Source organism: Amycolatopsis sp. NPDC054798, from assembly GCF_053611505.1.
Genome location: NZ_JBSHAM010000070.1, coordinates 1,079 through 43,258 on the forward strand (window position 1 = coordinate 1,079; position 42,180 = coordinate 43,258).

46 protein-coding genes are annotated in these 42,180 nt (G+C 70.8%); 18 read left to right on the top strand and 28 right to left on the bottom strand.

Features of this window, described 5'->3' with window-relative positions; all coding sequences use genetic code 11:
* Positions 1 to 78: 78 nt before the first annotated feature.
* The 5 genes from ACWGIC_RS32795 to ACWGIC_RS32815 are packed head-to-tail and all read right to left on the bottom strand — an operon-like array spanning position 79 to position 8,134.
* Complete coding sequence (locus tag ACWGIC_RS32795) at positions 79 to 3,024, bottom strand: FAD-binding and (Fe-S)-binding domain-containing protein (RefSeq protein WP_452079779.1); 2,946 nt, start codon at positions 3,022 to 3,024, stop codon at positions 79 to 81.
* Positions 3,024 to 4,133 (bottom strand): enolase C-terminal domain-like protein, encoded by a 1,110-nt coding sequence (locus ACWGIC_RS32800; protein ID WP_452079780.1) that lies wholly within the window; start codon positions 4,131 to 4,133, stop codon positions 3,024 to 3,026. Before ACWGIC_RS32800 ends, ACWGIC_RS32795 begins: the two co-directional genes overlap by 1 nt.
* Positions 4,130 to 5,923: a thiamine pyrophosphate-requiring protein gene (locus tag ACWGIC_RS32805; RefSeq protein ID WP_452079781.1), complete on the bottom strand. Its 1,794-nt coding sequence runs from the start codon at positions 5,921 to 5,923 to the stop codon at positions 4,130 to 4,132. Before ACWGIC_RS32805 ends, ACWGIC_RS32800 begins: the two co-directional genes overlap by 4 nt.
* A gap of 53 nt (positions 5,924 to 5,976) precedes the next feature.
* Positions 5,977 to 7,788: a glycoside hydrolase family 15 protein gene (locus ACWGIC_RS32810; RefSeq protein ID WP_452079782.1), complete on the bottom strand. Its 1,812-nt coding sequence runs from the start codon at positions 7,786 to 7,788 to the stop codon at positions 5,977 to 5,979.
* A gap of 10 nt (positions 7,789 to 7,798) precedes the next feature.
* Positions 7,799 to 8,134: a plasmid stabilization protein gene (locus tag ACWGIC_RS32815; protein WP_452079783.1), complete on the bottom strand. Its 336-nt coding sequence runs from the start codon at positions 8,132 to 8,134 to the stop codon at positions 7,799 to 7,801.
* A 99-nt stretch (positions 8,135 to 8,233) separates the two neighbouring features.
* Here ACWGIC_RS32815 and ACWGIC_RS32820 point away from each other — a divergent pair, with 99 nt between their 5' ends.
* Positions 8,234 to 10,186: an aconitate hydratase gene (locus tag ACWGIC_RS32820; RefSeq protein ID WP_452079784.1), complete on the top strand. Its 1,953-nt coding sequence runs from the start codon at positions 8,234 to 8,236 to the stop codon at positions 10,184 to 10,186.
* A 67-nt stretch (positions 10,187 to 10,253) separates the two neighbouring features.
* Here the strand turns inward: ACWGIC_RS32820 and ku are convergent, their stop codons facing one another.
* On the bottom strand, positions 10,254 to 11,153 hold the full coding sequence (gene ku, locus ACWGIC_RS32825; protein WP_452079785.1) for a non-homologous end joining protein Ku: 900 nt from the start codon (positions 11,151 to 11,153) through the stop codon (positions 10,254 to 10,256).
* Between the two features lie 103 nt (positions 11,154 to 11,256).
* Between ku and ACWGIC_RS32830 the strand changes: the two genes are divergently transcribed.
* On the top strand, positions 11,257 to 11,871 hold the full coding sequence (locus ACWGIC_RS32830; protein WP_452079786.1) for a DUF47 domain-containing protein: 615 nt from the start codon (positions 11,257 to 11,259) through the stop codon (positions 11,869 to 11,871).
* A complete protein-coding gene (locus ACWGIC_RS32835; RefSeq protein WP_452079787.1) occupies positions 11,872 to 12,867 on the top strand; it encodes an anion permease in 996 nt (331 codons plus the stop codon).
* 20 nt (positions 12,868 to 12,887) lie between these two features.
* Here ACWGIC_RS32835 and ACWGIC_RS32840 read toward each other — a convergent pair whose 3' ends face one another.
* The 3 genes from ACWGIC_RS32840 to ACWGIC_RS32850 are packed head-to-tail and all read right to left on the bottom strand — an operon-like array spanning position 12,888 to position 14,883.
* Positions 12,888 to 13,514: a phosphoribosyltransferase gene (locus ACWGIC_RS32840; protein ID WP_452079788.1), complete on the bottom strand. Its 627-nt coding sequence runs from the start codon at positions 13,512 to 13,514 to the stop codon at positions 12,888 to 12,890.
* Positions 13,511 to 14,563, bottom strand: a complete 1,053-nt coding sequence (locus ACWGIC_RS32845; RefSeq protein WP_452079789.1) for an SDR family oxidoreductase — start codon at positions 14,561 to 14,563, stop codon at positions 13,511 to 13,513. Before ACWGIC_RS32845 ends, ACWGIC_RS32840 begins: the two co-directional genes overlap by 4 nt.
* Positions 14,548 to 14,883, bottom strand: a complete 336-nt coding sequence (locus tag ACWGIC_RS32850) for a DUF3040 domain-containing protein (protein WP_452079790.1) — start codon at positions 14,881 to 14,883, stop codon at positions 14,548 to 14,550. The genes ACWGIC_RS32845 and ACWGIC_RS32850 overlap by 16 nt, the downstream gene beginning before the upstream one ends.
* Positions 14,884 to 15,033: 150 nt before the next feature.
* Between ACWGIC_RS32850 and ACWGIC_RS32855 the strand changes: the two genes are divergently transcribed.
* Positions 15,034 to 15,249, top strand: a complete 216-nt coding sequence (locus tag ACWGIC_RS32855; RefSeq protein WP_452079791.1) for a hypothetical protein — start codon at positions 15,034 to 15,036, stop codon at positions 15,247 to 15,249.
* Positions 15,250 to 15,632: 383 nt separating this feature from the next.
* Here ACWGIC_RS32855 and ACWGIC_RS32860 read toward each other — a convergent pair whose 3' ends face one another.
* On the bottom strand, positions 15,633 to 16,166 hold the full coding sequence (locus tag ACWGIC_RS32860; RefSeq protein ID WP_452079792.1) for a hypothetical protein: 534 nt from the start codon (positions 16,164 to 16,166) through the stop codon (positions 15,633 to 15,635).
* 439 nt (positions 16,167 to 16,605) lie between these two features.
* Between ACWGIC_RS32860 and ACWGIC_RS32865 the strand changes: the two genes are divergently transcribed.
* The 4 genes from ACWGIC_RS32865 (at position 16,606) to ACWGIC_RS32880 (ending at position 19,582) form a co-directional block, all read left to right on the top strand.
* A complete protein-coding gene (locus ACWGIC_RS32865; RefSeq protein ID WP_452079793.1) occupies positions 16,606 to 16,857 on the top strand; it encodes a hypothetical protein in 252 nt (83 codons plus the stop codon).
* Positions 16,850 to 18,463: a hypothetical protein gene (locus ACWGIC_RS32870; RefSeq protein ID WP_452079794.1), complete on the top strand. Its 1,614-nt coding sequence runs from the start codon at positions 16,850 to 16,852 to the stop codon at positions 18,461 to 18,463. The genes ACWGIC_RS32865 and ACWGIC_RS32870 overlap by 8 nt, the downstream gene beginning before the upstream one ends.
* A 13-nt stretch (positions 18,464 to 18,476) precedes the next feature.
* On the top strand, positions 18,477 to 18,710 hold the full coding sequence (locus ACWGIC_RS32875) for a hypothetical protein (protein ID WP_452079795.1): 234 nt from the start codon (positions 18,477 to 18,479) through the stop codon (positions 18,708 to 18,710).
* A gap of 110 nt (positions 18,711 to 18,820) precedes the next feature.
* Positions 18,821 to 19,582, top strand: coding sequence for a hypothetical protein (locus ACWGIC_RS32880; protein WP_452079796.1), 762 nt, complete (start codon positions 18,821 to 18,823; stop codon positions 19,580 to 19,582).
* Positions 19,583 to 19,591: 9 nt separating this feature from the next.
* On the opposite strand, the gene ACWGIC_RS32885 is transcribed toward ACWGIC_RS32880, so the two are convergent.
* Positions 19,592 to 20,050, bottom strand: coding sequence for a cupin domain-containing protein (locus ACWGIC_RS32885; protein WP_452079797.1), 459 nt, complete (start codon positions 20,048 to 20,050; stop codon positions 19,592 to 19,594).
* 65 nt (positions 20,051 to 20,115) lie between these two features.
* Between ACWGIC_RS32885 and ACWGIC_RS32890 the strand changes: the two genes are divergently transcribed.
* Positions 20,116 to 20,670: a TetR/AcrR family transcriptional regulator gene (locus ACWGIC_RS32890; RefSeq protein ID WP_452079798.1), complete on the top strand. Its 555-nt coding sequence runs from the start codon at positions 20,116 to 20,118 to the stop codon at positions 20,668 to 20,670.
* On the opposite strand, the gene ACWGIC_RS32895 is transcribed toward ACWGIC_RS32890, so the two are convergent.
* From ACWGIC_RS32895 to ACWGIC_RS32905, 3 genes are all read right to left on the bottom strand, one after another.
* Positions 20,667 to 21,026, bottom strand: coding sequence for a hypothetical protein (locus ACWGIC_RS32895; protein ID WP_452079799.1), 360 nt, complete (start codon positions 21,024 to 21,026; stop codon positions 20,667 to 20,669). The two genes, ACWGIC_RS32890 and ACWGIC_RS32895, sit on opposite strands and share 4 nt — an antisense overlap.
* Before the next feature lie 61 nt (positions 21,027 to 21,087).
* Positions 21,088 to 22,308, bottom strand: coding sequence for an NAD(P)/FAD-dependent oxidoreductase (locus ACWGIC_RS32900; RefSeq protein ID WP_452079800.1), 1,221 nt, complete (start codon positions 22,306 to 22,308; stop codon positions 21,088 to 21,090).
* A gap of 136 nt (positions 22,309 to 22,444) precedes the next feature.
* On the bottom strand, positions 22,445 to 22,957 hold the full coding sequence (locus tag ACWGIC_RS32905) for a COG4315 family predicted lipoprotein (protein WP_452079801.1): 513 nt from the start codon (positions 22,955 to 22,957) through the stop codon (positions 22,445 to 22,447).
* 161 nt (positions 22,958 to 23,118) lie between these two features.
* Here ACWGIC_RS32905 and ACWGIC_RS32910 point away from each other — a divergent pair, with 161 nt between their 5' ends.
* Positions 23,119 to 23,616 carry a DoxX family protein gene (locus tag ACWGIC_RS32910; RefSeq protein WP_452079802.1) on the top strand — a complete coding sequence of 166 codons (498 nt, stop codon included), beginning with the start codon at positions 23,119 to 23,121 and terminating at the stop codon, positions 23,614 to 23,616.
* Here the strand turns inward: ACWGIC_RS32910 and ACWGIC_RS32915 are convergent.
* Positions 23,527 to 24,663 carry an 8-amino-7-oxononanoate synthase gene (locus ACWGIC_RS32915; RefSeq protein ID WP_452079823.1) on the bottom strand — a complete coding sequence of 379 codons (1,137 nt, stop codon included), beginning with the start codon at positions 24,661 to 24,663 and terminating at the stop codon, positions 23,527 to 23,529. The genes ACWGIC_RS32910 and ACWGIC_RS32915 overlap by 90 nt on opposite strands.
* A gap of 5 nt (positions 24,664 to 24,668) precedes the next feature.
* Positions 24,669 to 25,733, bottom strand: coding sequence for a biotin synthase BioB (gene bioB, locus ACWGIC_RS32920; protein ID WP_452079803.1), 1,065 nt, complete (start codon positions 25,731 to 25,733; stop codon positions 24,669 to 24,671).
* A gap of 48 nt (positions 25,734 to 25,781) precedes the next feature.
* On the opposite strand from bioB, the gene ACWGIC_RS32925 reads away from it, so the two are divergent.
* Both ACWGIC_RS32925 and ACWGIC_RS32930 read left to right on the top strand, forming a co-directional pair.
* Positions 25,782 to 26,324 carry a TetR family transcriptional regulator gene (locus ACWGIC_RS32925; RefSeq protein WP_452079804.1) on the top strand — a complete coding sequence of 181 codons (543 nt, stop codon included), beginning with the start codon at positions 25,782 to 25,784 and terminating at the stop codon, positions 26,322 to 26,324.
* Positions 26,325 to 26,362: 38 nt separating this feature from the next.
* Positions 26,363 to 27,343: a bile acid:sodium symporter gene (locus ACWGIC_RS32930; protein ID WP_452079805.1), complete on the top strand. Its 981-nt coding sequence runs from the start codon at positions 26,363 to 26,365 to the stop codon at positions 27,341 to 27,343.
* Here the strand turns inward: ACWGIC_RS32930 and ACWGIC_RS32935 are convergent.
* The 6 genes from ACWGIC_RS32935 to ACWGIC_RS32960 form a co-directional block, all read right to left on the bottom strand.
* Positions 27,265 to 28,683, bottom strand: coding sequence for a methionine--tRNA ligase (locus ACWGIC_RS32935; RefSeq protein ID WP_452079806.1), 1,419 nt, complete (start codon positions 28,681 to 28,683; stop codon positions 27,265 to 27,267). The genes ACWGIC_RS32930 and ACWGIC_RS32935 overlap by 79 nt on opposite strands.
* A 170-nt stretch (positions 28,684 to 28,853) precedes the next feature.
* Positions 28,854 to 29,318 carry a DinB family protein gene (locus ACWGIC_RS32940; protein WP_452079807.1) on the bottom strand — a complete coding sequence of 155 codons (465 nt, stop codon included), beginning with the start codon at positions 29,316 to 29,318 and terminating at the stop codon, positions 28,854 to 28,856.
* 18 nt (positions 29,319 to 29,336) lie between these two features.
* Positions 29,337 to 29,933 carry a class I SAM-dependent methyltransferase gene (locus tag ACWGIC_RS32945; RefSeq protein WP_452079808.1) on the bottom strand — a complete coding sequence of 199 codons (597 nt, stop codon included), beginning with the start codon at positions 29,931 to 29,933 and terminating at the stop codon, positions 29,337 to 29,339.
* A gap of 175 nt (positions 29,934 to 30,108) precedes the next feature.
* Positions 30,109 to 30,657, bottom strand: a complete 549-nt coding sequence (locus tag ACWGIC_RS32950; RefSeq protein WP_452079809.1) for a DUF2267 domain-containing protein — start codon at positions 30,655 to 30,657, stop codon at positions 30,109 to 30,111.
* A gap of 106 nt (positions 30,658 to 30,763) precedes the next feature.
* Positions 30,764 to 31,081, bottom strand: a complete 318-nt coding sequence (locus ACWGIC_RS32955) for an SRPBCC family protein (protein WP_452079810.1) — start codon at positions 31,079 to 31,081, stop codon at positions 30,764 to 30,766.
* Between the two features lie 73 nt (positions 31,082 to 31,154).
* Positions 31,155 to 31,580 (bottom strand): DUF6292 family protein, encoded by a 426-nt coding sequence (locus ACWGIC_RS32960; RefSeq protein WP_452079824.1) that lies wholly within the window; start codon positions 31,578 to 31,580, stop codon positions 31,155 to 31,157.
* A gap of 303 nt (positions 31,581 to 31,883) precedes the next feature.
* Between ACWGIC_RS32960 and ACWGIC_RS32965 the strand changes: the two genes are divergently transcribed.
* On the top strand, positions 31,884 to 32,495 hold the full coding sequence (locus ACWGIC_RS32965) for an HSP18 transcriptional regulator (RefSeq protein WP_452079811.1): 612 nt from the start codon (positions 31,884 to 31,886) through the stop codon (positions 32,493 to 32,495).
* A 549-nt stretch (positions 32,496 to 33,044) separates the two neighbouring features.
* Positions 33,045 to 33,416 (top strand): STAS domain-containing protein, encoded by a 372-nt coding sequence (locus ACWGIC_RS32970; RefSeq protein ID WP_452079812.1) that lies wholly within the window; start codon positions 33,045 to 33,047, stop codon positions 33,414 to 33,416.
* 21 nt (positions 33,417 to 33,437) lie between these two features.
* Here the strand turns inward: ACWGIC_RS32970 and ACWGIC_RS32975 are convergent, their stop codons facing one another.
* Complete coding sequence (locus ACWGIC_RS32975) at positions 33,438 to 34,664, bottom strand: PP2C family protein-serine/threonine phosphatase (protein ID WP_452079813.1); 1,227 nt, start codon at positions 34,662 to 34,664, stop codon at positions 33,438 to 33,440.
* Between the two features lie 299 nt (positions 34,665 to 34,963).
* On the opposite strand from ACWGIC_RS32975, the gene ACWGIC_RS32980 reads away from it, so the two are divergent.
* Positions 34,964 to 35,362, top strand: coding sequence for an ATP-binding protein (locus tag ACWGIC_RS32980; protein ID WP_452079814.1), 399 nt, complete (start codon positions 34,964 to 34,966; stop codon positions 35,360 to 35,362).
* A 10-nt stretch (positions 35,363 to 35,372) separates the two neighbouring features.
* On the opposite strand, the gene ACWGIC_RS32985 is transcribed toward ACWGIC_RS32980, so the two are convergent.
* Positions 35,373 to 35,504 carry a hypothetical protein gene (locus ACWGIC_RS32985; protein WP_452079815.1) on the bottom strand — a complete coding sequence of 44 codons (132 nt, stop codon included), beginning with the start codon at positions 35,502 to 35,504 and terminating at the stop codon, positions 35,373 to 35,375.
* 256 nt (positions 35,505 to 35,760) lie between these two features.
* Here ACWGIC_RS32985 and ACWGIC_RS32990 point away from each other — a divergent pair, with 256 nt between their 5' ends.
* Both ACWGIC_RS32990 and ACWGIC_RS32995 read left to right on the top strand, forming a co-directional pair.
* Positions 35,761 to 36,444, top strand: coding sequence for a methyltransferase (locus ACWGIC_RS32990; RefSeq protein WP_452079816.1), 684 nt, complete (start codon positions 35,761 to 35,763; stop codon positions 36,442 to 36,444).
* A complete protein-coding gene (locus ACWGIC_RS32995) occupies positions 36,431 to 36,634 on the top strand; it encodes a CDGSH iron-sulfur domain-containing protein (RefSeq protein WP_452079817.1) in 204 nt (67 codons plus the stop codon). Before ACWGIC_RS32990 ends, ACWGIC_RS32995 begins: the two co-directional genes overlap by 14 nt.
* 50 nt (positions 36,635 to 36,684) lie before the next feature.
* Here the strand turns inward: ACWGIC_RS32995 and ACWGIC_RS33000 are convergent, their stop codons facing one another.
* From ACWGIC_RS33000 to ACWGIC_RS33010, 3 genes are all read right to left on the bottom strand, one after another.
* Positions 36,685 to 37,665, bottom strand: coding sequence for an iron-containing redox enzyme family protein (locus ACWGIC_RS33000; RefSeq protein ID WP_452079818.1), 981 nt, complete (start codon positions 37,663 to 37,665; stop codon positions 36,685 to 36,687).
* A complete protein-coding gene (locus ACWGIC_RS33005; RefSeq protein WP_452079819.1) occupies positions 37,662 to 38,780 on the bottom strand; it encodes a carboxylate-amine ligase in 1,119 nt (372 codons plus the stop codon). Before ACWGIC_RS33005 ends, ACWGIC_RS33000 begins: the two co-directional genes overlap by 4 nt.
* Before the next feature lie 184 nt (positions 38,781 to 38,964).
* Positions 38,965 to 39,639, bottom strand: coding sequence for a nitroreductase (locus ACWGIC_RS33010; protein WP_452079820.1), 675 nt, complete (start codon positions 39,637 to 39,639; stop codon positions 38,965 to 38,967).
* A gap of 92 nt (positions 39,640 to 39,731) precedes the next feature.
* Between ACWGIC_RS33010 and ACWGIC_RS33015 the strand changes: the two genes are divergently transcribed.
* Entirely contained in the window at positions 39,732 to 40,304 is a 573-nt protein-coding gene (locus ACWGIC_RS33015) for a TetR/AcrR family transcriptional regulator (RefSeq protein ID WP_452079821.1), read from the top strand.
* Positions 40,305 to 40,540: 236 nt separating this feature from the next.
* Here ACWGIC_RS33015 and ACWGIC_RS33020 read toward each other — a convergent pair whose 3' ends face one another.
* Complete coding sequence (locus ACWGIC_RS33020; protein WP_452079822.1) at positions 40,541 to 41,968, bottom strand: MFS transporter; 1,428 nt, start codon at positions 41,966 to 41,968, stop codon at positions 40,541 to 40,543.
* Between the last annotated feature and the right edge of the window lie 212 nt (positions 41,969 to 42,180).

The window sequence follows — 42,180 nt, forward strand, 5'->3', positions numbered from 1 at the left end:
CGGGCCGGGCGTTTCCCCCGGTCCCGTGTGGGCAACCCGGTGTAATGCTTTTCCCAGCTGGGCCCCCCACACGGACCTTCAGCCGGAGTCGAGCCCGGCAGCGAGCAGTTCGGCGAGATGGATGCCCTCGCGCCCGCCGCTGTCCAGCTCGTGCAGCTGGGTCCGGCAGCTGAACCCGTCGGCCAGCACCGCCGTCCGCCGGTCCGCTTGGCGAACCCGGGGCAGCAGCACGCGTTCCGCGCAAGCCTTGCTGACTTCCAGGTGTCCTCGTTCGAAACCGAAGTTCCCGGCGAGACCGCAACATCTCGAAGCGAGCCGTTCGACCTCCACTCCGGCGGCTTCCAGCAGCTTCCGGTCGGCGTCCCAGCCGAGGACGGCGTGCTGGTGGCAATGGACCTGGGCGAGCGCGTTCCCGGGAATCCGCGGCGGCCGGTAGCCGGGGGAGTGCCGGGTCAGCAGCTCGGCCAGCGTCACGGTCTGGTCCCGCAGCCGCCGGACGTCCTGGTCGCCGGGGAACAGTTCGGCCGCGTCGGAGCGGAACACCGCGGTGCAGCTGGGTTCCAGTCCGAGCACGAGCCCGCCGTCGCGCAGGTGCGGGGCCAGCGTGCGCACGGTGCGGGTGAGCACTCGCTTCGCGATTCCCAGCTGGCCGGTGGAAATCCAGGTCAGGCCACAGCACACGGACCGCTCGGGCAGCGTCACGCGCCAGCCCGCGTCTTCCAGCACCCGGACGGCAGCCTCGGCGACGTGCGGATGGAAGTACGAGGTGAAGGTGTCCGGCCACAGCAGCACCGTCCCGCGCGCGCCAGTGCCGGCGGGTTGATGCCGGGCGAACCACCGCGGCAGCGTTTTCGGCGCGAAGCGGGGGATTTCGCGGTCCTCGACTCCGGCGGCGAGCGTCGCGAACCGCGTTTTGCCCAGCAGATTCACCAATCGCGCGGTGCGCGTCTTGCCGACCAGCCGGGCGACGAGCGGAAGCCAGCCCATCGTGAAGTCCGAGCGCGGCCGTTTCCAGGGGCGGCCGGCATAGTGGTGGGCGAGGAATTCCGCCTTGTAGGTGGCCATGTCCACGTCGGCCGGGCAGTCCGATTTGCAGCCCTTGCAGGAAAGACACAGGTCCAGCGCGTCGCGGACCTCGGTCGAGCGCCAGCCGTCGGCGATGGGGCCGTCGCGGTGGCCGTCGAGCATCTCGAACAGCAGCCGGGCGCGGCCGCGCGTGGAGTGCTCCTCCTCGCGGGTGACCTGGTACGACGGGCACATCACGTCGCCGCTGTCCGAAGTGGACTGACGGCAGCGGCCCACCCCGACGCACCGGTTGGCGGCCTGGGAGAACGAGCCGCCGTCGTGCGGGAAGCGGAAGTACAGGTCCTGCGGCTCGGCGGGGGACCACGAGCCGCCGAGCCGCAGGTTTTCGTCCAGCGAGTACGGCGCGACGACCTTGCCGGGGTTCATCCGGTCCGCCGGGTCGAAGATCGCCTTGAGCTGGCCGAAAGCGGTGACCAGGGCGGTGCCGAACATCCGCGGCAGCAGTTCGCCGCGGCTCTGCCCGTCGCCGTGCTCGCCGGAGAACGAGCCGCCGAACTCCGCGACCAGGTCGGCGGCCCGTTCCATGAACCGCCGGTAGGTCGCGACGCCGGACGCGGTGTAGAGGTCGAACGGGATCCGCGTGTGCACGCAGCCCTGGCCGAAGTGGCCGTACAGGCTCGGGCCGGTTTCGTCGGCGTAGCCGAATTCCTCGTACAACGCGTCGAGCCGGCGGAGGTAGCTGCCGAGTTTTTCCGGCGCTACCGCGGAATCTTCCCAGCCCTCGAAGGTGTCCCGCTCGCCGGGGACGTGCGCGGTCGCGCCGAGCCCGGCCTCGCGGACCTGCCAGAGTTCGGCTTCTTTCGCGGGATCGTCGAGGAACGCGACGTCCGCATCGTCGATCGCGTCGAGCAAACCGCGCGCCTGCTTGTCGGCCTCTTCGAGCGATTGCCCGCCGAACTGGACCATCAGGAACGCCCGGCCGCGCGGAAGTTCCTCGCGCGCCTTTTCGTTGAGGTGCTTCAATCTTTCGTCGTAGAGAAGGCGGTGGTCGACGCCTTCGAGCGCGATCGGTTCGTGCGGCAGGATGTCCGGCACCGCGTCGGCGGCGGTCGCGATGTCCGGGTAGCCGAGCACGACCAGCGCCCGCCCGGGCAGCACCGGCACCAGCTTCAGCTCCGCGCGCAGGACGGTGACCAGGGTCGATTCGCTGCCGACGAGCAGTCCGGCGATGTCGAAGCCGTGTTCGGGCAGCAGCGAGTCGAGGTTGTAGCCGGACACCCGGCGCGGAATATCCGGGAAGCGGCGGCGGATCTCGTCGGCGTACTCGTCGCGCAGCCGCCGCAGCTGCCGGTAGATCGCGGCCCGGCGATCGCCGTGGTGCTCGATCTCGGCGTACTCTTCGTCGCTGGTTTTGCCGCACCAGAACCGGGTCCCGTCGGCCAGCAGCACTTCCAGGCGCACGACGTTGTCGACGACCTTGCCGGTGCGCTGGGCGGTCGCGCCGCAGGAGTTGTTGCCGATCATCCCGCCGAGGGTGCAGTTCATGTGCGTGGCGGGTTCGGGACCGAACCGGAGCCCGGTGTCGGCGAGCTGCCGGTTGAGGTCGTCCAGCACGATCCCCGGCTGCACGACGCAGGTGCGGCGTTCGGCGTCGACGGATTCCAGCTCGGAGCAGTATTTCGACCAGTCGAGTACGACGGCGGTGTTGGTGCACTGGCCGGCGAGGCTCGTCCCGCCGCCGCGCGAGAGCACCGGCGCGCCGAACTCCCTCGCCACGGCCAGTGCTTCGACGGCGTCGTCGGGGGAACGCGGCACGACGACGCCGAGCGGGATCTGGCGGAAATTGGACGCGTCGGTGGAGTAGGCGGCGCGGCTGCCGTCGTCGAAGCGGACCTCGCCCTCGATCCGCTCGCGCAGGGCCGCGGCAAGGGCGTCGGTGTCTATTTCGGCCGGCGGCGGCACGCGAACAACGGGGTCGGGGAGTTCGGCGGTGCTCATCAGCCCTCCTTGACCGCGTACTCGGCGGCGGCGTCGCTGTGCAGGCGCAGCCCGTGCCCGGCAACGGACATCGACGGCGCGACCCGGCCGCCGCTGGGGTCGAGGCCGCCGTAGAACAGCTCCCGTTCGATCCGGTCGTGGTCGGCGAACCATTCGATATGCCGGAAATTCGGGGTCGCCGCGGCCGCGTGCGCGGACAGATTCGGCGCGCAGTGCGCAGAAATTTCGCGGTTCGCCGCGGCGGCGAGAGCGGCGACGCGACGCCATTCCGTGTAGCCGCCGCACCGGGTCACGTCGACCTGGAGACAGTCGACGGAAGGCAGCATCCGGGCGAAATACGGCAGGTCGTAGCCGTACTCGCCGGCCGCGATGTCCGGTCCGTCCGGGCTGCGCAGCTGGGCGAGCCCGGGCAGGTCGTCGCTGGAAACCGGCTCCTCGAACCAGGTCACGCCGAACTCCCGCAAGGTGTCGGCGATCCGGCGGGCCCGGCCGACCGAGTAGCCGCCGTTCGCGTCGACGTACAGCGAGGCGTCGTCCCCGATCGTCTCCCGCGCCAGCCGGACCCGGCCGATGTCGCGGGCGACCGCGGATCCCCAGGACTCGCCGATCTTGATCTTCACGCGCGGGATGCGCTGGCGGCGGACCCAGTCTTCCAGCTGCGCGGCCAGTTCGTCGTCGCCCTGCGAGGTGAAGCCGCCGCTGCCGTACACCTCGACCTCGTCGTGCACCCGGCCGAGCATCCGGCTCAGCGGAACGTCGAGCAGCCGGGCGGCCGCGTCCCAGATCGCGATGTCCACAGCGGACAGTGCACAAGAGACCAGCCCGGCGCGGCCGAGGTTCCGGATCGCGTGCTGCATGGCGGTCCAGCACGCGGGCGGGTCCAGCACCGGCCGTCCCACGACCGCGGCGGCGAGCTTGCCTTCGATGAGCGGGGCACAGGAGAAATCGGCGTACGTCCAGCCGAGCCCGTCGGTGCCGCCGGCGCGCACCCTGGCCACGACGAGCGTCGTGGAGTCCCAGGCGAGCGTGCCGTCGGCCTCCGGCGAAGGAGTCGGCACCCGGTAGGCGCGCGCCTCGACCCGTTCGATGTGCGGGGCGGCGATGGTCACCGCGACCGCCCGGGCAAGAACTCCTGCAGCTTCGTCTTCGCGCCCTGGAACATCAGGTGGAACGCCTCCGGATCGCCCTTGAGCACCGATTCGGTCACCGACTTCATCTGCTCGAACGTCGCGTGCGGCGGGATCGGCGGAACCTCGGCGTCGCACCGGACGTCGAGCACGGCCGGCCGGTCCGCGGCGAAAGCGGTCTGCCACGCCGGAGCGAGGTCGCCTGGGTCGTCGACGTTGATTCCTTGCAGGCCGATGCTGCGCGCGAAACCGGCGTAGTCGATGTCCGGCAGCGACTGCGATTCCTCGAATTTCGGCGCGCCGCCCATCGCGCGCAGTTCCCAGGTGACCTGGTTGAGGTCGTTGTTGTGGAAGACGCAGACAATGCACCGCGGATCCGTCCACAACCCCTGGTAGCGGGCGATGGTGATCAGCTCGGCCAAGCCGTTCATCTGCATCGCGCCGTCGCCGACCAGCGCGATCGCCGGGCGGTCGGGATGCGCGAACTTGGCCCCGATCGCGTAAGGCACGCCAGGTCCCATCGTGGCGAGCGTGCCGGACAGCGTCGCCCGGATGTCGCCGCGGATCCGGAGATTGCGCGCGTACCAGTTGGTCGACGAGCCGGAATCGGCGGTGACCATCGCGTTGCCCGGGATCTGCTTCGACAGCTCGTGCACGATCCGCATCGGGTTGACCGGTTTCGCGTCCACCTCCGCCTGCTGGTCCATGGTGGTCCACCAGTCGGCGACGTTCTTCTCGATTTTCTCGCGCCACGAGCGGTTTTCGGTCCGGTTCAGCTTCGGCAGCAGGGCGCGCAGGGTCGCGGCGGCGTCGCCGACCAGATTGACCTCGGTGGGGTAGCGCATGCCGATGAACCGGCCGTCGAGGTCGATCTGCACCGCGCGCGCCTGGCCGAACTCCGGCAGGAACTGGCTGTAGGGGAAGTTGGAGCCGACGATCAGCAGCGTGTCGCAGTCGCGCATCATCTCGTAGCTCGGCCGGGTGCCGAGCAGCCCGATCGCGCCGGTCACGTACGGCAGGTCGTCGGCGAGGACGTCCTTGCCCAGCAAGGCTTTCGCCACTCCGGCCCCGGTGAGGTCCGCGACCTGGCGCACCTCTTCGGCCGCGCCGCGGGCGCCCTGCCCGACGAGGATCGCGACCTTCTCCCCGGCGTTGAGCACCTCGGCGGCTTCGCTGATCGCGGGTTCGGGCGGCACTGGATTCGGCCACGCGGTCCCGGGCGGGCTCGACGGCATCTGCTTGAACGCGTGCTGCGGCGGCTCGTACGGCTCCTCCTGCAGATCCGCCGGGATGATCAGCGCGGTCGGCGTGCGGGACGCCTGTGCGACCCGGAAAGCGCGGTCGAGCGCGTTGGGCAGCTGCTCGGGAACGTTCACCTCGATGCAGTACTCGTTCGCGACATCCCTGTACAGCGTCTGGAGTTCGACCTCCTGCTGGTAGCTTCCGCCCATCGCGGTGCGCGCGGTCTGCCCGACGATCGCGACGACCGGGACGTGGTCGAGTTTCGCGTCGTAGAGCCCGTTCAACAGATGGATCGCGCCCGGCCCGGACGTCGCCATGCACACGCCGACGGCCCCGCTGAACTTCGCGTAGCCGACCGCGGAGAAGGCGGCCATCTCCTCGTGCCGGGCCTGGACGAAGCGCGGCTGGTTGTCCGCTTTGCCGAAGGAGGCGACGAGACCGTTGATCCCGTCCCCGGGGTATGCGAACACCTGTTCCACGCCCCAGTCGCGCAGCCGCGAAAGCAGGTAGTCGCCGACGGTCTCGGTCATGACAAGTCCTCCCGTGCGTTGAGTTCTCCCCGGCTACCCGGCCCTCCGGGGCGTTACACGTCGCGCCGCAGCCCCTGCCGGGGTCCGGTCGCGTTGGTGGCGGTTTCCGCACCGTCGAGATGGCGCGCGGTATTGACGAGCCCGACCATGCTGAAGGCCTGCGGCATGTTCCCGAGCTGCCGCCCGGCGGCGATGTCGTACTCCTCGCTCAGCAGTCCGACGTCGTTGCGGACAGCCAGCATCTGCTCGAAAACCTCGACGGCTTCCTCGGTGCGGCCGGTGCCGTGCAAGGCGTCGGCGAGCCAGAAACTGCACGGCAGGAACGCGCCTTCGCCGCCTTGCAATTCGCCCTGCCCGGAGTCGGCGTCCGGATCGTAACGATGGACGAATCCGTCCCGCGAAAGCTCTTTCCGCACCGCGTCGACGGTTCCGCGCACCCGGGAGTCGCTTCCGGGAAGGAAGCCGACGCGGGGGATGAGCAGCAAAGCGGCGTCGAGACCGCGAGAACCGTAGAACTGGGTGAAAGTGTTGCGGTCGGCGTCGTAGCCCTCGCGGCAGACTTCCTCGTGGATGCGGTCGCGCAGCGCACGCCAGCGGCCGGCCGGTCCGTCGAGCCGGTGCCGCTCCACCGTCCGGACGGCGCGATCGACGCCCGCCCACGCCATCACCTTGGAATGCACGAAATGCCGCGGTTCGCCGCGTACTTCCCAGAGACTGCGGTCGGGTGCTTCCCAATGACTTTCGAGGAAATCCAGCAGTCCGCGCTGCAGGTCCCACGCCGGATGCGTCACCGGAAGCCCGGCTTCGCGGACGAGATGCAGGCCGTCGAGCGCTTCGCCCCAGACGTCGAGCTGGAGCTGGCCCGCGGCGGCGTTGCCGATCCGCACCGGGGACGAACCGGCATAACCGTCCAGCCAGTCCAGAGTGGACTCGGGGACCCGGCGGAAACCGTCGAGCCCGTACAGGACTTGAAGATCGGCCGGATCGCCCGCCGCCGCGCGGACCAGCCATTCGCGCCACGCCCTCGCCTCGTCGGGATAGCCGGTGCCGACCAGCGCTTGCAGGGTGAAGGTGGCGTCGCGCAGCCAGCAGTAGCGGTAGTCCCAGTTGCGTTCGCCGCCGAGTTTTTCCGGCAGCGACGTCGTCGGCGCGGCGAGAATGCCGCCGGTCGGCTCGTAGGTCAGCGCTTTCAAGGTGATCAGCGCGCGACGCACGGCGGCGGGCCACCGTCCGTCGTACTGGCAGCGGCCGATCCAGTCCGCCCAGAAGCGTTCGGTGTGCGCCAGCGCGTTCTCGGCGTCCGCGGGATCGGGGCGTTCGCGGTAGGAGGCGTGATAGGTCAGAACGAACGGAACCCGCTCGCCCTCGGCGACGGTGAACTCGGCGACGCCGTCGGCGGGCACCTCGACCGGTGTGGACAGCCGAACCGCGTCGGGGCCTGCTACTGCATCGAAACGGCCGTCGACGCGGCGGACCCACGGCCGCACCGAGCCGTAGTCGAACCGCGGCCGCAGGCAGGTCCGCATCGGCACCCGGCCGCGCCGCCCCTCGACGATCCGGACGAGATCAGCGGCCCCGTCCCGCGGCGGCATGAAGTCGAGCACCCGCACGGCGCCGTCGGCCGTCTCCCATTCGCTGGCCAGGATTAGGGAATCGCCGACGTAACCGCGGCGCGTCGCCGGTCCGCCGTCCGCGGGCCCGAGCTGCCAGACCCCCGCGCGTTCGTCGTGCAGAAGCGCGGCGAAGCACGCGGGGGAGTCGAACCGCGGCAGGCAGAGCCACTCGACAGCGCCTTCGCGCGACACCAGCGCCGCGGTGTGCAGGTCGCCGAGCAGGGCGTAGTCCTCGATCGGGCGCTGGTTCATCGCGGCGGAATCAGTCGCGGCCGAGCGCCTTCGCCAGTTCCTTCTTGTTCATCGTGGACCGGCCGTGGATGTTGCGCTTCTTCGCCTCGTTGTACAGCTGGTCCCGCGTCGGACCGCCGGGGCCGAGCCGCTTGCCGGAGCGGTGCCCGCCGCGCTTCTGCGGCGATTTGTCCTGTACCGAACTCTTGCTCGCACGGTCCGATTCGCCCGACTGCGCCCGGTTCTTGTTCACCGTGCGGGCGGCGATCTCCTTCGCGCGCTTCTTGCTCGCGCCGCGTTCCTCCTGCGACTCCTCGATGTGCTGGTACTGCCGTTCGCGTTTCGAACTCCAAGCCTGCTGCGGCATCCCAGTCTCCTTCCGCCGTTCTTGATCCCCGGGATTGCCCGCGCGGCGCGGGAGGAAACATCGCGGTTCGGCGCGCCGGGAACGGGTACCCGGCCGCGAGTGGGACGCGAACAGACTCTCGCCGGGCGGCTGCTGGCCGAGCACCTGGTCGCCGGCCGGCTCGAACCAGGGACCGAGATCGGCCTGCGGGTCGACCAGACGCTGACCCAGGACGCCACGGGCACGCTCGTGATGCAGGAGCTGGAGGCGCTCGGGCTCGACCGCGCGCGGACCGAGCTGAGCGTCCAGTACGTCGACCACAACCTGCTGCAGGCGGACGAGAAGAACGCCGAGGACCACGCGTATCTGCGCTCGGCCTGCCGCCGGTTCGGGCTGTGGTTCTCCAAAGCGGGCAACGGCGTTTCGCATCCGACGCACATGGAGCGCTTCGGCGTGCCCGGCAAGAGCCTCGCCGGGTCCGATTCGCACACCTGCGCGGCCGGGGCGCTGGGCATGCTCGCCGTCGGCGTCGGCGGGCTGGAGGTGGCGCTGGCCATCGCCGGGGAGCCGCTCTACCTGCGGATGCCGGAGATCTGGGGCGTCCGGCTGGAAGGCGAGCTGCCGCCGTGGGTGTCGGCCAAGGACATCGTGCTGGAGATGCTGCGCCGGCACGGCGTCAGCGGCGGACGGCACCGGATCGTCGAATACCACGGGCCGGGGCTGGCCTGCCTGCGCGCGATGGACCGGCACGTGATCGCGAACATGGGCGCCGAGCTGGGCGCGACCGCGACGGTGTTCCCCGCCGACGAAGCGATCCGCGCGTTCCTGCGGGCGGAAGGGCGCGAACACGACTTCCGCGACCTGCGGGCCGGACGCGACGCCTCCTACGACATCGAAGACGAGATCGATCTGTCCACTGTGGAGCCATTGGTGGCGAGGCCGTCGTCGCCGGGCAACGTGGTGCCGGTGCGGGAAGTGTCGGGGACTCCGGTGGCGCAGGTCGTGCTCGGTTCTTCGGCCAACCCCGGGTTCCGGGACTTCGCGGTCGCCGCGGCCACCGTCCGGGGCAGGCAGACGGCCGATTCGGTCAGCTTCGACGTCAATCCGACCTCGCGGCAGATCCTCGTCGAACTGGCCCGCAGCGGACATCTCACCGACCTCGTCGCGGCGGGGGCAAGGGTGCACCAGGCGGGCTGCCTCGGCTGCATCGGGATGGGCCAGGCCCCCGCTCCCGGCACGAACTCGCTGCGCACGTTCCCGCGCAACTTCCCCGGCCGGTCCGGCACTTCGGACGATTCGGTCTGGCTGTGCTCGCCGGAGACCGCCGCGGTGTCGGCGCTGACCGGCGTGCTGACCGATCCGCGCGACTACGCCACCGCCCACCATCTCGCGTACCCGCGCGTCTCCGGACCGGCCCGTTCGGCAGCCGACCCGCGCGTCTTCACCGCTCCGCTGCCCGAGGACGAAGCCTTGCAGGAGGAACTGGTGAAGGGCCCGAACGTGGCCGGGCTGCCGGACTTCGACCCGCTGCCGGACGAGATCGAGGGCCCGGTCCTGCTGAAGGCCGGGGACGACGTGTCGACCGACGAGATCTCGCCCGCGGGCGCCCGCGCGCTGCCGTACCGCTCGAACATCCCGAAACTGGCCGAGTTCACCTTCACCCGCATCGACGAGGACTACCCGAAGCGCGCTGCCGGCAGCCCGGCGCATTTCGTGGTCGCGGGGGAGAACTACGGCCAGGGTTCGTCGCGCGAGCACGCCGCGATCACCGCCCGGTACCTGGGTTTGCGCGCGGTGCTGGCGCGGTCGTTCGCCCGGATCCACTGGCAGAACCTGGTCAACTTCGGCGTGCTGCCGCTGGAATTCGCCGAACCGGACGACAGCGAGAAGATCCAGCGCGACGACGTGCTGTGCGTGTCCGGGCTCCACCGGCTGGCCGAGACGGCGGAGTTCGCCGTCCGCAATCAGACGCGGGGCGAGGAGTACCGGGTGCGGCATCAGTTGTCGCCGCGTCAGGTGGACATGGTGCTGGCTGGTGGGCGGATTCCGCAGTTGGCACGGGCGTTGAGCTGAGAAGTCCGTGAAGGGCTCCTTGAGGGAATCTGATTCCCTCAAGGAGCCCTTCACGGACTTGGGGCGGTTAGGACGCCTTCAGCGCGGCTTCCAGATCGGCGCGGGACATCTTCGACCGCCCCTTGACGTCGCGTTCCTTCGCCAGCTTCTGCAATTCCGTCTTGGACAGTTCGGACAGGTCCGGAGTGCGCGGCCGACGGCTCCCGCGCACGCTCTTGGCCAGCGCCTCCATGAGGTCGACCACCTTCGTCGGCTGCTCCGGCTCGGCGGCGGGCGTGACGGTGTTGCCCTCCCGCTTGGCTTCGATCAGCTCCTCCACCCGCTCGCGGTAGGTGTCGCGGAACTGGTCCGGCTCCCACGGCTCGGACATCGCGTCGATCAGCTTGACCGCGAGGTCCAGCTCCTTCTGGTTGGTCTTGGCCTTGGCCGGCAGTTGCGGCACGTCTTCCGCGCTGCGCATCTCGGCGGCGTAATGCAGCGTGTTGAGCACGATCACGCCGTCGCCTGCCCGGGCGAGCGCGAGGTGCTCGCGGCCGTGGAAGACGAACTTCGCGACGGCCGCTTTGTCCCGTTGGGACAGCGCGTCGAGCAGCAGCACGTACGGGCGCTGCGCTTCCTCCTTGGCGGGCGCGAGCCAGTAGGCGCGGTCGAAGTACATCGGGTCGACCTCGGCGAGGTCCACGAAGCTCTCCACCTCGAGCGAACGCGACCGGCCCGGCGCGATCTCGTCCAGTTCGTCCTGCTCGACCAGCACGTACTCGTCGTCGCCGACCTCCCGGCCGCGGACGATGTCGTCGTAGCTCACCTCGTCGCCGGTCCGCTCGTTCACCCGCCGGTAGCGGATGCGGTCCCGCGTGCCGCGCTGGAACTGCGTGAAGTGCACCGCGTGGTCCTCGACCGCCTTGTACATCCGCACCGGGACGTTGACCAGGCCGAACGACAGCGCACCCTGCCAGACCGGACGCATCGGCCCCTCCTTCCTCCCTGTGTTGCCCGCTGGGTACCCGATCCGGGCACCCGGCACACCGCGCCGGTGTAACCGCCGCGCTTTCGGGGTAGCTTCTGCTCCGATGCGCATAAAACCTCGCGGAAGCCAGTTCTTCCAGCTGCTCGCGGACGCGGCCGCGAACCTCGTCACCGCCACCGCGCTGCTGCGGGACCTCACCGAGGCCGCGCCCCCGGACCGGGAGGCGATCGCGGCGCGGCTGCACGAGATCGAGCACGCCGGCGACGACCTGACCCACACCATCATGGTCGAGCTGAACAGCACGTTCGTCACGCCGTTCGATCGCGAGGACATCCAGGCGCTGGCCGCGCGGATCGACGACGTGCTGGACTTTGTGGACACTGCCGCCGACCTCGCCGTCCTGTACCGGCTCAAGGAGTTCCCGCCTGGCACCGACGGAATGCTGCGGGTGCTGTGCCGCGCCGCGGAGCTGACGGCGGAATCGATGCCGGGGCTGGCGAAGGTCGGCGAACTGTCGCCGTACTGGATCGAGATCAACGCGCTGGAGAACGAGGCGGACCACACCTACCGGCGGATGCTCGCCGACCTGTTCCAGCCGGGGGCCGACGCGCTCGAAGTGCTCAAGGCGAAGGAGGTCGTCGAGCAGCTCGAACTGGCGGCCGACGGATTCGAGCACGTCGCGGACGTGGTGCAGACGATCGCGGTCAAGGAGTCCTGAGTGGACGGCACCGCCGCGCTGGTCGCCGTCGTGGTGCTGACGGTCTTTTTCGACTACACCAACGGTTTCCACGACGCCGCGAACGCGATCGCCAGCGCGGTCTCGACCCGGGCGCTCCCGCTGCGCACCGCGCTCGTGCTCGCCGCGGTGATGAACCTGGCCGGAGCCTTGCTGTCGACCGGCATCGCCGCGACCGTCGCCAAGGGGATCATCGACGTCCCGGCCGGTCCCGGCGCGCTGACCGTGGTGCTCGCCGCGCTGGTCGGCGCGATCGCCTGGAACCTGGTGACCTGGTATTTCGGGCTGCCGTCCTCGTCGTCGCATTCGCTGATCGGCGGCATGGTCGGAGCCGCGCTGGCCGCGGCGAGCACCGTGCACTGGACGGGCATCGTGGAGAAAGTCCTGGTGCCGATGGTCGCCTCGCCGCTGCTCGGGCTCGTCCTCGGCTACCTGGCGATGGTGGCGGCGCTCTGGTTGCTGCGGCGGCGGAACCCGCACCGCAGCGGCCGGGTGTTCCGGCGGCTGCAGATCGTGTCGGCCTCGGCGCTGGCGCTCGGGCACGGCCTGCAGGACGCGCAGAAGGGGATGGGCGTGCTCGTCCTGGCGCTGATCGCGGCGGGCAAACAGGACACGTTCGCGGTGCCGCTGTGGGTGACGCTCGTGTGCGCCGGGGCGCTGTCGCTCGGCACCTGCTCGGGCGGCCTGCGGATCATGCGGACGCTCGGGCGCCGGGTGTTCCCGCTCGATCCGCCGCACGGGTTCGTCGCGGAATCAGTGGGAGCTTCGGTGCTGTACTTGACCGCCTTCGCGGTGAAGGCCCCGATCTCGACCACGCACGTGATCACGGCGGCGGTGATGGGCGTCGGCGCGACGCGGCGGCTTTCGGCGGTGCGGTGGGGGATCGCACGGGACATCGTGCTGGGCTGGGTGCTCACGTTCCCGGCCGCGGCGGGGGTGGCGGCGCTGGTTTTCTGGCTTTTGTCGGCGCTGGGCTGAGGGCGCCGGTCACCAGGGCATCAGGTCATCAGGGAGAGGACTTCCTCGTCGCTGGTCGGGCTGAAGTCCGCATAGAACTCGCCGACCGCGCGGAACTCCTCCGGTTCCCGGAGACACACCACCTCGTCCGCCTCGCGGGCGAGCTTGTCCAGCGCGGACGGCGCGCCTACGGGAGCGGCGAAGACCAGCCGCAGCGGCGCGTACGGCCGGAGGGCCCGCAGCGCGGCGATCGCCGTCCCGCCGGTGGCCACGCCGTCGTCGACGACCACGACATCGTGTCCTGCCGGTGAATGCGGGACGCGGCTGCCGAGGTAACGACGGACCTGATCGCGGGCTTCGGCGCGGGCGTGGTCGACGAGGCGCGTGACGTCCTCCGGCACGAGCCCGAGCGCGCGAAGCCCGGCGCGGTCGAAGAACGGCGGCCCGTCCGCCGCTACGGCGCCGAGTCCGAGTTCCGGCTGCCCCGGGGCACCGATCTTGCGGGCGACCAGGAGTTCCAGCGGTGCGTCCAGCTCACGGGCAACGGGTGCGGCGACCGGCAGACCGCCGCGGGCGAGCCCGAAGACGACCGGGTCGGCCCACTCCCGCCAGGCCAGAGCGGCGGCAAGCCGGGCACCCGCGTCGGCGCGGTCGCGGAACGGTCTCACCGGCGGCCTTTCTTCGCACCCCAGCGGAACCGAGCGCCCTTCGCGGGCTTGCGGGCGCGGCGCACCACTTGCCCGGCGGCGAGGACGGCGGCGGTCAGCCCGGCCGCCACCGCGCCGTGGTGACGGCTCAGGACCGGCTGGAGGTCGTGCGCTTTCGCCTGCCGGTCGAACTCCCCGTGCGCGCCGTAGTCGAACCCGCGCGGGCCGTCCGCCGGTTCCCACAGGTTCGCGGGCTGGCTCGGCGGCTGGGGCTGCCTGGTTTGCTGCGCGCCGAAGCCGGTGCGGGCGAGGTACCGGTCGAGCAGGCCGGGAGCGACGGCGTTGGCCAGCAGCGTCGCGGCGGTGCTCGTGCCCGCCCAGTACTCGCGGCGGCGCGGGTGGTCGGCGGCGTGCAGCACCGCGCGGGCGGCGAGTTCGGGCTGGTAGATCGGCGGCACCGGCTGGGCGTGCTCGGGAAGCCGGGACAGCAGCCAGGAGAACTGCGGCGTGTTGACCGCGGGCAGCTGCACCATGGTCGTGCGGATTCCGCTGTGTTCGTGGAGAAGTTCGCAGCGCAGCGCCTCGTTGAAGCCCTGGATGGCGTGTTTGGCTCCGCAGTACGCGCTTTGCAGCGGGATCCCGCGATACGCCAGCGCCGAACCGACCTGGACGATCGTTCCGGAGTCCCGCGCTTTCATGCGGTGGAGGGCGGCCATCGTCCCGTGCACGAAACCGAGATAGGTCACCTCGGTGACCCGGCGGTATTCCTCGGGTTTGACGTCGGCGAACCGGGCGAACACCGAGCTGAACGCGACGTTGACCCAGACGTCGATCGGCCCGAGTTCCTCCTCGGCACGACTCGCGGCGGCGTCGACCTGGGCGAAATCGGCCACGTCCGCAGGCAGTTCGAGGGGAGTGCCCCCGGCTTCCCGGACGTCCTCCGCGGCGGCGGCGAGCCCCTTCTCTCCGCGAGCCAGCAGGGCCACCTTCGCGCCGCGGCTCCCGTAAGCACGCGCGACGGCCCGGCCCACTCCGGCGCTGGCCCCGGTCACGACTACGACGGACGGCATGGATTTCCTTTCCCCGGACCAGGAGTCCGGCGAGTCGGCGGACGCAGGCATTCCTGGCGGGCGACGTGCCCGCACACCGCGACCGCGGCCAGCACGAAACCGAGCAGCGCGAGCGGCACCTCCGGCGGAAAGACGATCCCGCAGGCCACAAGCCCCGCCGCGACGGCGGTCAGCGCCCAGCACGCCACCGGCCACGCCCGGCGAAGCGGCCACGCCGACTGGCCGAAGGCGCGCCGGACCCATAGCGCGTCGGTGGCGCGGAGCTCTCGCTCCATCGACCGCAGCGCCCGATGGGGTCCCGGCTGCCGGTGCGCGGCCATCGCCTGCTCCCTTCCGCCTGACCGACGGCGTACCCGCTGCGGGCCAGGCCAAACCGGGCCTGTGAAAGCGCCCCGTTTGCCGGCGAAGGCGAGGGGTAACCGGGCGGCGAGCGCACATCGTCGGAACGATCTCCGGAAGGGGTAGGAGAGATGAGCAGGCTGCTGGTCGACCCGGAAAGCGCGACTGTCCCGTGTGGACAGTGCGGCCGCGAGGCGGTGCACGTGGGCAGGCTGGTCCAGGAGGACGGGACGCCGGTCAGTCACGCGGTGGTGTGCACGGTCTGCCGCGCGCACCGGCCGGGACCGGGGCTGGGGGAGACGGGGGTGCCTCGGCTGGCTGTGCTTTCGCGGCCCGCTGGGGGCTGATCCGGGAGTGCCGGTCCGCGTGGGTGGCGGGTTCGGCAGGTGGAGTTCGGGCGCTTCCGGGCCGGGGCGGTGACCTGGCCCGGGAGCTGGCCTTTTGCGGCGAAAGGGCTTCTTGCCTCAGTCGACCCCGACCGCCGGAGATTGAGGCAGCGTGTGATGCCACGCGGCGAAATCCGGGCACCCCCGGGCCCGGGCAGTAGCCCGAACCCGGGAGCTTGACCTGGTGCGGCGAAAGGGGTTTTCGCCCGATCGACCCGGCCGCCGGAGATTGATACAGCATCCGCTACTGCATGCAGCAGCGGAATCCGTGCCCAGACTCTTCCCGGGCAGCGACCAGCAACCCCGCCCGGGAGCCGAACCCGGTCCAGCCGAAAGAACCCCTCTCACTCGATGCCGAGCACCGACTCCGCGGTCGTCCAGTTGGAGAGCATGGCGTGCTGCGCGTCGGAGAGAGTCGCCTTCCCCGCGCAGACCGCCTTCTTGACCGCGTTCTCGACGGAATCCTTGCTGTAGGAGTTCTGGTCGCCGTCGCGCGGTTCGGGCCAGAGGTTCTTCGGGTCCTTCGGCGCGCCACCGAGTTCGAGCGGTAGGAAATGGTCCTCTTCGTAGGAGCTGAGCGAGGTGTCGGAGTAGCCGTAGTCGATGATGCCCTGCTTCTTGAGCTTGTTGGTGTAGCTCGTCGACGGCCGGATGGTGGCCGTCCAGCCGGGGACGCAGATCGTGTCGTCGATGGTGTCCTGGGTGACGTCCGGGTTGGTCGCGCCGGGCGTGCACGACGGGTCGGGCAGCGGAAGGTAGGACTGCGAGCATTTCGCGGCGAAGGTGTGCGAGACGTCGGCGTGCGCGGCGGGTGCGATCAATGCGAGCGAACCGGCCAAAATGGCGGCCGGGACGGCGAAACGGGCAAGTCGGGACATGGAAATCTCCTCCTCGGGCACGGTCGCGCCAGCGTCCGCCGGGGGCGGGCGATCGCACTACCTACCTTCGAAGGAATGCGTGAAGAATTAACCGGGTGCTCAACTTCCCGGACGGCGAAATGCGCAAGATGGATCTAAATCCGCAGAGGGTGCTTTCCGGGCTGGGACGGGACGAACGGCCGGGAACCTCGTGATCCGCTGGCATTCGGTCGTCCGGTGTGGCGGCTCCGGATGTGTGCGAAGGTTCTTCGCAACCGTTTCCGGTCGGTTTTTATGCGCCTTCCGCAGAAACCGGAAAGAAAGCACTGAAATCGATTTCCGCTGCGCCGTTCGGCTGAAGGTTCCGGTATTCCCGTATCCATTCCCGGTCTCTGTGCGACCTTTTTTGTGAACATCGCCGGAATTGATCTTTTCGGGCGGAATTCCCGGGGGTGAGGAGATGGCCGAGCGGGAAGAACCGAGGTCCGGGGCGGGCCGCGGCGAGGGATCCGAAAGCGGCCCGGCGCGCGAAAACGCGCCTGCCGAACCGGAGATGGGGTACGAGATTCCGATCGGGATGCCGGTTCCGGCCGCCGAAATGGAGCGGCTGAAAGCGGCTGCCGAGCGGCACCGCGATCGGGAGGAGGCCGACGCCCCGGCACAGGCCGGCGACGAGGCCGCGGAGGAAGAGGGTGATCACCGTGATGCCTGACGCACAGGCGCCCGAGGGCCAAGCCGGCGAGACGACCGGCGGCGCGTCCCGGGAGATGGCGGACCTGACGGTCGGCGAGCTGCTCGCCGAACCCCCGTCGCCGGTCCGGTCGCCGTTGTTCGCGCAGCGGTTCCCGGTGCTGATCGAGGAGTACGACCAGCTCAAGACCGGCGCGCGCGAGCACGGCGCGGAAGCGCTCGCGGCCGAGGACGCGCTCGACGCGCAGCTCGACGAAGAAGCGGCGGCCGGATCTCCGGAGGAGAATCCGCCGGAGGACGAGTTCGCCGAGGGGCTGGCCCCGGCGGCGTCGGCGAGTTTCGAGGGGATTTCGCAGACCGCGTTCCGGCCGCCCGACTGCTCGGTCGCGGTCGGCCCGAAACAGGTGCTGGCGGCGGTCAACGTCGACCTGGTCGGGTACGACAAGACCGGCCTGCAGCAGTTCCGGTGGGCGAACTTCACCGCGATGTTCAACCCGGTGCTGCCCGCCGGGGCGCAGCTTTTCGACCCTAAACTGGCCTACGACCACTACAGCGGCCGGTGGATCGTCTGCATCGCCGCCCGGCGCGCGAACCCGCAGGGCTCCTGGATTCTGCTCGGCGTCTCGCAGACCAGCGACCCCGCGGGCGGGTACTGGATCTGGAGCACGGACGCGTCCACAGACGGCGCCACCGCCAGCGGCAACTGGTCGGACTACCCGATGCTCGGCTTCGACACCCAGGCGATCTACGTGTCCACCAACCAATTCGCCTTCGGCGGCGGGTTCGCCTACGCGAAACTGCGGATCTTCAACAAGGCGGAGCTGTACGGCGGCGGAGGCGGGGCGGGACACACGATCCGCTGGTGGGATTTCTGGGGCCTGAAGAACCCGGACCGGAGCGCCGCGTTCTCCGTGCAGCCGTGCTGCCATTTCCAGGGCGCCGGCGGGAATCCGCGGGCTTACCTGGTGAACTCGCTGTTCCCGTCCGGGTCGAGCCTCACGCTCTGGACGCTGTCGAACCCGCTGGCCCTGTGGTCCGGCGGCGCGCCGTCGCTCACGTCGGCGGCCGTTCCCTGCCGCAGCTACAACCTGCCGCCCGGCGCGGTGCAGAAGGACGGCGGGGCGACCCGGATCGCCACGAACGACACCCGGTTGCTCAACGCGGTTTTCCAATCCGCGGGCCGCACCCAGCGTTTGTGGACGACCCACACGTCCGCGTACAGCTGGCCGGGCGACACCGAGGCGCGGTCAGTGGTGCAGTGGTACGAGATCGACGTGCCCAGCCACGCGATCACGCAGCAGGGCGCGTTCGGCGCACCCGGCAAGCACTACTTCTTCCCGGTGATCCAGACCGACATTTCCCGCAACGCCCACGTGGCGTTCGGCCGGTCCGCGGCGGACGAGTACGGGCACCTCCGCCAGACCGGCCGCCTCGCCACCGACCCGCCGGGCGCGTTGCAGGGCAGCGCTTCGGTGATCGCCGGGCAGAGCGCCTACACCGGCGGCCGATGGGGCGACTACTTCGGCATCGGCCGGGACCCGTCGGATTCCCGGACCGTCTGGAGCTACGGCGAATACGCCGGAGCGGGCAACACCTGGCGGACCCGCCTCAACGCGGCGAAGTACTGAAAGGGAGGTTGTCATGAACACTGCGCAGAAGCTTCGCATCGCGGCCGAGGCGGTGCTCGCCGCGCTCAGCGCTGTCGCGCTGGTGCTGACGCTGACTGTTCCGGACTGGATCGAACGCACGACCGGCGCTTCTCCGGACGGCGGAGGCGGGGAAGCCGAATGGCTGCTGACCGCGATCGCTTGCGTGGCGACGGTTTTGTTCGCGGGGCTGGCGGCCTGGGAATGGCGGCGGTTGCGGGCGGCGTGATCGGAGGAGCGGGCATGAGCGGGCACCGGAATTCGCGGCGGTGCCCGCTCTTCGCCGGATTTTCCCGCGGAACGCCAGACGAGGATTTCGAGCTGTCCTAGGCTGATCCGGTGACTGTCTTCGAGCCGTCGTCCGTGGTCCGCCGAGCCGACCTTCCGATGTATGTGGTGGAAGACCCGCGCCACGCGGCGAGTCCCGGTGCGCGGAACACCTTCGGCGGCAGGCCGATCCTGCCCGAGGGCGAGGATTGGCCGGAGTGCTACTGCGGCGAGCGGATGGTGTTCTTCTTTCAGCTGGACGTCCCGCCGGACATCGCCCGGTTCGGCGGCGACCACCTGCTCGTGTTCCAGTGCCCGGTGCACAACGACGCGGCCTGCCCGCAAGGAGACTCGCCGCAGCTTCCGGAGCGGTACTGGGAAGATCCGCAGATTCTCGAGCATCCCGGCGCGTTCTGGCGGATCATGCTGCACCGGGACCCCGCCGCTCCGGCCGCTGCGGAGGAACGGCACCTTCTCAGCAGCGAACTCGTGCTTCGTGCGGAGTGCGAGGAGGAGACCGTGTGGCAGGCCGTCCCGCCCGTCCCTCGCGGAATGTTCACTGAACTGCGCGTCGGCCGCCGTGAGTTCAAAGTCGGCGGGCTGCCGCGGTGGCTGCAGCGTGCGGAAAACCGGCGCTGTGCGTGCGGTGCCGAAGTGGGGTTCCTGTGCGAGGTTCCGGAGCACATCGGGTTCGCGAGGCGGCCCGGTCAGCCCGAACAACCGGACACCTACGACCCCGACCGCTATCTGTTGTTCCTCGGCAACGAGGTGTATCTGTTCGCGTGCCCGGAGCATTGCCATCCGGCCGCGGTCTGGCCGGTGCTGCAGCGCTGATTCTCGGCGTCATTCCTCGTAGGCGATCGCGTACCGCGCCGCCACCGGATTGATTTTCGCCGGATCCACCGCACCGTCCGTCAGCACCGCGGGCCCGGCCTCGAACAGATCCTCCAGATAATGCTCCCACCCGCCCGGCGAGGAGATCTGCAACAGGCGCGGCGGGGGATCCGACACCGCCCGCAGCGCATGCGGCACCCCGTGCGGCAGCAGCGCGAACATCCCCTTCGTCGCGATGTGTGTCTCGTCGGCGAAGTCGATGCCCAGTTCGCCTTCGAGGACGTAGATGCATTCGTCGGCCTCGTGGTGGACGTGACGCGGGATGTCGCGGGCCAGTGTCACCTCCAGCAAGGAGAACCGGGCCTCGGTGTCGCCCGTCATCGCCTTCACCGTGAACGCGGGCGGCATCGGCACGCGGCCCGGGCGCGCCTCGCCGGGCTGGAGGAGCAGGAAACGGTCCTTCGTCATGGGGTATCCTCGCAGACGTATCGGAAGCGGAGTCCGTTTCCAGATTAGCCGGAGGAGGGCGTCGGTTGTCAACGGAGCGCAAGCCGAGGGCGGACGCGGAACGCAACCGGGCGCGGGTTCTGGAGGCGGCTCGCGCGTTGCTCGCCGAGCACGACGACGTCCAGCTGCCGGAGATCGCGCGGGCCGCCGGGGTGGGGGTCGGGACGGTGTACCGGAATTTCCCGGACCGGCGGGCGCTGGTGGAAGCGTTGGCGGAACAGCGGTTCGCCGAGATCGCGGAGTACGCGCGGAAGCGGTGCCTCGACGGGAAATCCGGGGTCAAGCGCTATCTGCGGCACGTCGGCGAGGTGCTGTCCGGGGACCGGGCGCTGTCGTCGGCCATCGAGACGGCGCGGGGGTCGGCGGGGAGCGAACCGCGCGGCGACGCCCTGGCGGAGCTGGAAACCGTGGTAGCGCAGGCGATCGAGGCGGATCAGGCGGCGGGTGTGCTGCGCGCGGACTGCACGGTAGGCGACGTGTATCTGCTGGTCGGCTGTCTGTCGTCGGTGGTCCGCACGGGGAGCGGAGACTGGCGGCGGTTTCTGGAGCTGGCGCTGGAAGGTCTGCTGCCCCCGGTCTAGTCTTCCAAGCGCATCAGATGAGATCTGAGTTCGCCGCTGTCGTGCATCGCGATCAGCACGGCGGTCATCTTCCGCACGCCGGGTTCGCGGACGATGAGGTCGTCGACGCCGGCGAAATAGCTGCCGCCGGCGCACTCGCCGGTGCTTTCCCAGCGGCGCATGATGCGGTCCACCTCGTCGAGGGTGAACATCGTCGCGCTCCACCGGGAACCGTCGGGATAGCGGACCTCGACGTCCACGTTGTCCACCTCGTCGGGGTCCTCGCCGCCGCCGACGAGGAACATCGCGTCGAAGGCCGAGGTTCGCAGGACGTAGTACGAAGAGTCCCAGCCCGCGGAGAGGATTTCGGTCGCCACGGCGGGGAAGCTTAGCGAGCCGTTCCGGAAACCGGTCCGGAACGGCTCGCTAGCAGGGGAATCAGGCGAGGTCCTCCAGCGGGACCTCGGGGTCGGCCAGCCGCTCCGGGTCCACCGTCTTGCCGGAGCGGATGAGCGCCTTGACCGGGTCGGTGACGTCCCAGACGTTGACGTTCATCCCGGCCAGGACGCGGTTCTCCTTGAGCCAGAAGGCGATGAACTCGCGCCCGGGCACGTCGCCGCGGAACACGACGCGGTCGTGGTCCTCGATGGAGCCGAGGTATTCCATGCCGAGGTCGTACTGGTCGGTGAAGAAGTACGGCAGCTCGTCGTACGACTCGTCCTCGCCGAGCATCCCGGCCGCGGCGACGGCGGGCTGGTTCAGCGCGTTCGCCCAGTGCTCGACGCGCACGTGCTTGCCGAGGAACGGGTGGTAGGCGTTCGCGACGTCGCCGGCGGCGAAGATGTCCGGGTCGCTGGTGCGCAGGCTCGCGTCGGTCACCACGCCGTTGTCGACGCGGAGCCCGGCCGCCTCGGCCAGTTCGGTGTTCGGCTTCGCGCCGATCCCGGCCAGGACGGCGTCCGCCTCGAGGACGCTGCCGTCGCTGAGCCGGATCCGCTTGCTCTGGCCGCCGTTGGTGATGTGCTCGACCTGGACGCCGAGCCGCAGGTCGACGCCGTGCGCGCGGTGCAGGTCGGCGAACACCGGGGCGACGTCCGGGCCGAGCGCGGTGATCAGCGGCAGGTCGAGCGCCTCGATGACGGTGACCTCCACCCCGGCCTGCCGCGCGGCCGCGGTCGCCTCGAGGCCGATCCAGCCTCCGCCGACGACCGCCAGTTTGGCCGCGGTGCCGAACAGTTCCTTGAGCCGGTCGGAGTCCTCGATCCGGCGCAGGTAGTAGATCCCCGCGGTGTCGGGCAGCGTGCGCGGGCTCGCGCCGGTGGCCAGCAGGAGCTTGTCGTAGCCGAGGGTGGTGCCGTCGTCGAGCGTCACCTGGTGCTCGTCCCGCGCGATCGCCGTCGCCTTGACGCCTTGGCGCAGCTCGATGTTCTTCTCGGCGTACCACGCGGCGTCGTGCACCTGGAAGCTCTCGGCCTCGGCGTTGCCCGCGAGGTAGTCCTTGGACAGCGGCGGACGCTCGTAGGGCAGGTGCCGCTCGTCGCCGACGATGGTGATTTTCCCGTCGAATCCCTTGTCGCGCAACGCTTCCGCGGCCTTGGCCCCGGCCAGTCCGGCTCCGATGATGACGAACTGTGAGGTCGGCGAGGTCGGCGAGGTCACTGAAGAACTCCTTCGATGCGGGGACGACGGGAGTACTTATATCACTAGCGAAGTTTGGTCTTATTCAGCTGCCCGGTCAAGGGCCCCTGATCAGAGGTACCCCATCGGGACTGCGCCTACCCCGGAAGGCGTTACTTCAGCCGTACCCGCCGCCGGTGTAGCCGCCCCCGCTGTACCCGCCCCCGCTGTACCCGCCGGTGCTCGGCGGCGCCGGGGCGGTCGTGATCGCGGCTCCGCCCGGCGAGACCATCCACCACAGTCCGCCGTTGAGATTCAAGCCCTGGCCGTTGGTCTGCCCAGCGGAGTGGTCTCCGAGGTACCGGTACAGCGGATGTCCGGCCAAAGTTTCCTGTTTCGACCCGTCCGGCCGGGTGATGGAGCCCAGCGCGGAGCCCTGGGCCGGTCCGGTGAGCTGGGTCCCCGCCGCGACCGGCGGCCAATAGCTCGCGCAGCTCGCGGTGCAGACGGACTGGCCGTCGTGGTCCGCGGCGAACAGATAGATCGTTTCGCCCTTGCTGTCGGTCAAATGCGTCGGTGGGGCGGGCGGCGCGGCCGTGCTCCCGCCTCCGCCGCCGCACGCGGCAGCGAGCAAGCCTGTCGCGGCGAGCAGTCCGAAAGTTCTTGCTATCGCGAGAGATCTGACCTTCATCCCAGCCTCCAGCCGTGCGTGGGTGGCGTCCTTCCTTCGACACGCGGCGGGCACCGGAACGGTTCAGCCCGATTTGTTCAGCGTCACAGCGTCTGGACTGGAGGGGACCCGGCACGTACGGTATGGCAAGCCTAACCTTAGTCACTCTCCGAGGAGGACCCATGCCAGAGCGTGTGCTCGACCGGGCCGTCCCGTTCGTGCTCGGCCTGTTCCGGATCGTCGTCGGGCTGCTGTTCGCGGCCCACGGTGCGGCGGCGCTGTTCGGGATTTTCGGCGGCGTGCCCCAGGGCGGAACGGTCGCCGCGGGCGCCTGGCCGTCCTGGTACGCGGCGGTGATCCAGCTCGGGTGCGGCCTCCTGGTCGCCTTTGGCCTGGGCACGCGAGTCGCGGCCGTGCTCGCGTCCGGCTCGATGGCGTACGCCTACTTCGTCGTCCACCAGCCGGACGGCCTGCTGCCGTTGCAGAACCACGGCGAGCCCGCGGCGATGTTCTGCTGGGCCTTCCTGCTGCTGGCCTTCACCGGACCGGGCGCGTTCGCGCTCGATGCGCTGTTCCGTTCGGGGAAGCGCTCAGACGATGCTCGCGGCGCGCGACCACTGGGCAGCGAGCCGGGCGGCGTCTTGAGCGCGGTCCAGGTCAACCCCGGCGCGAGCGACTAGCCGGAGCCGGGAGACGCCGTCCGGGACGCTCGGCGGGCGGAAGCAGCCGACGACGATATCCCGTTCGTACAGCTGGTTCGCGGCCGCGACGGCTTGCTCCGGCGAGTCGGCGGGGATCGACTGCACCGCGCCGGGTGCTCGCGAAACCCCTGCGGCATCGGCGATCGCGGCCGCGGCGCGGTGCAGTTCCTCGACCCGCGAAGGTTCGGCCGCGATGATCCGGCACGCCTCCGCCGCACTCGCGGCCGCGGCGGGGGCGAGGCCGGTGTCGAAGATGAACGTCCGCGCGGTGTTGACCAGATGTTCGCGCAGCAGCGGCGATCCCAGCACCGCACCGCCCTGTGCGCCCAGCGCCTTCGACAAGGTGGCGGTCACCGCGACGTGCGGCGCGCCCGCGAGACCGGCCGCGTGCACCGCGCCCCGTCCGTTCCCGGCGACGCCGATGCCGTGTGCTTCGTCCACCACCAGGAAGGCGTTGTACTCAGCGCACAACGCCGCGGTGCGCACAAGATCCGTGGCATCGCCGAGCACCGAATAGATCGACTCGACCACCACGATCGCCCGCTCCTGCGACCGGTCGCGCAGCAGCCGCGCGAGGACCTTCAGGTCGCCGTGCGGGCAGATCGCGACGGGGGAGCGGGACAGTCGCGCGCCGTCGATCAGCGACGCGTGGATGTGCGCGTCGGTGATCAGCAGCGTGTCCGGCGAGCCGAGTGCGGTGACGACGCCGAGATTCGCTGTGTAGCCACTGGAAAACCCGAGTGCGGCCGGTTGTCCGGTGAGGTCGGCCAGTTCGCGTTCCAGCTCCGTGTGACACGGCGTGGTGCCGGTGACGACTCGCGACGCGCCGGCCCCGGCGCCGTACTTTTCGACGGCTTGGACGGCGGCCGCGCGCAGTCGCGGATCGGTGCTGAGGCTCAGATAATCGTTGGACGCTAGGTCCAATGTGGACGCCCGCGGATGCCGTCGGTCGTCGGTCCGCCGGACGAGACCGGCGGCGTGCCGATCCCGTTCGGCGGCGGTGAGCCAGTCGTGCATCGACACCATGGCGGTCACGCGTTGGGTGCGGCGGCGGTGCCCGCTCCGCGTTCCCGCAAGGCCGGAGCCGAATGCGCGGCCTGCTGCTGCTGCTGTTCTCCGGCCCCGAGGACCTCGAAGCCGGCGTCGGCGATCATCTCGAGGTCGGCCTTCGCGGCCTGGCCTTCGCTGGTGAGGTAGTCGCCGAGGAACAGCGAGTTCACCACGTGCAGCGCGAGCGGCTGCAGCGACCGCAGGTGCATTTCGCGCCCGCCGGCCATCCGGACTTCCGTTGCCGGGCAAGCGAATCGCGCCAGCGCGAGGATCCGCAGCGCGCGCAGCGGGCTCAGCTCCCACGTCCCGGCGAGCGGGGTGCCCTCGAACGGCATCAGGAAGTTGACCGGGATCGAATCGCTGCCGAGGTCGCGCAGCGCGAAGATCGCGTCGATCAGCTCGTCGTCGGTCTCGCCCATGCCGACGATCAGGCCGGAACACGCGGAAAGCCCGGCGGACTTGGCCTTTTCGACCGTCTCGACGCGGTCGTCGTACCCGTGCGTCGTGCAGATCTCGTTGTACCGGGACTCGCTCGTGTTGAGGTTGTGGTTGTACGCGTCCACCCCGGCTTCGCGCAGCCGCTCGGCCTGGCCGTCCTTGAGCAGCCCGAGGCACGCGCACACTTCCACGTCGGCGTGCGCGGACTTCACCGCCTCGACAGCCTGGGCGACGCGGTCCACGTCGCGGTCGCTCGGCCCGCGGCCGCTGGCGACGAGGCACACCCGCGACGCGCCGCCTTGCACGCCCGCGCCGGCCTGGCGCGCCGTTTCCTCGGCGGACAGCCACGAGTACTTGAGGATCTGCGCGGACGACCCGAGCCGCTGCGAGCAGTAGCCGCAGTCCTCGGGGCACAGGCCCGATTTCAGGTTGACGAGGTAGTTGACCTTGACCTTGTTGCCGAAGTGCGCGCGCCGCAGCCGCCCGGCAGCCGCGACCAGGCCGAGTACGTCCTCGTCCGGCGCTTCCAGCACCGCGCGGGCGTCAGTTCGGTCGAGTACGCCGCCGGCGAGCTGCCGGTCGGCCAGGTCGTCGAAGGTTTTGAACACCTATCAAATCCTAGGCGGCCGATCGGCCGGAAGCAAGCGGCGGGCAGAATGAGAGGGGTGAAGGTGACGCGAGACCAGATCGTCGACCGGGCTTACGAGCTGCTGCGAGAGGCTGGGCTGAGCAGCTTGTCGATGCGGCGGGTGGCGATGGACCTTGGCGTCCAGCCGGGCGCGCTGTACTACCACGTCGCCAACAAACAGGAGCTGCTCGCGGTCGTCGCCGCGCGGATCCTGAAGGGGCTGCCGGAGGTGGCGAAGGACCCGCGCGAGGCGGCCGGGGACTTCCGCTCGGCGCTGTTGCAAGTCCGCGACGGGGCCGAGGTGGTGTCGTTCGTGCAGGCGTACCGGCCGGATCTGCTGGTGCCCACGCACGCGCTGCGCCAGCTGTTCACCGGGAAGTTCGACGAGCGGCGCGCGGAGTGGGCGGCGCGGACGGTCGTCCACTATGTACTCGGCTTCGTGGCGGAGGAGCAGAACCATGCAGAACTGGTGCGCGCCGGGATTGTCGAGGAAGATCCGGCGCACAGCGGGGATTCGGACGAGGCGTTCGGGTTCGGCATCGACGCGATCCTCAGTGGACTGTCCCGTTGACTGGAGCGGGGCCGTCGTCGTCCGGTCTGGTGTCGCGCATGGAACGGCACCAGGTCGTCATTTACCTGGCCGCGCTGGGCGTCGGCGCGCTGGCCGGCTGGCTCGCCCCGGCGGCCGGGCCCGCGCTGGAACCGGCGATCAACCCCGTCCTGGCGGCGCTGTTGTACGTCACGTTCCTGCAGGTGCCCGCCGCCGACTTGGCCCGCTCCCTGCGCGACGGCCGCTTCCTCGTCGCCGCGCTGACGGTGAACTTCGTCGTCGTGCCGCTGGTCGTCGCGGCGATGTCCGCCTTCTTCCCGGCCGGGCAGGCGCTGCGGCTGGGCATGCTGCTCGTGCTGCTGGCCCCGTGCGTGGATTACGTGATCGTCTTCAGCGGCCTGGCCGGAGGCAGCAGCCGCCGTCTGCTCGCCGCGACGCCGTTGCTGCTGCTCGCCCAGATGCTTCTGCTGCCCGGCTTGCTGTATCTCTTCCTCGGCGCGGATCTGGCGCGGGTCGTGCGGGCCGGGCCGTTCCTCGAAGCGTTCCTCGTGCTGATCGTGATTCCGCTGGCACTCGCCTGGCTCACTCAGGCGTGGGCGGCCCGGCACGCGACCGGCCGCCGGTTCGCCGACGCGGCCGGGACCGCGATGGTGCCGCTGATGGCCGCGACGCTGGCGATTGTGGTCGCGTCGCAAACCCCGAAGCTCCACGGCGGGCTCGGCCCGGTCGCGTCGGTCGTGCCGTTCTACGTGGTTTTCCTGGTGGTGATGGCGTTCGCCGGACTCGGCGTAGCGCGCCTGTCCAGAGTGGACGTTCCGGCCGGGCGGGCGATCGTCTTCACCGGCGCGACGCGGAACTCTCTGGTGGTGCTCCCGTTGGCGCTGGCGCTGCCGGACGGGTTCGCGGTCGCGCCGGTCGTGGTGGTGACGCAGACCTTGGTCGAGGTCGTCGGCATGGTTTGCTACGTCCGGCTCGTGCCCCGGCTGCTGCCGTCGGAGAGCCGGGGAAAGAGGCGCACCGGTTCTCCGCGGTCGAGTTGAGCGCGCAGGCGGGCGGCTCCGTCCGGAAGGAACGGGCTGAGTTCCGTTGCCAGTTCCCGGCAAGTGCACACGACAGTCCCGAGCACTTCGTCCAAGTCGTCGCCGCGCAACGTCCACGGCCGGGTCTGCTCGACGAACCGGTTCGCGTCGGCGATCACTTCGACCAAAGCGCCGGTGGCCGCGCGGAAGTCGAAAGCGGCGAGTGCCGTGCCGATCCGGCCGGCGAGCGCATTGACTGTCCTTAGTGGACTGGCCGGGACGATCCCGCCGGTGCGCCGGGCGAGGGTGAGCACGCGGTGCACAAGATTGCCGAGACCGTTGGCGAGTTCTTGGTCGGCGCGGGCGATCAGCCGGGCTTCGGTGAAGTCGGTGTCGCCGAGCGGGGCGACCTCGCGAAGCAGCCACCAGCGGACGGCGTCGGTGCCGTACCGGTCGACCAGGTCCGTCGGGCGGACAGTGTTGCCCGCGCTCTTGGAAATCTTCGCGCCGTCCAGGGTGAGATAGTCGTGCACGAAGATGGTGTCCGGCAGCCGTTCGCCCGCCGAGAGCAGCAACGCCGGCCAGTACACCGCGTGGAACCGCAGAATGCCTTTGCCGATCACGTGTACTCGCTCGGCTGCTTCGGCCCAGCGGGACGGGTCGGCGGTGAGATAGTTGGCGAGCGCGTCCCACCAGACGTAAATCACCTGGCCCGGGTCGCCGGGCACCGGGATGCCCCAGCCGTTCGAGCGCGCGGCGGGACGGGACACGCTGAGGTCGGACAGCCCGGCGCGGACAAACCCCAGCACCTCCCGTAGCCGGGCGGCCGGTTCGATCCGGATCCGGCCGGACTCCAGCAACTCCAGAATTTCGCTGGAGTAACGGGAAAGCCGGAAGAACCAGTTCTGCTCGGTGACTTCCTCGGGCGGGGTTTCATGCTCAGTGCAGCGTTCGTCGTCCGCGTAGAACTGTTCGCAGCCCAGGCAGTAGCGGCCGGTGTAGTCGCGCACGTAGAAGTCGCCGCGTTCGGAGCTGGCTTGCCACAGCCGCCGGACTCCTTCGCGGTGTCGGCGATCGGTGCTGGTGCGGAGGAAATCGTCGACCGCGAGCCCGAGCGGGACTCGCAGCGCAGCGAATCGTTCGGTGCCGTGGTTCACGAATTCTTGCACCGGAACGCCCGCCGCTTTCGCCGCGGTGACATTCTTGAGTGCGTTGTCGTCAGTGCCGGTGAGCAGGTGCACGTGGTTGCCGCGCAACCGCCGATGCCGGGCGAGCACGTCGGCTTGCACGAGTTCGAGCGCGTGCCCGAGATGCGGTTCCGCGTTGACGTACGGGATCGCGGTGGTGATCAGGCTGGTCATCGAGAACCCTCTCCGCCCCGGCAGACGGCGGAGGAACCCCGGCGACGGCCGGGGCTGTTCTGGTCGTGTCAGCGCACGAGGACGGGCCCCAGGTCGGGGCTCGCCATCCGTGCGGTGTGCATGCCTTCCATCGTGGACCCGCGGTGCGTTCAGGCACCACTGGTTTTCGGTCAGCGTCCGGTGCTGCCGTCGATCAGCTCGCGGAGGATGTCGGCGTGTCCCGCGTGCCGTCCGGTCTCCTCGATCATGTGCGTCAGCGCCCAGCGGACGCTCGGGCCGTCGCGGCCCGGCATCGGGGCGGCGAGATCGGGGCATTCGTCAAGGATTTCGTTGGCCCGCTTGACTGTTTCCCGGTAGCGGGCGACGACGTCGGGGACGCTGTCGCCGGTGCGGAAGGTCGACGGCCAGTTCTTGACGGTCTCGCCGAGAAACAACGACCGCTCGACGAAGGTCAGATGATTGAGCAGGCCGAGCAGATTCGTGCCGGACGGCACCGCGGCGGCGTGGGCCTCGGGCTCCGGAGCACCGTCGACCTTGGCAGCGACTGAGGTGCGGAGATAGTCGAGAAATCCGCGCAGGACTTCGGTTTCGCTGCTTCCGGTGCGGGGCGGCGGGGTGTCGCGACGGCGGGGCACAGTGGTCTCCTCGGGGTTTCAGGCGGTGCGGCGGATCAGCAGGACATGGTCGACGACCTCGGCGGTCTGGCCGTCCGGCCCGGTCGCGACCCGGGTGGGGGAGCCGGCGCGCTCGACGGTCCACCCGGCCGGGTCGAGGGCGAGGTCCGCGGCGATCTCCGCGGGGCCGGGGAAACGCGCGTCCGGGTCCTGGTTCCACGACCACGGCGCGGTCGAGCCGTGGTCCACGACCAGCAACCGGCCGCCCGGGCGCAACGCGTGGGCGGCGGTGCGCAGGACAGCCGTCCGGTCCAGTTCGAAGGGCGTCTGCAGGTAGTGAGCGGTGACGAGGTCGAATTCGCCAGCCGGGAAGCTGACCCGCAGGTCGTGCTGCACGGCGGTGATCCGCGTGCCGGCGAGGCGCTTGACCGCGACCGCCGAGATGTCGGTGGCGGTCACGTTCCAGCCGCGTCCGGCGAGCCAGCGCGCGTCGCCGCCGTTGCCGCAGCCGAGATCGAGCGCGTCGCCGGGCGGCAGGCCGGAGACGATTTCCACGAGCCGGGCGTTCGGCCGCGGGTCGGCGGGCGGCTGCGCGGCGTGCACTTCGTCCCAGAACAGGGTGGCTTCGCTGGTCATCGGTCGGCTCCTCGCGTCGGTGTGCGTCCAGGGTCGCCGGAGCGGGAGCCGGAGCGCACGCGATCTTGCCGGAACGGCAACTCCCAGCTGCCGGACAGCGCCCGAGGAGGTGACCGACGTGGTCTTCACCCATCTTCGACCGGGAAACCGAAAGGGCAGGTTCGATGTGGACCGGTCAGCGGCGACCGCGGTGCGGCAGCGGCTCGCGGCCGAACTCGAAGCGACTGGCGACGTTTTCGTGCCCGCGCACTTTCCGGAACTCGCCTCCGGGCGGTTGATCGCCGCGGCCGGGATCCGGCGGCTCGCCTGGGCTTGAACGGGAATGCCCCGCAGCGGACAGCTGCCCGGTGCGCCGCCGCGGCGGGGTTTCCCGCGACCACTCGCCAGGCTGCCGCGTCTCGCCCAGCAGGACCAGCACGTCCGGGCTCACGCCCGCGCGCACCCGCGAGGCGAGTTCCGGCGAGGTTCGCCCGAGTGCCGAGTAGACCGCGCGGACCAGGCACCTCGCCGCGTGCGGGGAACGCCTGGTGCGCAACGAGACCTCGATCAGCAGGGCCTCGCGGTCGCACGTGCGGCCCCGGCCCGGCGCGACGATGCCCAGCCGGGTTTGCTCGGCCAGAGGAAGACATCGCAGCAGGCTGTCGACGACGCAGTCGATCGCGAGCCGGTTCCGTTCCGTGCGGGGTGGGCGAGGCCCGGGCAGAATTTCCTTCCGCACCACCATGGACCATCAACTCCTGGCCGCAGAGTAGCCGATCCTGCGCGCGGCGTGACGGCACGGTTCCGTGCGACGGAAAACGATCCGGGACGGACGGTCCACTGTGGAGGGTTCAGCCGGGCGAGCCGGACAAAACGGCGAGCCGGTCGAGAGACGTGCGGATTCGTGCGGGCACGTCGCCGCGGTGCTGACCGGCCGGAACCGACAGGTGCAGCGTCGCGTGGCTCGTGCCCGCCGCGCCGGACTCGACCTGGAGCCAGCCGCCGCCGTCCGGTCCGCTCCATTCGAGCCGGAGCCGGCCGCGGCGTCCGGCCGGGGGCGCGGCGGCCGGGCCGGGCAGCCATTCGTCCAGGTGCGCGGCGTCGGCCGCGACGGCATAGACGTGCTCCGCCGTCGCGGGCATCCTTCGTCCGGCCTCGAACTCGGTCATGCCTCTGGCTGCCCGTTTCGCGGCGGCGGCAAACCGGAGAGTCCACAGTGGAGGGTCCGGCAGGCCTGCCCGGTCAGACCGCGGCGCGGAGGATCGCGTCGAGGTCGGCCGGGGTGCCGAGAGTCCGGATTTCCGGCGGGGCGAGGCAGCCGATCGTGTGGTCGTCGTCGCGCACCGCCGCCGCGAACTCGGAGACCCGGGACGCGGGCGGCACGATCGAAGGCCCGCCCAGGTAGCGGATGACGATGAGGTCTTCGCCGGAGTGCGTTTCCACGGCGGCGGCCCAGCCGTGGATCTCGTCCCACAGCAGGGCGACGTCGCGGCCGGGGTAGGCGGGCAGGTGGCCGTCGAGGGCGACGTAGGCCGACACCGGGGTGTCGTGGTCGACCGTGCAGGACTCGAGGCCGATGCCCAGTGCTCCGGTGACGTCGGCGAGGTAGTTCCACAGCCGCACGGCGGCGGGGTGCGACGGGCTGGTCTGGGCTGTGTGCAGCGGCAAGGACACGGGGACAACGCCTTTCTCGCGCGAAGGACGGGCACGGGACCGGGGTGGCCGGTTCCGTGCGGAGGGCCGCGTCCGGGCGGCGCGGCGGGGTTTCCGGTCAGCGGCCGGGACGCGCCCTGGCGGGTCCGGACCTGATTCCCGGTGACGGGGCGGAAGAAACCTGCGGAACGCGGGGAATCGGCCCGCGGGATCGGCAGGACATCCGGATTCACCTCCACCGCTCGACAGGGGACGCTCTTTTCTTCTAGCATGTCATCGAAACGATGACAACTGTCGAGTCGTCGAGAGGATGACGCGATGGCGGAGGTGGACCCCGGCCTGCTGGCCGAAGGCGTCCGGGAGGCGGTGCTGGCCGCCCGGAACGGCGGCGCGGCGGCCGACCGGTCGCTGGCCGCCCTGTCGGCGTTGCGGGCGCTGCGCGACCAGCTGGGCGAATGGGAGCCGGAACTGATCGCGGCCGCGCGCGCCGCGGGGGCGAGCTGGGCCGCGCTGGCTCCGGCGCTGGGCGTGGCGAGCAGACAGGCGGCCGAACGCCGGTACCTGCGGTTGCGGCCGTCGGCGACCGGGGAGACCACCGGCGAAGCGCGCGTCGACGCCGAACGGGACCGCCGCGCGGGAGACCGGGCGGTCGCGGACTGGGCGCGGCGCAACGCGGCGGTGCTGCGCCGGCTGGCCGCCGAGGCCAGCGCCGCGCCCGATCTGGACCCCGCCGGACAGGAAAGCGCCGACCGGCTCGGCGTGGCGCTGGGAGAGGACGATGTCACGAACCTGCTGCTGCCGCTGGCGGACGTGCGCGCGCACCTCCAGCCGCGGCACGCCGCGCTGGCCGACCGGGTCGGGGAAATCGGCGCGCACGCCGATCGGGTGCGCCGGGACGCGGCCGGGCAACGGCGCGGGCGGGCGCGATGAGCCGGGCCGGGCGTCTCGCTGGCGGTGGCGGGGGTGTGGCGGGCCGGTTCGGCGGAGCGGGTCGGGGAGTGCGCGACTTGGCAGTGTCGCGGTCGTCTTCGCTGAGCGGGACTGGTTGCGGCGCGGGCGGTTCAGGTCGGCGGTTTTGCCGGTCGGGTGTGCGTGGGTGCGGCCCGGCGGGATCGTCTCCGCTGAGCCGGACGGGCTGCGGCGCTGGCGGAGGGGGCGGGGAAGAGTCCGGCCCGGCAGCTCCGCAACCGCCCGAGCCGGGCCGGACCGACCGCCCCGCCGGGGAATCGGCTCGGCGAACACCCCGCCCGGCCGTGCCCGGACGAGGCCCGGCGGCACCGCGACCGCGCGCACTGAGCCGGACCTCTCGCCCAGGGCGCCCCCGCGCTGCCGGTTCGCGCGCGATCCGAGATCATTCCGGCGACGGCATTCGTGCGAGGCCGCCGTCGTGATGCATGCTATTCGCGGTTGAGCAGCCAGCCGCGTCCTTTTCCTGCCCGGGCACAGGAGTGCCGGGCTTCCTGAGGAGGGAAAGAGCGAATGAGTGAGCTGACCGACCCGGTGATCGACCCGCCGGGTTCGCTGTCGATCGAACGGGACGACCGCTCGCCCGCGGCGGTGCTGTCCCTGAACGGGGACCTGGACCTCGGGACCGCCCCGAAATTGACGGCCGCGGTCGCCGAAGCCGTCTCCGGGAAACCCCCGGTGCTGGTGCTGGACCTGACAGGGGTCGATTTCCTCGCGTCGGCGGGGCTGACCGTGCTGCTGGCCGCGTGCCGGGAAGCGCCGGAGGGGACCGAGGTGCGGATCGTCGCGTCCGGCCGGGCGACACTGCGGCCCATTCAGCTGACCGGGCTGGAGCAGAGCCTGCCGCTGTACCGCACGCTCGAGGAAGCGCTGGCCTCGGAGTAAGCCGGGCAAGCGCGGAGGAAGTCAGTGCGCCCCGGCCCCGGCAGTGCGTTGGAGCACCACGAGTGCGACGTCGTCCTGCGGGGGCCGGGACCCCACCATGGCGGCCATGATGCGGGCGCAGGCGCGTTCCGGGTCCTCCGGCCGGACCAGCGCGGCGAGCTGGTCCATGCCGGTGTCGACGAGCCGGTCCCGCCGTTCGACGAGACCGTCGGTGTAGAAAGCCGCGGCGGCTCCCGGCAGCAGTTCGACAGTCGTGGTGCGCCGCTGGACGGTGGCCCCGACGGTCAGGCCGACCGGCGGATCCGGCGGAGCCGGAACGAGTTCGGCCGGTTTGCCCGGCGAGGCCACGATCGGCGGCAGGTGCCCGGCGAGCGACAGCGCCATGCTCGCGTGGCCGGGTCTGAGCACGCCGTAGGCGACCGTCGCCATCACGCCGTGCTCGAAGTGGTTCGCTTTGCGGTCGAGTTTCGCGAGGACTTCCGCGGGATCGTCGCAGTCGAGCGCGTACGCGCGCAGTGCGCTGCGGAGCCGTCCCATGATGACGGCCGCGTCGAGACCGTGCCCGGACACGTCGCCCATCACGATGCCGGTCTGGTCGCCGGGGAGCCGGAAGACGTCGTACCAGTCGCCGCCGAGCCCGGTCTCCGCGCCCGGCACGTAGCGGGCGGCCAGGCTCAGGCCGTCGATGACCGGCAGGACGCCCGGCAGCAGGCTGCGCTGCAGGGCGATGGTGGCGGCCTGGTTCTGGTGCAGGATCTCCGCCTGCAGCACGGCGGCCAGCCGGTCGGCGAGCAGCCGCAGGGTTTCGATGTCGGTGGTGCTGAACCGGCGCTGCCGCACGGCTCCGATGTGCAGCACGCCGACCAGTTCGGTGCCGGCCAGCATCGGGACGCCGAGCATGGTGTGCAGGCCGCGTTCGGACAGCAGCGCGTTGAGCACCGTGGTCTTGTCGACGCGGTCGATGACGACCGGTTCCCGGCGCGCGGCGACGGCTCCGGCGAACCCCGAGCCGACCGGCATCTGGACGCCCTGGTAAACCTCCTCCTCGAGCCCGGCGGCCGCGATCGCGACGAGACGCTGCCACCGGGAGTCGTGCCGCAGCACGGTGGCGGTGTCGACGTCGAGGACGGTGCAAGCCCGGGCGAGGACCTTGGCGAGTTCCTCGCCGAGTTCGGCGTTGTTCGCCCCGGTGCCGAGGATTTCGGCGAGGCGGGTGCGCGATTCGGGCTCCGGCGCGTGAGGCGGCATGCAGCGACAGTAGCCGAACCGGCTCCGGGGTCCAGAGATGTGCGCCGACAGGTGTGAAGTCGGGCCTGTCCGGGTACGCCCGATTGGGCACCGGCGAAGTCGAGAACGAAAAGGGGACTTCCCCACGTGATGTCAAGCGGCTGCGGCGAGGGGCGGCGAAGCACGGCGGCCTTTTCCGGCACGGGACGTCCCTCGCGCTGGGTCGCGCCGCCGACGGGAGAGGGGTCTTTTTGTCCTGGTCAGCGGAAGAGGGACCGGCCGTGACCGGCCCGGGTCCGGGGGCGGCCGAGGAGCCTTGGGTGCTCGATCTGCGGGGCACCGGGGTTTCGGCGCTGCCGAAGGTGCGCGCCTGGGCGGGCAAATCGCTGGGGCATCTGTCGCCCGATCATCTCGCGGACGTCCTGATGGTGATCGAAGAACTCGCCTCCAACGCTTACGAGCACACCTCGGGTCCGTGCTACGCGCGGCTGACCGTGCTGGCGCGGCCGTGCGTCGTGGTGATCGAAGTGGACGACCCGGAGCCGGGCCGCCCGCGGGTCCGCCCGCCGGACTTCGAGCGGGCGCGCGGCCGGGGGATGCTGCTCGTCGATCGGCTCGCCGACGACTGGGGAGTGCACGAGCATTCCGGCGGCAAGACGGTCTGGGCGCGGCTCGGCTGCGGGGTGCCCGCCCGGGAGGCGTGCGAACCGTCCCGCTGACGGGCGCGGTTCAGCGGCCCTGCTGCGGGTCGGAGTCGTCGTGCTCGTCGCCGGACGTGCCCTGTTCGCCGCGGATCGTTTCGCGTTCTTCTTCCGGAGTGTCGCCGTAGACGTCGCCGGATTCGCGCGGTTCGGTCATCATTCCCGCTCCTTCCACTCGCGACCCGGGTACCCGGTGAAGGCGTCGGACACCCGGGTGTCGCCTGTGACTTCGGGTACCTCGCGGGCGAGGCGGATGGCCTAAGGGGACTGTCGGCCGGGCGGGAAATGGCCCAGGCGCGCGGAGTCGGCCTGGCGTCCGGCCGCCCGGGGCGAATCCGGGGCGGTGCGGCGGAAAACGCGGTTTGTCCTGACTGGACCGGGGTATCCGCGCGGCCCGACCGAGATGGAGGACCGCCATGACGATGACCGTGCGCACTGAAGCGGAGGCCCGGCCGCTGGGCAGAGTATTCCGGCTGCCGGGGGTCTACCGTCCGCAAGAGGACACCGCCCTTCTCGCCGGAGTACTGGCGGGGGACACGCGCATCGGGTGCGGGATGCGCTGCGCGGACCTCGGAACCGGCAGCGGCGCACTGGCGATGGCCTTGGCCCGGACCGGGGCCACGGTCGTCGCGGCGGACATTTCGATGCGGGCACTGGCTTCCGCGTGGGTGAACACCGTGCTGCGGGCTTTGCCGATCGGCCTGATCCGGGGCGGGCTCGGCGAGGCGGCCGCGGCCGGGCCGTACGACGTCGTTGTCGCCAACCCTCCGTACGTGCCTTCCCCGACACCGGTCGTCCGCTCGACTCGCGCGTGGGACGCAGGTCCGGACGGGCGCGCGATGCTGGACCCGTTGTGCGCGGCCGCCCCTTCGCTGCTGACTCGGACCGGCGCGCTGTATCTGGTGCAGTCGACGATGTCCGATGTGGACAAGACCCGCTTCGCGCTGGCCGCGGGCGGGCTGCGCAGCGAGGTGCTGGCGCGGGCGGAAGTGCCGTTCGGGCCGGTGGTGTCCGGACGGCTGGACTACCTGACTGAGCACGGGTTCGTGCGGCCCGGCGACCGTTCGGAGGAACTGGTGGTGCTCCGTGCCGCGCGATGAACGCTGGGTCCGGGTGGTGCCGGGCGGGCCGGTACTGGTGGAGGGGCCGGTCGAAGTGTCCACTCCGGACGGGCGCACGGAGCGGTCGGACCGGTTCGTCGTCGCGGTGTGCGCTTGCCGGCGCAGCAAGCGGTTCCCGTGGTGCGACACGAGTCATCGGAAGCGGGTTCGCGGCCAGGGCGATGGCTGACCGAGGCGCCGGCCCGGTTCGCGGGAACTCGGGCCGGTGCCGTTGCGCGGTCAGGGCAGGGGCTGGCGCAGCGACGACAGCCCGGCTTGCCAGCAGCCGAGCAGGTGCTGGTCCAATTGCGCCTCCAGGAACCCGGTGGCCTGGATGCCGAGCACGACGTCCGCCGCCAGTTCCGGTTCCTGCGCCAGCAGGCCGCCGACGACCTCGTGCCGCATGACCTGTTCGTGCACCGCGTCGGCCTCGATGTGTTCGGTGTAGAAGAAGCGGCAGGCCCCGGGCGCGTCCAGGCGGCGCAGGATCCGGTCCATCCGCTGCGCGGCCGGGGCGGTGGTGATCTCGGCGGCGGCGAAGTGCCCGACCAGCGCCCCGCGCGAAGCCCGGTGCAGGCCGAACATCGACATCATGTTGACCAGCGCGAGCATCGGGCCGGGGACGTGCTCCAGCAGGGCGAGGTAGCCGTCCGGCAGCCCGGCCGCCGCGAGCAGGTCCGCGAACAGCGCGGCGTGCACCCGGTCGGCGTGCCCGCCGCCGAACTCGTCGAATTCGACCGCCACCAGTCCCGCCTTCGCCGCGCCGGACAGTCTCGGGATGACCCACGCGTGCGGATCGGCTTCCTTGAGGTGGTAGACCGAACGGTGCGCGAACAGTTCCCGCACGTGCCACCATTCTCCCTCGGCCAGCAGAAAACCGATCGCCCCGGAGGCGTCCGACTCGGTGAGCAGCGCGTCGAGTTCGGTGTCCACATCGGAGCCGCCCGGTACCGCGTCGCGCAAGGCGGAGCGGAAGGAGTTTTCGAGCTGGGCCCGTACCCCCAGCAGCCCGGTGTCCCACTCGCGTTCCGCGGCGACGCCGGGCAGCCCGCGGTAGTGCAGTTCGTAGCAGAGATGCAGGGCGAGGTGGAGGTCGTCGCCGAACGGGTCGGCGTCGCGGACGTCGAGGGCGGGCTCGCGGTCCGGTTCGCGCAGGATTTCCAGCAACGCGGCGGAGACTGGCCCACGAACTGTCGGCAGTGCGGTGAGGGAGGTCGTCATTGCCCCCGGGTACCCGCCTGAAGCGGCGTCACGCGTGGGACGGTGCGCGCGGCGATCATCGCGACCGCCGCCTCCGGCCCGGCTTTCCGTTGCGCGGCCGAGCCACTGCCTTCGCGCAGAACGGCACGGACGAGCCGGTGGGCGAGTTCGTGGTCCCCGGCCGCGCGGAGGGCGGGTCCGGCGTAGCGGAGCAGATCGGCGATGGCTTCGGCGGCGGGCAGCGGTCTCGCCCGCACCGGGTCGACGAGGGCGCCGGTGAGGCCGTGCCGCGTCGCCGCCCACACCGCCGCCGAACCGATCTGCGGATCGATCGCGGGGGCCGGGACGCCTCGGTCGAGGTCGGCCAGCGCGGCGGCGACGAGTGCGCGCGACAGCACTGCCTGGACGAGCGCGCCGTCGACGGTCAGCGGCACGTCGGCGACACGCAGTTCCACCGTCGGATACCGGGGCGAAGGCCAGGCGAGCCAGAACGTCTGCTCGCGATCCACCAACGCTCCGCAGGCCACCAGAGCATCGACCAGACGCGCGTGCTCGGCGTGCGAATCCGTGCGCGGCGAGAGCCCGGAGCCGGGAAAACGGGTCTGCTGAGCCATTCGCCAGCTGTGCAGGCCGGTGTCCCGGCCGCGGTCGAACGGGGAGTTGGCCGACAGCGCGAGCAACGCCGGGAGCCAGCGCGCGAGGTGATTCACGACGGCTACCGCGGTGTCCGCGTCCGGGACCCCGACGTGCACGTGACAGCCGCAAACCTCGTAATCGGCGGTCAGATCGCCGTAATGCGCGTCGATCCGGGCGTAGCGGTCCGGCGGTCGCGGGTCGGCGGGGGAGCGGAGTGGGCCGACCGGGCTCCCGGTCGCCAGTAGCGCGCAGCCGGCGTCGGCCGCGGCCCGGGAGAGCGCCAGCCGGCCGCGGCACAGCTGGTCGTACAGCTGCGCCGCGGTCGTGCAGACGCCGGTGGCGTGTTCCACCTGGGTCGCGCGCAGTTCCCGGTGCACGGCCGCGCCGTCCGCGAGCCGTCCGACGCTGCCGAGCACCTCGTCCGCGACAGGCATCGGGCGACCGTTTTCCGGGGCCGCGAGCAGGAATTCTTCCTCGACGCCGAGCGTCGGTACGTCCATCGGGACCTCCCGGACCCGGATACCCACGCTGGCGCTGGGCAATCGGGGCCGGTCCTTTCCGGACGGTGCGGACCGGCGTTTCTCCCGTACCTCGGCGGGTACCCGGCGAAACGGCTGCCGCGGGAAACGCGCGGGGGCGCGGTGACACCGGGTTTTCGCGCGTGCGTCCGGAAAAGCTCGGTGCTCAGGCGTGGAACCGCGTGGTCTCGGCGAGCGGGGCCCGGCCGACCGTGATCCGGTTGACCGGCGCGGCGGAATCGGCGTAGCCGAACGAAATCCCGAACAGCAGTTTCCCGCCGTCGAGGCCGAGCGTTTCCCGGACAGTGTCCGCGTAGAAGCTCAGCAACCCTTGCGGGCAGCTGGAAACTCCGTGCGCCTGCATGGCCAGCAGCAAGGTCTGGCCGTACATCCCGACGTCCGCCGCGAGCCGGGCTTCGGCGGTGTCCGGCGCGAACAGCAGCGCGACGTGCGGGGCGCCGTAGAAGCGCAGGCTTTCGGCGTCGTAGGCGGCGCGTGCTTCGTGGTCGTCGAACCCGATCCGCAGGGCGCCGTACAACGCACCGCCCGCCGCGGCCCGGCGCTCTTGGTGCACGGCTTCGTAAATGTCTTCGCTGTACGGGAAATCGACCGACCGGCGGCCTTCTTCGTGCGCGGCGACCAGTGCGTCGGCGAGCTGGTCCCGCTTCGCCCCGCTGACGACCTCGACCTGCCACGGCTGGGCGTTGGAATTGGACGGCGCCGCGGCGGCGAGGTCGAAGATCTCGCGCAGCGTGCCGTCCGGAACGGGGTCGGGCCGGAACGACCGGGTCGCGCGCCGTCCGCGGATCAGGGTCGCGGCGGCGTCGGCGAGTTCGGGCATCGGGAGCAGCTCCTTAGGTAAACGCTTTCGTGTACCTAAGTACGGTAGCAGGCTGCCCCGGCTTAAGTAAACGTTTCTGTACACTTGGGCGCATGGTCGAGGAGAAAGCCCGCCGGGCCGGTCGCGGGGGACGCGAGCGCGTGCTGGCGGCCGCCGCGGACCTGTTCGCCCGCCACGGCATCGCCGGCACGACGATGGAGCAGATCGCGGCCGCCGCCCCGGTGTCGAAGCGGACGCTGTACCTGCATTTCCCGGTCAAGGACGAGCTGGTCGTCGCCTATCTGCGGGATCTGGTCCGCTCCGGCGACACCCTGCACGACGTGCTGACCCGCGCGGATCTCCCGCCGCGGCAACGGCTTCTGGCGATGTTCGACCTGCCGGAGTCCGAACCGGTGCGCGGCTGCCTGTTCGTGGACGCGGCGGCGGAGTACCCGGATCCGGGCAGCGCGGTGCACGCCTACGCGCGGGAACAGAAGCTGCTGATGCTCCGGCTGGTCTCCGACCTGGTCGCGGAGCTGGGGGCGGCCGAGCCCGAGACGCTCGCCGAGCAGCTGGTCACGCTGGCCGACGGAGCCGCGAGCCGGGCGATGGTCCTGGGCGATCCTGGCTACGGCCGTCACGCGCGAGCTGCGGCCGAGGTGCTGCTGGAGCGCGCTCTCGGCTGACGGGCTCCCTTGTGGACGGTCTCGGCCGTCCACAAGGGACTCGGGGGCCAGGGAAGGGCGGGCAAGGGCGGAGCCTGGGGTTGCGACCGCCCTTGCCCGAACCGGCCGGGAGGGTCTGACCCGGCCGGTTCGTCCCCCTTGGCGTCGGTCCCACCCTCCCGGCGGACTCGACGCACCGTGGAGGACGCTGCCCGGAAGGTATGGAACGAAGCTGGAACGCTGCTGGAATTCGCAGGTCAGCGGGTTGCGGGGCGGTCGGTGAGCGGGACTTCGCGGACGAGGCACGCGGCCGCCAGCGCGAGGAGCGCGACGACGAGCGTCGCGGCGGCGACCGCGTGCAGCCCGTCAGTCACCCCGGTCGGTGCCGCTCCGCCCCGGGCCAGTGCGCCGGCGTACAGCGAACCGAACAGGGCCGCGCCGATGCCGCTGCCGAGTGTCCGCGTCAGCGAGCCCATGCCCAGCGCGGCGCCGAGATCGCGGGGCTCGACGCTCAGCCGGGTGATCAGGATCGTGTTCTGGATCAGGCAGCCGAGCCCGGCCCCGAGCGGCAGCCCGACCAGCGACGCGAGCAGCGGATCGGTGTCCGGTCCGAGGAAGCAGACCCCAGCTGTGCCGATCGCGACGCAGGCGCTGCCGGCGATCGGCAGGATCCGGAAGCGGCCGGTGCGGCGGATGTATCGCGAACTTCCGTTCATCACCGCGACCATCCCGGCGGTCATCGGGATCAGCAGCAACCCGCTGAGCGACGGCGGCACTCCGCGCGCGTTCTGGAAGTACAGCGGGAGGAAGGTGACCGTCGCGACCATGGTGACGTTGAAGGCGAAGCCGAGCACCTGCGCGAGGGTGAAATTGCGGGTGCGGAACATCCGGAACGGGACGAGCGGCTCGGGACAGCGGCGTTCCACGAAGACGAACGCGGTCAGCGCGGCGACCGCCGCGGCGCACAGCCCGAGGATCGCCGGCGAGTTCCAGGCGTAGCGCGTGCCGGCCCAGCTGGTGACGAGAGTGAGGCTGACGACCGCGGCGACCAGCAAAACCGTTCCGCCGTAATCGATTCGCGCTTTCCCGCTCTTCGGCGGCAGCTGGACGCCGATGGCTGTCCCGAGGAGACACAGCAGCCCGAACGGCACGTTGACGTAGAAGATCCAACGCCAGCCGAGCGCGTCGGTGAGGAAGCCGCCGATCAGCGGGCCGCCGACGAGGGACAGGCCCAGCAGCAGACCGGTCCAGCTCGAGATCCGCGTGGATTCCTTGGGCGGCACCAGAACCTGGACCATCGCCATCGCCCCGACGAGCAGCCCGCCGGCTCCGATGCCTTGCAGGGCACGGAAACCGATCAGCGCGCCCATGCCCGGGGCCAGTCCGCACAACATCGAACCGGCCAGGAAGACCGCCACCGGCAGCAGGAACATCGCCTTGCGGTCGAACTGGTCGCTGAGCTTGCCCCAGACCTGGGTGGACGCCGCGATCGCCAGCGCGTAGGCGGTGATGATCCAGGTCATCGACCCCGGGCCGCCGAGATCCCCGGCGATGCTGGGCAGGGCGGTGGCCACGATGTAGCTGTCGAGCATGCCCAGCGTCATGCCGGACAACGCCCCGGCGATGCCGATCTTGACACGCCGGGTGAACGGGCTGGTTTCTTCCGGCGCGGCGGTTCTCGGCATGACTGGACGTCCTCCCCCGGGGTGATGTGCCCCAAGGTAGCCGAGAAAATGCCCACTAGGCAACTTTGCCCTGTGGGCATTCAGGTGAAGTCCGTGAAGGGCTCCTTGAGGGAATCAGATTCCCTCAAGGGGCCCTTCACGGACTTCGGGGGTCGGCGTGGGGCCCGTGCTGGGCTGGGCGGGTTTCAGCCGCAGTTCGCTCAGTTCGACCG

Bases quoted from the DNA above. Each gene is read 5' to 3' on its own strand.
- ACWGIC_RS32845 (WP_452079789.1), bottom strand. From the start codon at position 14,563: ATGCCGTCCGTCGTAGTCGTGACCGGGGCCAGCGCCGGAGTGGGCCGG.
- ACWGIC_RS33020 (WP_452079822.1), bottom strand. From the start codon at position 41,968: ATGCCGAGAACCGCCGCGCCGGAAGAAACCAGCCCGTTCACCCGGCGT.
- ACWGIC_RS32815 (WP_452079783.1), bottom strand. From the start codon at position 8,134: ATGCCGCAGCAGGCTTGGAGTTCGAAACGCGAACGGCAGTACCAGCAC.
- ACWGIC_RS33010 (WP_452079820.1), bottom strand. From the start codon at position 39,639: ATGCCCGAACTCGCCGACGCCGCCGCGACCCTGATCCGCGGACGGCGC.
- ACWGIC_RS33005 (WP_452079819.1), bottom strand. From the start codon at position 38,780: ATGGACGTACCGACGCTCGGCGTCGAGGAAGAATTCCTGCTCGCGGCC.
- ACWGIC_RS33000 (WP_452079818.1), bottom strand. From the start codon at position 37,665: ATGACGACCTCCCTCACCGCACTGCCGACAGTTCGTGGGCCAGTCTCC.
- ACWGIC_RS32965 (WP_452079811.1), top strand. From the start codon at position 31,884: ATGGCGGAGGTGGACCCCGGCCTGCTGGCCGAAGGCGTCCGGGAGGCG.
- ACWGIC_RS32935 (WP_452079806.1), bottom strand. From the start codon at position 28,683: ATGACCAGCCTGATCACCACCGCGATCCCGTACGTCAACGCGGAACCG.
- ACWGIC_RS32925 (WP_452079804.1), top strand. From the start codon at position 25,782: ATGAGAGGGGTGAAGGTGACGCGAGACCAGATCGTCGACCGGGCTTAC.
- ACWGIC_RS32975 (WP_452079813.1), bottom strand. From the start codon at position 34,664: ATGCCGCCTCACGCGCCGGAGCCCGAATCGCGCACCCGCCTCGCCGAA.
- ACWGIC_RS32945 (WP_452079808.1), bottom strand. From the start codon at position 29,933: ATGACCAGCGAAGCCACCCTGTTCTGGGACGAAGTGCACGCCGCGCAG.
- ACWGIC_RS32870 (WP_452079794.1), top strand. From the start codon at position 16,850: ATGCCTGACGCACAGGCGCCCGAGGGCCAAGCCGGCGAGACGACCGGC.
- ACWGIC_RS32970 (WP_452079812.1), top strand. From the start codon at position 33,045: ATGAGTGAGCTGACCGACCCGGTGATCGACCCGCCGGGTTCGCTGTCG.
- ACWGIC_RS32850 (WP_452079790.1), bottom strand. From the start codon at position 14,883: ATGGCCGCGCACCGGCAGCCGGGACCCCATCGGGCGCTGCGGTCGATG.
- ACWGIC_RS32855 (WP_452079791.1), top strand. From the start codon at position 15,034: ATGAGCAGGCTGCTGGTCGACCCGGAAAGCGCGACTGTCCCGTGTGGA.
- ACWGIC_RS32795 (WP_452079779.1), bottom strand. From the start codon at position 3,024: ATGAGCACCGCCGAACTCCCCGACCCCGTTGTTCGCGTGCCGCCGCCG.
- ACWGIC_RS32860 (WP_452079792.1), bottom strand. From the start codon at position 16,166: ATGTCCCGACTTGCCCGTTTCGCCGTCCCGGCCGCCATTTTGGCCGGT.
- ACWGIC_RS32810 (WP_452079782.1), bottom strand. From the start codon at position 7,788: ATGAACCAGCGCCCGATCGAGGACTACGCCCTGCTCGGCGACCTGCAC.
- ACWGIC_RS33015 (WP_452079821.1), top strand. From the start codon at position 39,732: ATGGTCGAGGAGAAAGCCCGCCGGGCCGGTCGCGGGGGACGCGAGCGC.
- ACWGIC_RS32905 (WP_452079801.1), bottom strand. From the start codon at position 22,957: ATGAAGGTCAGATCTCTCGCGATAGCAAGAACTTTCGGACTGCTCGCC.
- ACWGIC_RS32830 (WP_452079786.1), top strand. From the start codon at position 11,257: ATGCGCATAAAACCTCGCGGAAGCCAGTTCTTCCAGCTGCTCGCGGAC.
- ACWGIC_RS32805 (WP_452079781.1), bottom strand. From the start codon at position 5,923: ATGACCGAGACCGTCGGCGACTACCTGCTTTCGCGGCTGCGCGACTGG.
- ACWGIC_RS32990 (WP_452079816.1), top strand. From the start codon at position 35,761: ATGACGATGACCGTGCGCACTGAAGCGGAGGCCCGGCCGCTGGGCAGA.
- ACWGIC_RS32865 (WP_452079793.1), top strand. From the start codon at position 16,606: ATGGCCGAGCGGGAAGAACCGAGGTCCGGGGCGGGCCGCGGCGAGGGA.
- ku (WP_452079785.1), bottom strand. From the start codon at position 11,153: ATGCGTCCGGTCTGGCAGGGTGCGCTGTCGTTCGGCCTGGTCAACGTC.
- ACWGIC_RS32930 (WP_452079805.1), top strand. From the start codon at position 26,363: ATGGAACGGCACCAGGTCGTCATTTACCTGGCCGCGCTGGGCGTCGGC.
- ACWGIC_RS32985 (WP_452079815.1), bottom strand. From the start codon at position 35,504: ATGATGACCGAACCGCGCGAATCCGGCGACGTCTACGGCGACACTCCG.
- ACWGIC_RS32885 (WP_452079797.1), bottom strand. From the start codon at position 20,050: ATGACGAAGGACCGTTTCCTGCTCCTCCAGCCCGGCGAGGCGCGCCCG.
- ACWGIC_RS32915 (WP_452079823.1), bottom strand. From the start codon at position 24,663: ATGGTGTCGATGCACGACTGGCTCACCGCCGCCGAACGGGATCGGCAC.
- ACWGIC_RS32910 (WP_452079802.1), top strand. From the start codon at position 23,119: ATGCCAGAGCGTGTGCTCGACCGGGCCGTCCCGTTCGTGCTCGGCCTG.
- ACWGIC_RS32950 (WP_452079809.1), bottom strand. From the start codon at position 30,657: ATGGTGGTGCGGAAGGAAATTCTGCCCGGGCCTCGCCCACCCCGCACG.
- ACWGIC_RS32875 (WP_452079795.1), top strand. From the start codon at position 18,477: ATGAACACTGCGCAGAAGCTTCGCATCGCGGCCGAGGCGGTGCTCGCC.
- ACWGIC_RS32955 (WP_452079810.1), bottom strand. From the start codon at position 31,081: ATGACCGAGTTCGAGGCCGGACGAAGGATGCCCGCGACGGCGGAGCAC.